A 55,730-nucleotide genomic window follows, 5' to 3' on the forward strand; every position below is an offset into this window, starting at 1 on the left:
CGTCCACGTCGCCGACGCTCAGGTCGTTGGCCGAGTAGGTGTAGGCCTCGCCGGCCGGGGTCACTCCGTCGGCCGGCTTCTTCAGCTGAAGATCATAAAACGATTTAACCCACGGCGTGGCGGCGGCGCTGCGGCGGCCCTCCCGGCCCTTGACGACGGGGGCGACGCGGTACTCGGCGGAGCCGGGGCCGGCGGCGTCGAGGTAGTTGGTGCTGTCGGTCACCGTCGCGATGGGCCGGCCGTCGCGGTACACGCGGAAGTCGGCGCCCGTCATGCCGGTGGCGCCGGCGCCGGTCACCTCGTCGCCGAGGAGCCGCCAGCTGAGGAACACGCCCTCGCTGGTGGAGGCCGCTACCAGGCCGCGGTCGAGGTGTTCGAGCCGCACGCCCGCGCCGTGGCCGCGGTCGGGGCCGGCGGCGGCCGGGGCCGCGGTCGCCGATGCGGTGAGCAGGGCGGCCAAGGCGGTGGCGAGTAAGCGGCGGACGCCGCTGGGGGATCTCATGGCACAGGGCTCCTGGCGCATTAAATCGATAAAATCTCCCGGAGGCTATTGGCCGTCTGTGAGGTTTGTCAAGGACGCATTTCGGCTGCATTTTTCGCGAAATGAATGCACGAGTTGCAGTGAATTGAATTCCCGATCGCGCACCGGCCGCCGTGCCCCGGCTCCGGCGCGCCCCGGCCGAGATCGTCGACGAGCACGTGCGCCCGTGGGATGCTCGCTGGGCGGGGCAGGCGGGCGATCCCTGGATCTCCGGCGACACGGAATGACATGGATTGCGCGTCGCTCTGATCACGGCGTCTTGTGTGGTTTCGTCGCTAAAACGTACGAACGAGACCGCACTTCTGATTCGTGGAGGACTTTGTGCGCTTATATCCAGCCATTCTGGGCATCGCCGTCTCGGCCGCGCTCCTCGTCCCGCCAGGGTCGGCGACAGCCGAGCCGGCCGAGCCGCCCCACCCCGCCGTACGCGACTTCGGCAACGGCCCCGAGCGGAACGAGGTGGCCGCGGGCGTCGCGGAGGGACAGCAGGCCCAGAAGCTCCGCCTCGCCCCGGAGGCCGAGCCGTACGGGCTGTCCCGGGACCGCGGATACCCCAGGAGGACCCAGCTCCCGATCCCCGCGGAGAACCCCGCCGACGCCTCCATCAAACTGGGCCTGGTGCCGTACCACGGCATCGCCCCCAAGCTGAACGACCTGCAGCGGCGCAGCGACCGTGTCAGCGCGGAGATCATCGGCCGCACCCACCAGGGCCGCGACCTCTACCTCGTCACCCTCACCGCCCCGGAGAGCCGCGGCCAGGCCGCCGAGCAGAGCGTCATCCGCGACCGCATCGAGAACGACCCGGCCGGCGCCGCCCGTGACCGCAGGCTGGCCGCCAGGTACAAGGCGCCGATCTTCGTCAACGCCAACATCCACGGCAACGAGTGGGAGGGCACCGACGCCGCGCTGCGTACCATCGAGGAGCTCGCGACCAGCACCGATCCCCAGGTCGCCGACCTCATGAAACGCACGAGACTCTACTTCAACATCACCGCCAACCCCGACGGCCGCGTCAACGGCGTTCGCCAGAACGGCGCCGGCTTCGACATGAACCGCGACTTCGTCACCGCCTCCCAGCCCGAGGTCCGGGCCATGCGCCAGGTGATGATCGACACCCAGCCGGTCGCCATGATCGACCTCCACGGCTACGTCAACGGCACGCTCATCGAGCCCACCACGCCACCGCACGGCGCCAACTACGAGTACGACGTGTTCATCAGGAACACCTACGCCAACGGGCTCGGCATGGAGGCCGCCGTCAACGGGCTCGGCTACACCCCGGCGAAGGACGGCGTGGAGCCGGTGCAGATCCCGTTCCGCGACTCCGCCGAGGGCTGGGACGACTGGCCGCCGATCTTCACCCCGCAGTACGCGCCGTTCCACGGCACCGTCGCCGCGCACACCGTGGAGATTCCGCTCCGGGTCAACAACGCCGACTACAACAACCTGCCCGTCGAGGAGTTGCGCCGGCGCTCCGCGATCAACACCGACGTGGCCGCCGCCGCGATCCGGGCCACCTACGGGTTCGTGCAGTCCAAGCACGACGCCCTGATCGCCGACCAGATCGAGGTCTTCCGGCGGGGCGCGGCCGGCGAGCCGTCCAAGGTCGTGCCGCTCGGCATCGTGCCCGGCTTCGGCCCCGAGGACGTCTACAACACCACCTTCCCCCGCGCGTACGTCATCACCGGGCAGCGCTCGGCCACCGCGGCCGCCCGCCTGGTCGACCACCTGATCGCGAACGATGTGCGGGTCGAGCGGGCCACACGCCCGTTCCGCCTGAACGGCAGGACGTACCCGGCCGGGTCCTACGTCGTGGACATGCGCCAGCCCAAGCGCGGGCTGGCCAACGTGATGCTGGAGCCGGGCGAGGACATCTCCCCACGAGTCGATGCCATGTACGACATCTCCGGCTGGAGCCATGGTCTGCTCTGGGGCGCCACCGTGGACAGCGTCCCCTCGGGACCGCTGCACGTCTCATCCGAACCGGTCAAGGCCGCCGCTCCTGCCGGATCCGTCCCGCGTACCCCCGGGCCGCTGGCGCTGAAGGTGACCGACGCCAAGGAGGTCCAGGCGCTCAACGACCTGCTCAGCCAGGGCGTGGCCGTGACCTGGACGAACGACGGCCGTGCGATCGTGCCGGCCGCCGCCCGCCAGGCCGCAGCGACCGTGTCCGACCGCTACGGCGTGGCCTTCACCCCGGCGGGCCCGGCCACGGGCACGCCGCTGGCGCCGGTGCGCATCGCCGCGGCGGCCTCCGCGGACGAGCTGTTCACTTTGCGCGAGATGGGCTTCACCGTCACCCCGGTCTCCACCTCCGTGCTCAACGCGGGCTTCGACTGGAGCGGCGCCGACGTCCTGTACGTCTCCAGCGGGCTCAGCTACGCGGCGCTCAACCCCGCGGCCCGGACGGCGCTCGACGCCTTCCTCGCCACCGGCGGCGTGATCACCCGTGGCGGCACGGGGGCGGCGTTCAACGCCGCTGCGGGGCTGCTCACGGCGACCGCGGTCGCCGGCCGCGGCGACGCCAACGGCGTGGTCCGCGTGACCTCGTCGGCCGGCCCCGTCGGCGGCGGGTCGCCGGAGCACTCGTTCGTGTACTCGCCGCGCTGGTTCACCGCCCTCGGCGCCGAGGTCACGGTCGAGCAGTCGTACGCCACCGACGGCCCGCTCGTGTCCGGCCACTGGCGGCCGAACGCGGCGGACGGCACCGGCGGCCCGGACGCGGCCAGGGGCCAGGCGGCCGTGGTCAGCGGCCGGGACGAGCGGGGCGCGGCCGTGGTGCTGTTCGGCACTGAGCCGATGTTCCGCAACCACCCGAAGGGGGTGTTCCCGCAGGTGGCGAGGGCGCTGTACTGGTCGGCCGCGGTCACCGGCGCAACCGTCACCACCCCCTGATACCACTCGCGCGGGCCGGCGACCCGGAACAACCGGATCGCCGGCCCCCGGAACGGGCGGCGCCGCATACAGGTTCGGATGGCGCCGCCTACAGGTTCGGGCGGCGCGGGGTGAGGAGGTCACACCACTTTGGTGTTGACCTCCGCGAAGTGGCAGGCGGTGGGGTGGCCGATGCCGCGGTCGGTCAGGGCGGGCTCCTCGACGGCGCAGATGTCCTGGGCCTTCCAGCACCGCGAGCGGAACCTGCATCCGCTGGGCGGATCCAGCGGGCTCGGCACCTCACCGCTGAGGATGATCCGCTGCCTGCGGCGCTCCTCGCGCGGATTGGCCATCGGCGCGGCCGACAGCAAGGCCTGGGTGTAAGGGTGGGCGGGACGGTCGTAGACGTCGTCACGCGAGCCGGTCTCGACGATCTTGCCGAGGTACATCACCGCGACCCGGTCGGAGATGTGCCTGACCACCGACAGGTCGTGCGCGATGAAGATGTACGCCAGCCCGAACGCGTCCTGGAGATCCTCCAGCAGGTTGACCACTCCGGCCTGCACCGACACGTCGAGAGCCGACACCGGTTCGTCGAGCACGAGGAGCTTGGGCTCCAGCGCCAGCGCGCGGGCGATGCCGACGCGCTGGCGCTGCCCGCCGGAGAACTCGTGCGGATACCTGTTGCCGTGCTCGGGGTTGAGGCCGACCCGTTCGAGCAGTTCGGCCACCCGGGCGGGGCCGCCGTCCTGCCAGCGGCCGTGGACCTTCAGCGGCTCGGCGATGATGTCGTTGACCGGCAGCTTCGGGTGGAGCGAGGCGTAGGGATCCTGGAAGACGATCTGGATGTCCCGCCGCACCGCTCGCAGCCGTTTGGGCGGCATCGTCGTCAGCTCTTCGCCCTTGAAGAGCACCGAGCCGGACGTGGGCTTGTGGAGCTGGAGGATGGCCCGGCCCGTCGTCGACTTGCCGCATCCCGACTCGCCGACGACGCCGAGGGTCTCGCCCTGGTCGACGTGCAGGCAGACGCCGCTGACCGCCTGGATGCGGCCGGCCACTTTGCGCAGGAGGCCGCCGCCGCGTACGGGGAAGCTCATCACCAGGTCGTTGACCTCGAGCAGGTGGGTCATCGGACGGCCTCGCTCCCGTTGCGGAACAGCGCCGTGGGGTCCGCCGCCGCGGCCACGTCGCGCCAGTGGTGGCAGGCGGCGTAGTGCCCGCCTTCGCCGGCTTCCATCAGGGTGGGCTCCTCGCTGCGGCAGGTGTCGTCGGCCAGCGGGCAGCGTGGCGAGAACGGGCAGCCCGCCGGCAGGTTGATCAAGGACGGCGGGGCCCCGCCGATCGGGCGCAGCCGCCCGCCCGAGGTCTCCAGCGACGGCATCGAGCCGAGCAGCCCCGCCGTGTACGGCATGCGCGGCTTGTAGAAGATCGTGTCGGTGTCGCCGATCTCGACCGGCTTGCCGGCGTACATGACCAGCACCCGATGCGCGATGCCCGCGACCACGCCGAGGTCGTGTGTGATCAGCACGATCGCGGCGTTGACGGCGTCCTTGACGGCCAGGAGCTTCTCCAGGATCTGCGCCTGGACGGTGACGTCGAGGGCCGTGGTCGGCTCGTCGGCGATGATGACGTCCGGGTTGTTGATGACCGCCATGGCGATCATCGCGCGCTGGCGCATGCCGCCGGAGAACTCGTGGGGGTAGGCGCGCAGGCGTGCCTCGGCCTGCGGGATGCCGACCAGGTCGAGCATCTCCTTGGCCCGCGCGAGCGCCTGTTTCCTCGGCACCAGGCCGTGCGCGAGCACCGCCTCGGCGAGCTGGTCGCCGATCGTGTGCACGGGGTTCAGCGCCGTCATGGGGTCCTGGAAGATCATGGCGATCTTCCCGCCGCGCAGCGCCCGCCGCCTGCGGCCGGGCAGCTTCAGCACGTCCTCGCCGCGGTACAGGATCCGGCCCCGCACGCGGGCGCCGCGCGGGAGCAGCCCCATCACGGCCAGGGAGGAGACCGACTTGCCCGAGCCGGACTCGCCGACGATGCCGAGCACCTCCCGCTCGTGCAGCGCGTAGGAGACGCCCCGGACGGCGTGGACGACGCCGTCGTCGGTCGGGAACTCGACGGTCAGGTCCTCCACGCGAAGAATCTCACTGGCGGGACTGGTCATCAGGCACGCACCCGGGTCTGTCGAGGGTCGAAGGCGTCACGCAGCCCGTCGCCGATGAAGTTGATGGACAGGGCGATCGCGATGATGAAGACGCCCGGCCACCAGAACAGCCACGGGCGGGTGGTCATCGCGCTGCGGTAGGTGTCGATGAGCTGGCCGAGGGAGACGTCGGGCGGCTGCACGCCGACGCCGAGGAACGACAGCGCCGATTCCAGGAGCACCGCGTTGGCCACGGCCAGGGTGGCGCTGACGATGATGACGCCGACGGTGTTCGGCAGGATGTGCCGGAAGATGATCCGGCCGGCGGAGGTCCCCACCGCCCTCGCCGCCTCCACGAACTCCTTCTCGCGCAGCGACAGGAACTCGCCCCGGATCAGCCGGCCCAGCGTGGGCCAGGTCACCAGGCCGATGCAGATGGCCAGGATGACGATGCCCGAGTCGCCGAACGCCCGTCCGACGATGGCCGCGATGATCAGGATGGGAATGGTGATCATCACATCGGTCAGCCGCATGATGATCGATTCCGTAATTTTCCTGAAGTATCCGGCGAAGGCGCCTGCGATCGTCCCGACCGTGGTGGCGACGAAGCCGACGATGAACGCGACGATGATCGACTGCTGGGCGCCGCGCATGGTCAGCGCGAAGTAGTCGATGCCGATGTTGTCCTGGCCGAACGGATGCTCGCCGAGGTGGATCCCCTGACCGCCGAGGAACGCGGGGACCACACTGAGGGTCGGCCTGCCCTGGTTGACCAGTGATCCGGTGGCGAGATACGTCTTGTCCCACCAGCCGGGCACGGGCCCGAACCCGATGGAGGTGAACGCCAGCAGGACGACACCGCCGAAGACGACCATGCCGGCGAGCGCGGCGCGGTGCCGGAAGAACCGGCGGCGGACCATCTGGCTCTGGGTGCGGGCGACGACGGTCATGCCCTGCGCGGCCCCTGGAGCCTGGACGCTGATCGTCATAGGTGGTTCTCCCTCATGACAGCCTGATCCGCGGGTCGAGATAGGCGTAGACGATGTCGGCCAGCATGTTGAACACGACGATGGCGGTCCCCGAGACGATGAAGAACGCCATGACCGGGGCCGGGTCCACTTGCTGGAGCCCCTTGAGGAACAGGCTCCCCATGCCCTGCCAGCCGAAGACGTTCTCGGTCACGATGGCGCCGCCGATCACGCCCGCGAAGTCGACGGCCATCAGCGTGGTGATCGGGATCATCCCGTTGCGGAAGGCGTGCTTGGTGACCACCGTGCGCTCGGGCAGGCCCTTGGCTCGCGCGGTGCGCACGTAGTCGAGGTTCATCACCTCGAGCATGCTGGAACGGCTGTAGCGCGTGTACGTGGCCAGGGAGATCAGGATCAGCGCCATGGTCGGCAGCAGGAGGTGCCCGGCCGCGTCCAGGTTCGTCTGCCAGAAGTCGCCGGTGAAGTTCGGGGTGCGTGAGCCGATCGTGGAGATCGGGCGGCCGCGGACCCGCTCGCTGTAGGCGGCGAAGCCGCGCAGCATCCGGTCGAGGAAGATCAGCCCACCGGTGATCAGCCCGGTCAGCACGGCGGCGGTGATCGCCTGGCGGCGGAGCAGGCCGCCGAGGCCGTGCCCGAGTCCCGCGCAGACGGCCACGGTGACGAGCACGAGCCCGAAGATCCCCGCCCAGCCGGGGTCGGCCAGCACGGGATCCAGGACCTCGGACAGGAGCACGCCGATTCCCGCGGCGGCCAGGGCCGCGTAGAGCGGGCCGCGGTACTGCAGCCCGGAGACCAGCACGGTCAGTCCGATCGCTGTGCCTCCCGCGAGAACGGCCAGCGCGAACAGCCCGATGCCCGGATCGGCGAACCAGCGGGTCGCCGAGAGCAGCGCCAGCATCACGGCCGTGACGGCGGCGCCCGCACCGAACGCGGCCAGCCTGAGCCGCCGCTCGCCCACGGCCAGCGCCGCCCAGGCGAGGCCGCCGACCAGGGCCGCCGAGCCGATGACGGCAGGCGGGATGACGGGATCGCGGAGCCAGTCGTTGAACTCGATGGCGATGTACTGCTTGAGCATGACCGCGACCCAGAAGAGCGGGAGCGAGAAGCAGACGAAGGCGGCGAAGGTGACCGAGTAGTCGAAGGCGCTGTACTGCCGCAGCGCCGAGACGATGCCCACGATCACGCCGATGACGACCGCGAGCACGGTGGCCGCCACGACGAGCTGGAGCGTCGCCGACAGGGCCGCGCCGAGCAGCACGCCCACGTCCTGGCCGTCGCGGTTGACGCCGAGGTCACCGCGGAACAGGTTGCCGAGCCAGGCCAGATACCTCAGGGGAAGGGCGACGTCGAGGTTCATCCGATCGATGCGGTCGGCCATCCTCCTTTCCCGGTCCGGGCCCGGAAGCTCTCTCAGGTCCTCCAGCGGGTCGCCGGCGATCGCCGTCAGCCCGTAGATGACCATGGTGGCGGCCAGGAGGACGAAGAAGGAGGTGATCAATCTTCGGGAGATGAAGGCGATCACTCGCTACCCCCTTGGTTCATGGCGACGATGTGCCGGCGCATGGGCCGGGGACCTGCGGGTGCCCGGCCCACGCTCGGCTGGTTTAGGATGATCGGACGGCTAGGGCGCCAGTGCCCACTTGTCCATGTTCCAGGTCACCGACGACTGCGCCGGGTTCGGCACGACGCCCTGGAGCTTCTCGTCCCACGCGAGCAGGCCCGGGTGGGCGAACAGCGGGATCGTGGCGAGGTCCGCCCAGAGCAGCTTCTCGATCTCGGCGACCATGGCGGGGTGCTTGGTCTTGTCGACCTCGCCGTTGAGCTTCTTGATGAGCTCGTCGACTTCCTTGTTGGAGTAGCAGCCGTTGTTGTTCTCCTTGCCGGCCTCGCTGCACTCCTTGGCCGTGGTGTACGTCGAGCTCCACTGGCTGACCTCGGCCGAGCCGCTCCACGCGAACAGGGCGACGTCGTAGGTGTTGGTGGCCAGCGGTCCGCCGGCCTCGAAGAACTTCTCGTCACCGGCGTCGACGATCTTGAAGCCGGCCTTGCCGCAGGAGTCCGCGATCAGCTGCACTTCCTGGGTGCGGCGGGGGTTGGGCAGGTTGTGGCCGATCTTCACTTCCATCCCGGCCTTGCCGGCCTTCTCCAGCAGCGCCTTGGCGCCCTCGACGTCGGGCTGGGCGTAGGTCTCCGAGCCACTGCCCTGCGCGACGGTGGCGTACTCGGCCTCGAACGGGAACTTGGTGCGCACCTGCAGCACCTGTGCCTGCGGCGCCAGCGGCTTGATCAGGTTGTCCACGATGAGCTGCCTGGGCACGCACTTGGCGAACGCCTCGCGCAGCGTCTTGTCCTTGAACGCACCCTCGAAGTTGAAGTCCAGGTGCTCGTAGGTGTACTGGTCGCCGGGTTTCACGGTGACGCCCTGCATGCCTTCGAGCTGGGCGAGGAGGTCGGGGTTGGGCTGCGGCTCGATGAGGTTGACCTCGCGGTTCTGCAGAGCCTGGGCCTGCTCCTCCTGCGAGATGACCCGCATGACGATGGTCGGCGTCGCCGGCTTGGGGCCCCACCACTTGTCGTTGGCGGTGAGGGTCAGCGACTGGCCGGGCTCCATGGCGGAGATCTTGTACGGGCCGGCGGCGGGGAAGAGCGACATGTCCTTGATGCCGCCCTCGATGACCCAGTCCTCGTTGTAGAACTTGATCACCGCCTCCAGCTTCTTGGTGTCCTGAGCCTGCACCGCGGCGATGAAGTCAGCCTCGCTCATGCCCGCGGCCTTGTAGGCCACATGGGCGGGCAGCAGGTCCGCGGCGCCGGGGCCGTTGCTGTCCCAGTCGGCGAACGGCGCGGAATACTCGAAGGTGAACTTCTTGTCGCCTGCCTTGCACGCCGGAACCTTGGTGAGCTCGACGCCGCTGGTGCCGTCGACCTGGAAGCCCTTGACCTTGCCCGACTTGGCCGCCCAGAACAGCAGAGCGTCGTCACAGTCGATGGGGGTGCCGTCGGACCACACGGCACTGGAGTTGAACTCGTAGTCGACGGTCAGCGGGTCGTCGGAGCTCTTGGTGTAGGTGCCGAAGTCCTTGTCCGGGGTCACGACGCCGTTCTCGCCGTAGTACCAGAAGCCGGCCAGGACCCGCTGCATGGCCGTGCTGTTGACGAGGTTGTTCACCGCGGTGCTGTTGTAGGAGTTGAACTCCTGCTCACCGGCATAGGTGATGGTCTGCGCCGCGGGGGCCGAGGCCGAGGCCGAGGGCTTGCTCGCCCCGTCGCCGGTCTGCCCGCAAGCCGACAGCAGAAGCGCGCCTCCTGCCACCGCCGTGAGGAATCTCCCAAGTCTCCGCCTGTGGGACACGACAGCTCTCCTTTGTCCGAACCAGGGTCAACGCCGCTAGTTAGTGCGAAATAGAATCATTGACTAATGTTTCGGACAAATTGCCTGACAGTAATGTTGCAGAGTTGAGATCTATGTCAACCCGATCCGTAATGTCCCTCCTGGGAGTCTGCAGGTCGAAGGGCACCTATAGACAGGAAGGGATGATCTATGCAAAAGTGTGCGGCTACAGCCATCGGCGTCCGAAACATTCGCCTGGGCGTATTGCGGTGCGCCCTCGGTAAGGCGGCTTTTCCGTTGCCATCCTGGGCTGCCATTTACAGATATGGCCGTTTAAAGATTTAGCGGAACCTTCACTTCTCGCCCCTTCGCGAGCGCCGGCATCGCACCGCGCACACCCGGCGCGCGGCATGATCGCGGCGCGGCCCCGTACGGGTGGCCCCGCAGGTCTTCGCCACGAGGTTCACCGCGCGGACGCCTGCCTGCCCCCGGGGGGCGACGCCGTTGTCATTTCCGCATGTCGACATAGGCGCGAGACCCCTTCAGGGAAGGACGCCCGCCCATGACGATCTCTCTTGACACCGGTCGGTACACGGTCGACATGGCCACCAGCGCCGCCGACCTGCGGGCCGCGCAACGACTGCGGTACGAGGTCTTCGCCGAGGAGATGGGGGCGCGCCTGGACAGCCCCGTCTCGGGCCTCGACGCGGACCGGTTCGACGCCTACTGCGACCACATCCTCGTCAGGGACGGGGCCGAGGTCGTCGGGACGTACCGGCTGCTGCCTCCGGGCCGGACCGACCGGCTCTACTCCGACGGCGAGTTCGACCTGCGCAACCTCGCCCCGATCAGGAAGGGGTTGGTCGAGGCCGGCCGCACCTGCGTGCATCCCGACCACCGGGACGGCGCGGTGATGGCCCTCATGTGGGCCGGGATCGCCCGGTACATGACGGACGGCGGCCACCAGTGGCTGGCCGGCTGCTGCTCGGTCCCGCTCGACGACCAGGGCGCGGTCGCGGCGGCCGTCGTCGATCAGGTGCCGCTCGGGCCGGAGGAGTACCGGGTCACGCCGCGCGAGCCCTGGCGCGGCCGCCGGGGCGCGGCCCGCGGCGACCGGTTCGTGCCGCCGGCGCTGCTGCGCGGCTACCTACGGCTGGGGTCCTGGGTGTGCGGGGCGCCCGCGCACGACCGGGACTTCGGCACCGCCGACTTCTTCGTGCTGCTGTCCATGGCCCGCGTCAACCACCGCTACCTGCGCTACTTCCTCGGAGAGACCGCGCAGGGAGCGTCACGGTGAGCGGCACGAGCAGCGGCACGGTGAATGGCCCTGTGAGTGGCCCGGTGAGCAGCATCGCCCAGGCCAACCCTTGGCGGCCGGTCGGCCCGTGCACGACCGCCACCTGCGTGACGGGCCCGGCCGCCGCCGCGGGGATGCTGCGCCGGGTGGCGCGGCTGTCGGCGGCCCTGGTCGTGATCCTCGCCGGCCTGCCGGTGTCTCTGGCGGCCTTCCGGGCGCCCGCCCGCGTGCGGGCGGCCATCACGAGGGCGTGGGCCAGGCTGCTGCTCCGGGCGCTCGGCATCCGGGTCGAGGTCCCGCCGGGAATGCCCGGCGCGGAGGGGCTCGTCGTGGCCAACCACATCTCCTGGCTGGACCCGCTCGTGCTCGCCGCGACGGTACCGTCGCGGCCGCTCGCCAAGCAGGAGATCGCCGGATGGCCGGTCGTCGGACGGCTCGTGGCCGGATCGGGGGCGCTGTTCATCGATCGGGAGCGCCTGTACGCGCTGCCGGCGACCGTCGCGGCGGTCGCGGGCGCGCTGCGGGCCGGCGACACCGTTGTCGCCTTCCCCGAGGGCACGACCTGGTGCGGGCGCGGGATGGGCCGGTTCCGGCCGGCGGTGTTCCAGGCCGCCATCGACGCGGAGGCGGCGGTGGTCCCGGCGGCGCTGTGGTATCACGAGGGCGGCGCCACCTCGACCCGCGCCTGCTTCGTCGGCGACGACTCGCTGCTGGCCTCCATGCTGCGGGTGGCCGCCACCAGGGACCTCGCCGTCGAGGTGACGCTCCTCGACCCCGTACGGCCCGCGCCCGCCGACCGGGCGGCGCTGGCCGCGCTGGCCGAGGGCCGGATCCGCGCACACGTGCTCGACGACGCGCACGCCGGCTGGGCGGCGAAGACACCCTTCAATACGCTCGTGCCCGCCGCAGCAGGCGGAATCGACCTCGCTCAGCCGGTGCGTTCCCCGTGACGGCCGTGACGGCTGCTCACGCGGGCACGACGTGGCCGACGCGGAAGAAGCCGTCCGGGTCGTAGGCCCGCTTGACCTCCCGCAGCCGCCGGTAGTCCGCCGTGCTGTAGGCGGCCGCCGTACGCCGCGGGTCGGACAGGAAGTTGAGGAACGTGCCCCCGTTGGCGTACGGCCGCAGCTCCTCGGCCAGGCCCGGCACCGGCGTGTCCACGATGACCGACAGCTTGGTGCTCCGGTGGCTGACCGGGCCCGCGTCGGGTCCCGGCCGGCCCAGCGCGCCGCCCCAGTGCCGGATCTCCACGGTCTGCGCCTGCTCGGCGGCCCGCACCACGATGTCGGCGACCTCGCCGGGGACCGTGTCGAACATGTCCATGTGCCGGTTCGGGGTGCCGCCCATGGCCGCGTCGGCGTACGCGATCGTGCGGGTCTCGTCCAGCAGCGCCGGGCCGGCCGCCCGCCACAGCGGGGCCAGCAGCCGCCTGCCCTCGGCGGCCTCCCCGGCGTGCACGACCTTCAGCATCGCCACGTGCCGGCCCGGCAGCGGCCCGCCGGCGGGCATGCGCTTGAGGACGACGGCGGTGCTGATCTCGTCGGGCGCGTCGTCGATCCAGGTCCGGTACGCGTGCAGGAGGCTGGCCGCCGCCTCGATCGGGAAGTACACGAACCCCGCGTACACCTGCGCGACCGGGTAGAGCCGGAACTCCAGCGAGGTCACCACGCCGAACCCGCCGCCGCCCCCGCGCAGCGCCCAGAACAGCTCGGGATGGCTGCCGGCGCTCGCCGTGACGTGCCGGCCGTCGGCCAGCAGCACGTCGGCCCGCACCACGCTGTCTGCGGCGAACCCGTGCTTGCGGGCCAGCCAGCCGAGGCCGCCGCCCAGCGTGTACCCAGTGACGCCGACCGACGGCGCCGACCCCGACAGCGGCGCCAGGCCGAACGGCGCGGCGGCGGCCAGCACCGCGCTCCAGCGTGCGCCCGGCCCCACCCGGGCGGTCCGGCGGACGGGATCCACCAGCACCGACACCATCGGCGACGTCCTGACCAGCACGCCGCCGTCACCCGCGGCGTGCGTGCCGTGGCCGGTCGACTGCACGGCGAACGGCACCCCGTGCGCCCGCGCGGCGAGCAGCGCCGCCCGCACGTCCGCCGCCCCGTACGCCTCGGCCACCAGGGCCGGGCGGGCGTCCACGGCGGGGTTGAGCGAGCGACGCAGCTCGTCGTAGGCGTTCTGGCCCGGCAGGTGCACGGGGCCGGTGAAGCCCGGGAGGGCGATCTCGTCCTGGAGGGTGACGGTGGACGGCTGGCTCATCTTTCTGCCCTTCTCTGCGGTGATCTGTGATCACTGTGCTGGAGGGCGCTTACGGTCCCGTTCTCGTGGCCTTACCGCGCCCCTTAAGCCGTGAAGGACTCCAGGATCTTGCCGCCGCCGGGGAAAGGAATCCGCCGGCGGTCGCCGCCCGGGCTACGCCTGCGGTCGTACGAGCCTGCTGCCTGCTCCAGCGGGAGGGCTATGAGGCCCCAGGCGGGATCTTTCTGGTTAGGTAAGCCTAAGCTAATATGCCGTCCATAAGGGCAAACGAGGAGAATTCATGGCCATCCCCCCGCCACGCACCCTTGCCGCCGCACTCGCCGTCGCCGCCGTGCTGGGCGTCGGCGCCTGTGGCGGCACGGCCTCCCCGCCCGCCGCCCTCGCCTCATCGGCCCCAGCCTCCGCGGGGCAGGGCCCCTGGACCTGGACCGACGACCGGGGCAAGAACATCTCCCTGCCGCAACGGCCGCAGCGCATCGTGGCCCAGTTCGACTCGGCGGCCGCGCTGTGGGACTTCGGTGTGCGGCCCATCGCGGTGTACGGCCCGCACCGGCTCAAGGACGGCAGCCGTGACAGGGCGGTGGGCGAGGTCGACATCACGAAGGTGGAGTCGATCGGCAACGCCTTCGGCGAGTTCAACGTCGAGAAGTACGCCTCGCTCCAGCCCGACGTGCTGGTGGCGGGCATGTACGAGAAGGACAAGCTCTGGTACGTCCCGGCGGAGTCCGTCCAGGCGGTCGACCAGATCGCGCCGTCCGTGGGCGTGATGCACAGCGGCAAGCCCCTGCTGGAGATCATCGAGAGGTACGGCCGACTCGCCGCCGCGCTCGGCGCGGACCAGAAGGCGGCCCCCGTGGTCGAGGCCAGGAACCGCTTCGACGCCGCGAGCGCCGCGCTCAAGACCCTCGCCGCGGCCAAGCCGGACCTCAAGGTGATGATCGTCGCCGGGGCGCCCGACGCCCTGTACGTCGCCTACCAGCCCGACCATCCCGACATCACATACTGGGGCAAGCTGGGCCTGAACGTCGTCTCGCCGCCCAAGCCCTCCGAAGGCGGCTTCTGGGAGGTCGTGAGCTGGGAGAGCGCCGACAAGTACCAGGCCGACGTGATCCTCGTGGACGCCCGCGCCCAGGCGATGACGATCGAGGAGATGGCGAAGAAGCCGACCTGGGCCAAGCTGCCCGCGGTCAAGGCGGGGCAGCTCTATCCGTGGCGCGCGGCCGAGCGCTACAGCTACCTGGGCTACGCCAACGTCATGGAGGAGCTCAAGGCCAACCTGGACAAGGCCCGCGACGACGTCGTCAGGTGACGGGCACGATCTCGGCCCGGGTCAGCACACCGTCCTCGATCGTGAGCAGCCCGATCGTGCCGTGCGGCTGGCGGCGGCGGTCGGTGGGCGAGCCCGGGTTGAAGATCCGCAGGCCCTCGCCCGACTCGTCAAGCGGGATGTGCGAGTGCCCGAAGACCACCAGGTCCGCCTGCGGGAACCGGCGCCGCAGGCGGGCCGCCCGGCCCGTGGCCGGGCCGCTGTCGTGGATCATCCCGATCCGCAGCCCGTCCAGGGTCAGCTCCAGCGTCTCGGGCGCGTCCACGTCGGGGCCGTCGTTGTTGCCCTTCACCACGTGCACCGGCGCGTACGCGGCCAGCTCGGCCAGCACCGACGCGACGCAGACGTCGCCCGCGTGCAGGATGACGTCCGCCTCGCGCAGGTGCTCGGCGACCCTGGGCGGGCACGAGCGCCAGCGCCTGGGCGCGTGGGTGTCCGACAGCGCGACGACCTTCATACGCTCCTCATGCCCCGTCCGCGCGACCCAACCTCAGCTCGCCGGCTCCTCGGCGAACGCCGCCCGGTCGGCCGCCGATGCGAAGCGCACCTCCCCGTCGATCGCGAACGTCGCCACGCGCTGGTGCCCCGGCGCGGCCCTCGTGATGAGGGCGCCGACATCCCGGACGAGCTGCGCGGCCAGCGCCGGCAGCCACCGCGCCGACAGCCGGTCGGGCGAGCGGGCGAGCGGGCACCGAAAAGAATCATTGTCAGGACAGGCGATCTGCTCGGTCTTCAAGATAGTGCCGCTCCGGCAGGCTGGTCGTCAGCCGGGCCGCCTCCCGGTATCCCTCCATGGCCGCCGCCCGGTCGCCCGCCATCTCCAGCAGGTGGGCGCGTACCGCGGCCAGCCGGTGGTGCCGCGTCATCCGCTCGTCGGCCGCCAGGCGGTCGAGCAGCTCGAGCCCGGCCCGCGGGCCGCGCACCATGGCCACGGCGACCGCGTGGTTGAGCTTGACGACCGGGTTGTCGTCCAGGCCCGACAGCACCCCGTACAGCGCGAGGATCTGCGGCCAGTCGGTCTCCTCGGCGGTGGGCGCCTCGTCGTGCACGGCCGCGATGGCCGCCTGCAGCTGGTAGGGCCCGAGCACGGTCGTCGACAGCGCCTTCGTCACCAGCTCGACGCCCTCGTCGACGAGCCGCCGGTCCCACAGGCTCCGGTCCTGCTCGGCGAGCGGGATCAGCCTCCCGTCCGGCCCGGTCCGCGCCGGCCGCCGCGCCTCGGTCAGCAGCATGAGCGCCAGCAGCCCGGCCACCTCCCCGTCGCCGGGCAGCAGCCGGTGCACGGCTCTGGCGAGCCTGATCGCCTCGCTGGTCAGCTCGGTCCGGTGCAGCTCTGGTCCGGAGGTGGCGGTGTAACCCTCATTGAAGATCAAGTACAGCACGTGCAGCACCACGCGCAGCCGGTCGGCCCGCTCGGCCTCCGGCGGCATCGCGAAGCTCGCGCCGGTGGTCTTGATGCGCTGCTTGGCCCGGCTGATGCGCTGCGCCATCGTGGCCTCCGGCACCAGGAACGCGCTGGCGATCTGCGCCGTCGTCAGCCCGCCCACCGCCCGCAGTGTGAGCGCCAGCTGCGAGGGCTGCGAGAGTGCGGGATGGCAGCACAGGAACAGCAGCGTCAGCGTATCGTCCTGGTCGCCGGTCCGCTCCTCGCCCGGCGCCGGCGCCACGAACGCGTCGGCGGGCACGCTGACCGCCACGCTCTCCTCCCGCCGCCGGCGCGCCTGCTCGCTGCGCATGTGGTCGACGACGCGGCGCGCGGCCACGGTGATCAGCCACGCCCGCGGGTTGTCCGGCAGACCCTGCTCCGGCCACTGCACGGCCGCGTCGAGCAGCGCTTCCTGCACGGCGTCCTCGCAGGTGTCGAACTGCTCGTAACGGCGTACGAGCACGCCCAGGACCTGCGGCGCCAGCTCCCGCACCAGGCTCTCGACGGCAGCCACGTCCACTACACCTCGTCGATGACGTGCTGCGACTCGGGGCCGGCGGAGATCATCAGCATGTATGTCACGGGCACATGGTAGTGGCGCGGCCGCTTGAGGACCCGGCACGTGGGCGATGGTCCGCCGGGCGGCGCGGCAGGAGGAGGGCAGGGTTTGCGTCCGCCCTGTCATGGCATGGCCCGCCAGGGGTAGCGGGGGTGCTATGGGGGCGACAACGCGATCGTGCGCCGGGAATCTGCCACTCGAGCTCACCAGCTTCGTCGGTCGCAGGCGCGAACTGGCGGAGGGCAAGCGTGCGCTCTCGGCGGGCCGGATGCTCACCCTCATCGGCGTGGGAGGGGTGGGCAAGACCCGGCTGGCGCGGAAGATCGCCGCGGAGATGTCACGGGAGTTCGAGGACGGGGTCTGGCTGATCGACCTGGCGCCTCTGGGGGCCAGGGACCTCCTCGCCGAAACGGTCGCCGCCGCCGTCGGATGCCCGTACCCGGATATAGATTCTCTGGCCGCGTACCTGCAGGACAAGGAGACGCTGCTGGTGCTGGACAACTGTGAGCACTTGATCGCGCAGTGCGGCGCACTGGCGGGCGACCTGCTGTCGACGGCCCCCGGGCTGCGCATCCTGGCGACCAGCAGGCAGGCGCTGCGCATCGAGGGTGAACAGGTGCTGGAGATCTCGCCGTTCACGGTGCCCGAGCCGGCCGAGGCGTCCATGGAGGACGTCCTGCACAACGAGGCGGTGCGGTTGTTCGAGGACCGCGCGATGGCCGTGGTGCCCGAGTTCAAGGTCAGCGACGCCAACATCCTGGCGGTGGCGCGGTTGTGCCGGCGGCTGGACGGCATCCCCCTGGCCATCGAGCTCGCGGCGGCACGCATGCTGATTCTCTCCGCGGAGCAGATCCTCCAGCGGCTTGACGACCGTTTCCGGCTGCTGACGACCGGGCCCACCACCGCGCCGCCGCGGCAGAAGACGCTGCGAGCGCTGGTGGACTGGAGTTACGACCTGTGCTCCGAGGAGGAGCAGGCGCTGTGGGGGCGGATGTCGGTCTTCTCCGGCGGCTGTGACCTGGAAGCCATCGAGCAGGTGTGCTCGGAGGACGGCATCGCCCGGGAAGGTGTGCCGGACCTGGTGACTCAGCTGGTGAGCAAGTCGATCGTGCTGCGCCGCGGGCAGGACTCCACCGTACGTTTCGACATGCTGGAGACGCTGCGCCAGTACGGATGGGAGCGGCTGGTCGCCTCCGGCCATGACACGACCCTGCGGCTGCGGCACCGCGACTGGTGCCGCGACCTGGCGGCGCGAGCCGAGGCGGAATGGTTCGGCGACCATCAGATGGAATGGCTCGGCCGCCTGAGCCGGGAGCAGGGCAACGTCCGGGCCGCGCTGGAGTTCTGCCTGAGCGAGCCCGGTGAGGCCTGGGCCGCGCTCGAGATCGCCGCCGCGATGTGGAGTCACCGGCTGTCCTGGAGCTCACCGAGCGAAGGGCACCATTGGCTGGAGCGGGCGCTCGCCAAGGAGCCCGGCGCCGGGGCGGTCCGGGCCAAGGCCCTGTGGGTCGACGCGTGGCTCGTGCTGCTCCGGGGCGATCCCGAAACGGCGAAGCCGTTGCTGGAAGAGTGCCGCACGCTGGCGGAGCGGCTCGGCGACGAGGCCCAGCTCGCCGGCGCCCTCCACATCACGGGGTTCTCCGCGCTGCTGGCCGGAGACTTCGCCCGGGCCTTCACGCTGCTGGAGGAGGCCCTGGCCCGGCGCCGCCTCATCGGCCACCGGGGTCATGAGTGGGTCGCGCTCTTCCAGCTCGCCCTGACGGCCGTCCTCATGGACGATCCGCGTTCCACGAAACTCTGCGAGGAGGTGCTGGAGACGGCCAGGCGCGCGAACGCCGAGTGGTCGGTGTCCTACGCGCTGTGGGTCACGGCTCTCGAGCGGTGGCGGCGGGGCGCGTTCTGTGACGCCGTGACCATGATGCGTGACTCCGTGCGGCTGAAGTTGCGTTGCAACGACCATCTGGGCCTGGCCCAGTGTGTCGAGGGGCTGGCCTGGGTCCTGGCCGACGACAAGCAGTACGAGCAGGCCGCGCAGATGCTCGGCGCCGCCCAGGTGGTCTGGCGGTCGATCGGAACGTCACTGTCCGGCCTCGGGCACCTGGCCGGTGCTCATGACCGGTGCGAGTCCACCCTCCGGCGGCACCTGAAAGACGATCGGTTCCAGGCCGCCTTCGACCGCGGCGCGGAGCTCACCCTCGACCAGGTCGCCGCTTATGCGCTGGACGAGCGGCCCGCACGACCACCCGCACCCGACGTGACCTCCGTCCTCACCCGCAGGGAGCGGGAGATCGCCGAATGCGTGGCGAAGGGCATGAGCAACAAGCAGATCGCGGACGCCCTGTTCATCGCGCAACGCACCGCGGAGTGCCATGTCGAGAACATCCTCCGCAAGCTGAACTTCACGTCCAGGTCCCAAATCGTCAAAACCTGGGACTCACGCCCGCCCGATCAAGAGTGACCCCGGGCCTTTGACCATGGGTTCTGTACGATGAAACGGATATTCGGCGACCTCGAGGTCCTGTCCGCCGGGTGGTGAGGTCCCGCGGAGACAGCTGTGCACAACGACATCTCGCATCACCGTCTGGCCAGACCGGGATCATGGACCGGCCCCGATCCGCTCGTCCGGATCCGGGGACTCCGCAAACACTTCGGCGGCATCCACGCGCTCCGCGGAGTGGACCTCGACCTCCACGGCGGCGACATCCTCGCCCTGCTCGGCGCCAACGGAGCCGGCAAATCGACGCTGATCAAGATCCTGGCCGGGATCCATCACGCCGACGGGGGACAGGTCGTCGTGGCCGGCCATCCCCTGGGAAGCCAGGCCGCTTCCGGCAGCATGGCCTTCATCCACCAGGATCTCGGCCTCGTGGAGTGGATGAGCGTCGCGGAGAACATCGCCCTCGGCGCCGGATACGCCCGGCGCGGCGGCCTCATCTCGTGGCGCGCGGTGCGGCAGCGCGGCGTGGACGCCCTGCGAGCCATCGCCTCTCACCTCGACCCCGACCTGCCGATCGCGCAGCTGACGCGCGCGGAGCGTTCGCTCGTGGCCATCGCCCGCGCGCTGGCCACGGATGCGACGGTCCTCGTGTTCGACGAGCCGACCGCGTCCCTGCCCGCCGCCGACTGCGTCGCCCTGTTCGACGTGCTGCGCACGCTCCGTGACCGCGGCCACGGAATCCTGTACGTCACCCACCGGATCGACGAGGTATACCGGATCGCCGGCAGCGTCGCCGTCCTTCGCGACGGACGCGTCGTCAGCCGCGGACCGCTCGCCGGCCGCCGGCCGGCCGATCTCGTGCGCGACATCGTCGGCCGGGAGAGCAGGGTTTACCGGCACCGGCATCGCCGGCCAGGAGAGGTCCTGCTGCGCGTCGCCGGCGTGCGTGCCGGGCAGGCGGGACCGGTCGGGTTCGAGCTGCGCGCAGGCGAGGCGCTCGGCCTGGTCGGACTCGCGGGCGCCGGGCACGTGGACATCGGACGCGCGCTGGCGGGCGCCTGCCCCCTCCTGTCGGGCAGCGTGCACCTGGCAGGGCGCCCGTACCGGCCGGGCTCGGTGTCGGCCGCCGTCGGCGCGGGTGCCGGTCTCGTGGGCGGCGACCGGCAGGAAGAGGCCGCCGCGGAGCTGAGTGTACGGGAGAACCTCCTGGCCAACCCCGCGACCCGCGGCCGATCGCCGCTGAGCCCGGTGGGAGCCCGGCGGGAGCGCGCCGAGACGATGGCGGTCATCACGCGACTGCGGGTCAGCCCCGCCGACACCGAGGCGACTTTCGCCACCCTGTCCGGCGGGAACCAGCAGAAGATCCTGCTCGGGCGCTGGCTCGGAGCCCGCAGCCGCCTGCTGATCCTTCAGGAGCCCACGGCCGGCGTCGACGTCGGCGCGAAGTCCGAGATCTACCGGCTGCTGGGTGAGGCCCTGGCGAGCGGGCTGGCCGCCCTGCTCGTCTCCACGGACTTCGAGGAAGTCGTGAACATGTGCGACCGCGCACTCGTGTTCACCCGCGGAGCGGTCACCGCCGAGCTCGGCGGTGACGCCCTCACCGTCGCAGCCCTTACCCACGCGGCCACGGCCGCGCCCGCCGGCCGCCGGGCGGAGCGTTGCTGACCAGAGAGCTCGTCCGGCGGCGGCTCGCCGCGGGACGTCTCATCGGTGGTTACGGGCTGCCGGCGCTGGCCTTCCTCCTGTTCGTCGTGTTCGCACTCGTCCTGCCGGACACCTTCCCCACGATGGCCAACCTGACCGCGATCATCTCCGCCTATTCGATCATCGCGATCCTGGCGCAGGGCGCGATGATCCCCATCGTCACGGGCAACTTCGACCTGTCCATCGGCTACGGCCTCGGGCTGGGCCATGTCATGACACTGCTTCTCGTCGTCAACGCCGGCTGGCCGTGGCCCCAGGCCTGCCTGGCCGTACTCGCCGGCGGCGTCGCGGTCGGCGTGATCAACGGTCTCCTCGTGGAGTTCGCGCGCATCGACTCCTTCATCGCGACGCTCGGCACCGGCAGCGTCCTGTACGCCGTCACGGGCTGGGTGACACACGGCGCCCGCATCTTCGCCGGCCCGCAAGGCTTGCCCGCCGGTCTCACCGACCTGTACGACTCGACCTTCCTCAACCTGCCGATAGCCGCGTTCTACGTCCTCGCCCTGACCGCTGTGCTCTGGATCGTGCTCGAGCGGCTCGCGCTGGGCCGCTACCTCTATGTCATCGGCTCCAACCCGCGGGCGGCGGAACTCGTCGGGATCCCCGTCCGCCGCTACGTCATCCTCGCCTTCGCGGGCTCGGGCCTGGTGACCGGCTTCGCGGGGATCCTGCTCGCCGCCCAGCAGCAGATCGGCAACCCGAGCGTCGGGCTGGACCACCTGCTGCCGGCGTTCGTCGCCGCGCTGCTCGGCTCCACCACGATCAAGCCCGGGCGGGCCAACCCCTGGGGCACCGTCGTCGCCGTCGCCGTCCTGGCCATCGGGCTGTCGGGCATCAGCCAGCTGGGGGCGGACTTCTGGGTGACCCCCCTGTTCAACGGGATCACGCTGCTCATCGCGGTCGGACTGGCCGGCTATGCGGCGCGGCGCCGGACACGCGCCGGCCCCGCTGCCGCCGCCGCGGACTGATGAGCCCTGAGTGATGAGATGAGCCCTGAGTGATGAGATGAACCCTGAGTGATGAGATGAGCCCTGAGTGACGAGCCCTGAGTGGACAGCCCTGAGTGAGGAGCTCTGAGCGAGGAGCAGGCATGGATCTCACCTGCCGCGGATTCCGGCGTGGTGCGACGGCGCTGGCCTTGGCCGCCGTGGTGACCGGCGTCGTTGCCGGCGGCTGCTCGCGGGGCGCGCCCCGCCCCACGCCGGACGGCGCGCCCACCCGGGACCGGGCGGCCAGTCCGTGCCCTGACGTGACGGAAACGGCCGCTCGGGCGGTCGCGCGGGCTGAAGCGGTGAACACCGCGTGGGACGGCCCCACGACCGGGCCGCGCGCGGTCGCCGGCAAGAGCGTGGTCTTCGTCGCCTCGACCATGACGAACCCCGGCGTGGCCGGCACCGCCAACGGGGTGCGGGAGGCCGCCCGGACCATAGGATGGCGCGTCCGCGTGATCGACGGCCAAGGCACTCCGGCCGGGATCCGGTCTGCTCTGGGGCAGGCGATCGCCCTCCGGCCATCCGGCATCGTCATCGGGGGGTTCGACCCGAACTCCGTGGCTCAGCAGGTCAAGCAGGCCGACGCCGCCGGCATTCCGCTCGTCGGCTGGCACGCCACCCCGTCACCCGGCCCCAGCACGAATCCCAAGCTCTTCACCAACGTGACGAGCCGGGTGGAGGACGTCGCGAGGATCAGCGCGTACTGGATCATCGCCACCTCCAACGGCGACGCGGACGTCGTGATCTTCACCGACTCCTCGATCCCCTTCGCGGAGAACAAGTCCCAGCTGATCAGGAAGACCCTGCAGAGCTGTTCCGGCGTGAAGCTGCTCGCGTACGAGAACGTCCCGCTACCCGACACCGGCAACCGGATGCCGGTGGTGACCTCATCGCTGCTGTCACGCTTCGGCGAGCGGTGGACGCACTCGGTCGCCATCAACGACGTCTACTTCGCCGACGCCGCCCCTGCGCTGCGTGCCGCGGGACGGAAAGGCGGCGGGCCTCCCTACGCCATCGGCGCCGGGGACGGGGATCCTTCGGCGTTCCAGCGCATCCGCGCCCGGCAGTTCCAGCAGGCGACGGTCCCTGAGCCGCTGGAGGCTCAGGGCAGCCAGATCATCGACGAGCTCAACCGCGCGTTCGCCGGCCGGCCGGCCAGCGGGTACGTGACGCCGGTGCATCTGACCACGACCGGGAACGTGGACAACTCCACCTCATGGGAGCCACGCGGCTACCGGGAGGCCTACCGGCGCATCTGGCTCGGCTAAGGGCGGCCGGGTGCAACAGCGCTTATATAAGCACTCTTATCATCTGCTCATGGCGGACTCCCACGCACCCGATCCCACCCAGGAGAGCATCTGGCGGCCTCTGCGGCTTCTGCAGGCCTCGATGGACGCGGACATCGCCCGGCTCTACTCCGACAAGCGCATCAACGGGCTCAAGCCGAGCTTCGTGATGGAGCTGCTCCGGCTCCACGCCCGCGGGCCGATGACCATCACCGAACTGGCCGAGTCGGTCGGACGGACGCACTCGGCGCTCAGCCAGAAGGTGGCGGCGATGCGCGCGGCCGGCTGGGTCCGGACCGTCGCGGGCGAGGACGCACGTAGCAAGAAGGTGACGCTCACCGACAACGCCCGCGGCATCGTCGGCCGCCTGGCGGCGGAGTGGCGGGCCACGGAGGCCGCCATCGCCGAGATCGAGGCCGAGATCCCCTATCCGCTCACCCGCGTCGTCGCCGATATCGAGCAGGTCCTCGCCCGCAAGAGTTTCCACGATCGGATCGCCGAGAAGCTGGCGGAGGACCCGGCGTGGGAGTGAGGCACGCGCTGCGGGCCTCGCCGCTGTCCCGAACCGGTGGGTGGGGGAGCGGCCTCTAGTCTCGACCCATGCAAGAGAAGGATCTTCACGCCATCGCCGCCCGGCTTGCCGAGGTGCCCGGTGTGGTGGCCGTGGTGCTGGGCGGCAGCAGGGCGCGCGGCACACACCGGCCGGACTCGGACATCGACCTGGGCCTCTACTACCGAGGGCGGCTCGACGTGGACCGGCTGCGGGCGCTCGCGCGGGAGGTGACGGGCGAGCCGGTCGACGTGACCGAGCCGGGCGGGTGGGGCCCGTGGGTGGACGGCGGCGGATGGCTGACCGTGAACCGGGGAGGTGGCGCTGTGCCGGGTGCTGGCCGACCCGGGCGGGGAGCTGGCCGCCCTGCGGGAAGAGGCCGCGCAGTATCCGCCGGCGCTGCGCGCGGCGCTGATCAGGGAGCTGAGGGAGGCGGACTTCGCCCTCACGATCGCCCGGTACGGTGCCGCAGGGCGGGACCCGGTGTACGCGGCGGGGGCGTTGTTCCGCGCGATCGGGGCCGCCTGTCACGCGCTGCACGCCAACGACGGGGCCTGGCTGATCAACGAGAAGGGCATGGTGGCCTCGGCGGACCGGCTGCCGTCGGCGCCCAGCGGGTTCGGCGAACGGGCGCAGGCGCTGCTCGCGGCGGTCGGGCACACACCGGAGGAGATCGGCCGCACCGTCGACGACGCGGTACGGCTCATCGCGGAGGTGCGGGCCGCCTGCGGCTCATAAGCGCCCCTGAGTCGTGCCTGGATAATCGGGTACCGCGCACCCAGCCGCTACCCCTCCTTGACTCGGGCCGAGGGCGCGGCAGGGGCCTTCGGGCGGCCGACGCGGGCCACGTGGAGCAGCGACGCGGGATCGTCCACCCCCAGCCGCCGGGCCAGCGCCTCCCGCGTCGGCCCGCAGTCGATGATCTGGCTCAGCGGATGCGTGGTGTAGCCCAGGCCGGACAACGTCAGCCAGTGCCGCATGAGCAGGCGGCCCTGCTCCACCTCGTCGCCGGCCGCCCCGGCCAGCACCAGCACGTCCCCGTCGTAGTCCAGCAGCCCTCGCGACGCGCCGGCCAGCACCCTGGGCAGGCCGAGGGGGCGCAGCGCCGGGTAGAGGGCGAGCGAGGCGCGCAGGGCGAGCGCCTCGAACCCGCTGAGCGCCAGCGCCCGATCGCTGAGGCCGTCCAGCAGGTAGCGGCGGTGCCGGCGGGTCAGGCGCAACCAGGCACGCAGCTCCCGCGTCACCTCCCGGTCGCCGAACTGGTGCAGGTCCGCCGCGTGCAGCAGGTCCGCCAGGTCCCGGCAGGCGACCCGTCGCATCCCGGCCAGCCCGGCGGCCACGTCGTCCGGCAGCCGTCCCGGGTGGTAGTCGCCCCGGTTGGCGCCGCGCGCCCGCACGTCCGCCGTCGCGAACGGCGTACGGTACGGCTCCTCGGCCCTGTGCAGGAAGCCCACGCGCAGCGGCCCGGGGTCGGGGCGGAAGGCGATGGACAGGCCCGCGTCCGCGCACACGATCAGGCAGCACTCCACGAACGCCCCCAGGCTGAGACGCAGGTCGCGCCCCATGGGGTCGCTGACGGGCAGCGCCCTGGCCGGATCCCAGCCGACCGCGACCTCGTCCGCCCCGTAGGCGAGCGTCCACGGCTGAGTGTTGTGCGCGCTCGGCGCACGCCAGAAGTCGGGCTCCAGCGCCCGCAACTCGTTCACGAGAGGAGGTCCTTGGCGTAGAAGGTGTAGCCGTGCAGCGGGCGCCCGCCCATCGCGACGTACTGGGCGGCGGAGCCGGGGTTGGTGCGCTCGACGTACGTGCTGCGCAGCGTGTGGTAGCCGCCGCGGCGCAGCCCTTCGTGCAACTCGCGCGAGAGCAGCCGCATGTAGCCGTGACCCTGCTCGCCGGGGACCGTTCCCTTGATGATGAGCACCGCCTCGCGGCGGTAGCGGGAGCGGGTGGCGAGCAGCCGGAGCTGCCGCAGGAGATGGAGATTACCCCGGCATTTAGCGACAAATTCAGAAATGTCGGGCAGGCACAACACGAACGCCACCGGCCGGTCCGCCTTCGTCAGGTACAGCAGCAGGGCCTCGTCCAGCAGGTACGCCAGCCCGTCCGTCTGCGCCGCCAGCTGCTCGGCGGAGATCTCGGTGTAGTAGCCGAGCTGCGCGAAGCTTGCGTTGAGCATCTCCCGCAGGATCGGCAGCTGCTCCGCCACCCGTCGGCGGTCCCCCCGGTGCACCCGCAGCCGCTCGGCCTCGATCCTCCGGTCGTCGAACGCGAACACCTCCTTGTCCGGCACCGGGCAGATCCAGGTGTCGGACTCGAAGCGCCGGCTGAATCCTTGAGCCTCGTAGGCAGCCGGGTAGTAGGGATGGTTCCACGCGCTGTCGATGAAACCGCGCTCGCCGAAGCCCGAGGTGATGACCCCGCCCGCCTGGTTGGGCAGGAGCGACACCGGTCCGAAGGCCGATTCCCTGCCCGCGGCCCGCCCGGCGGCGCAGATGCCGTCGAAGAGCTCCTCTGCCGCCTCCTCGGCGAACTCCGTCAGGCCGAACAGCTGGGTGGGCCCGCCCAGCTTGACGTCCAGTGCGTCGTCGGAGTGCAGGGTGGTTCTGGCCACGACCTGCCCGCGTCGGCGCAGCACGTACATCCGCACGCCTTGACGGAACCACGTGCGGACCTGCGCGTGCAGCGGCGGGATGAACCGCGGCTCCCCGGCGTAGACGCGGTCGGTGAGGGAGAGGAAGTCGCGCAGGTCACGGCGGGTCTCGACGGGCTGCAGCCCCGCGAGCTCCGTCATCCGCGCTTCACCGGCGGGCCGTCGCCGTCCTCTGCCGACAGCGGCGTGAACGTCTCGATGTGCGCCATCGGGCCGCCCTCCGCCCGCCAGACGCCGTTGCTGTAGCCCTTGGGCTCGGCGTTGTAGAGCCGGATGTAGCCGCCAGTGGCGTTCTTGGTGCCGTCGGTTACCCACTGCATGAGCTTGCGGTGGTGCCGGCTGCGGGCGAAACGCAGCAACGCGTCGCGGTCCTCGAAGAACGCCAGCGTGCCCAGCGTGAACGGGAACTCCCAGTAGACCTTGTGCCAGCGGTAGCCGCGCATCCGCTTCATGTCGCGCACCATGCGGAACCACGTGAAGGTCAGGGTGAGGATCGACAGCGGCCCCCGGTAGCGGGTGGCCCCGACGAACATGGCCGTCGCCTGCCCCTGCGGCGGCGCCTTGCTGAAATCCGTGGTCCTCATGCGTCCTTCACAAGGTAGACATTCTTCATCTTCGTGAACCCCGCGAACGGGCCCTCGCCCAGGTCGTGGACCTTGACCCTCAGGTCGGCGGCTGTCGGGTCCTCCTTGAGCGACTCGGCGAAGTCGCGTGAGACCGTGCTCAGATGCGCCACGACGCCCTTGCGGCAGATGGCCGCCAGCTCCTCACGGTCCACGTCGCCGCGTACCTCGAGGTTGATCACCGGGCGGTACTCCAGGCCCGGCAGCTCCTCCAGCGACAGGCAGAACCGGTTGATCGCGGCGGCGTGCGGATTGCCCTGGTAGAGGCCATATTCGACGTCCTGCGGATAGAGGTTCGCGCCCATGTAGGAGATCGTCGAGTCCTTGCGCCCGAACAGGAACAGCAGCGGCAGGTTCAGCCGCTCGTCGGTCCACGCCCGCTCGTACTCTTCCGCGCCTAACGCCTCCCGCACCTCGGCGAGGGTGTACAGGCGGGCCTCGTCGCCGACGTTGTAGCGGAGCTTGGGCTGCAGGCAGCTCTTGGTGTTGATGGTGCACAGCAGCTCGCCGTCCGCGTTGACCTCCAGGAACGTCTCCAGCGGGTTGTAGTGGAAGATCATCGGTAGCCGCTGCTCGCCCGGGCCGAGCAGCCGGTCGCGCAGGGGCTGGTCGGTGGCCAGGCGCTTGCGCAGCCACACGCTGAAACCGCTCTCCGCGCCCATGCCGATGGTCAGGTCGCTGGCGCCGTAGCCGGAGCGCACCTCCTCGAAGCGTTCCTGCAGGTAGTCGCGGAGCGCCTCGGTCATGCCCTCGCCGCCGACCATGCCGCGGATGCGATAGTCCCGCCACGCGAACCCGGCCTCGTCCAGGCGGTCGCGCAGGTGCTTGAGGAACGGCGGGTACGCGGCCACCACGTAGTCGTAGCCGGGCCCGAAGTGCTCCAGCGTGTCGGCGATCTTCTCCAGGTCCGGACCGGTGTTCTTGACCATCGCGATACGCGCCATGGCGGCGCCCGTGGTCGTACCGGTGGCCCAGGCGCCCATCGAGTACGCGTTGATCACGAACAGCCGCTCGCCCGGGAAGACCAGCTCGATGTACCCGGCCGCGTTGCGGTAGATGCCCTTGAGCTCGCGCGGCCCGCGCACCCAGTTGTACGGTTTGCCGCTCGACCCCGACGACTCGTCCACGATCACGCCGGGGCGGTGCAGCCGGCCCTCCTGGCAGCGGCTCTGCTCGTCGTAGACGCCGGCGTAGTTCTGTTTGGTGGTCTCGGGGAAATCCGCCAGCCGGCTGGCCTGCTCGGCCCCGTTCGCCCGCAGGAAGTGGCGATACGCCGGCACGTCCACGGCCGCGAACTGGCAGGCCACTCTGGCGTGCCTGGCGGCGACCCGGTCCAGCGCGGGATGGTAGCCACGGGCCACCAGCCGCCAGATGGCCGGATGCATCGCGCCGAGCCGGTAGGCGCCGGTCAGGGCCCAGGAATAGGCCTGGAGCCGGACCCGCCGCCAGCGCTGGCGGGGGGTGAGCGGTCCGAGGACGGGACTGAGGCGGGTCATGAGGCGTGACATTACTGATTCCGAATTGAAGATGGCTTTACGAACACTTACTTCGGCGTAGCGGCCTTTGGCAGCGTGCCGTCCAAAGGGGCATGGCCACCGTCGATTGCGGCAGGTAATCTTCCGCGTTCGCCTCTACCGTGAGGATGCGGACGGAGGAGGACTGATGATCGAAGTGTCGTGGCCGCAGGTGAGCGCGAGGCGGCTGCAACGGGCCGGGCTGGGTGCGGCACCTTGGGGCCAGGCGGACCCTGCGGAGGTCGTGGCGGCCATGTGCGGGGCGCACGCGCAGGTGATGTCGGCCGGCGAGGCGTCCGTCGCCCTGCGGCTGGACGGCGCCACGCGGACGCACCTGCGCGAAGCGCTATGGGATCGGCGCAGCCTGGTCAAGACGTTCGGGCCGCGCGGCACCGTGCACCTGCTGCCCGCCCGTGACCTGCCCCTGTGGGTGAGCGCGCTGTCGTCGGTGCCTCCCGGGCACGCCACCTTCCCCGACGGCGTGCGGATGACGCCCGAGCAGACCGACCAGGTGGTGGAGGCCATCCGCGAGGTGCTCGCCGCCGGGCCGGAGATGACGATCGACGAGCTGAGCGACGCCGTCGTGGCGGCCACCGGGCCGTGGGCCGGGGACCTGGTCATGCCCGCTTTCCAGGGCATGTGGCCGCGCTGGCGGCAGGCCATGGCGCTGGCGGGGCACCGGGGCGCGGTCGTCTTCGGCCCGAACAGGGGCCGCAAGGTCACCTACACCGCCCCGCCTCCCGCCGAGCCGGTCGAGGACGGGCTCGGCGGCCTGGTCAGGAGGTATCTGACGGCGTACGGGCCGGCCACCCCCGACCAGTTCGCGCAATGGGCCGGCGGGCCGGTGCGGTGGGCGGCCCGGGGGTTCGAGGGGGCGGGGCTGGAGGAGGTGCTGTTCGAGGGGCGACGGGCCTGGGTGGTCGCCGGTGACACGGCCTTCCCCTCGGACCCGCCGCGCGGGGTGCGGCTGCTGCCGTACTTCGACGCGTACGTGGTGGCCGGGCGGCCGCGCGAACTGCTGTATCCGGGCGCGGCGGCACAGCGGGCGCTGGCCGGCGGCCAGGCGGGGAACTTTCCCGTGCTGCTGGTGGACGGAGAGGTGCGCGGAGTGTGGCACCAGCGGCGCTCCGGTAGCAAGATCGACGTCACTGTGGAGACGCTCCGCGATCTCACACCGGCCCAGCTGCGCGAGCTCGACGAGCAGGTGGAGCGGGTGGGGGAGGTGCTGGAGGGACGGCCGCGCCTGACCATCGGCCCCGTGGCAGTGGGACCGCATGCCTGACTCCCTATTCTTCCCTGACATTCCCTATTATAGGGAGTGTTATGGAGCAATACACCGTGGAGCAGGCGGCCAGGCGACTGGGGTTGCACGTCAAGACCGTGCGTAACTACGTGCGGGACGGGCGGCTGCCCGCCGTGCGCGTCGGCAGGCAATACCGGATCGCCAGGCAGGACCTCGCGGCGTTCGCCGGGCTGCCCGACGAGCGCCCGGAGGTGCCGCGGCACGCCGAGGTGTCCAGCATCGTGCAGATCGACGGCGTCGAGCGGCGTGAGATGGACCGGATCAGCACGATGGTCATGGGATCGCTCGCGGGAGCGCCGCACGGGCTCCGCGTGGAGTTCGTGTACGACGAGGAGCGCGCTCACCTGAAGATCATCGTGCTGGGCGGGCTCGAGGAGAGCGCCCAGGTGCTGCGGATCGTCGACGCGCTGGTGCGGCAATGAGCGGCATCTACTCCTCGCCGGAGGGCGCGCGGGCGGTCGAGCGGCGCTACCGGGAACTGCTCGGCCGCTGGCCGGTGCCAGGTGAGCACGTGCACGTGCCCACAGGGCAGGGCGAGACGTTCGTGCTGGCGTCCGGGCCGGACGGCGCGCCCGCGGTGGTGCTCCTGCACGGGTCGGGGGCCACCAGCGCCATGTGGATGGGTGACGTCGCCGCTTGGGCGCGGCGGTTCCGGGTGTACGCGGTCGATGTGATCGGCGAGCCGGGGCTGAGCGCGCCGTCGCGGCCGCCGCTCGGCTCCGGCGCGTACGCCGCGTGGCTCGACGACGTGCTGGACGCCCTGGGCGTGGAGCGGGCCTCGATGGTGGGCGTTTCGCTCGGCGGATGGCTGGCGGTCGACTACGCCACACGCAGGGCCGGGCGGGTCGAACGGCTCGCCCTGCTCTGCCCCAGCGGCATCGGCCGCCGGCGGTGGCTGCCGCTGCTGGGCGCGCTGCCCCTGATGCTGCTGGGCGACCGGGGCCTGCGCCGCGCCATGCGCCGCCTCCTCGGCCCCGCCGCGGACGGATGGGCCGCGAACGGTTCCGCCGCGGAGGGATTGGCCGCGAACGGTTCCGCCGCGGCAGGCGGTGATCTCGGCGCGTTCTCGTTGCTGATCCAGAAGAGTTTCCGGCCGCGCCGCGGCAAGGTGCCGGTCTTCGGCGACGAGGCGTTGCGCGGGCTGGCCGTGCCGGTGCTGGCGATCGTCGGAGGCCGCGACGCCCTGCTCGACTCCCACGACACGCGCCGCCGCCTCCAGCGCAACGTCCCGCACGCCGAGGTACGCCTCCTGCCCGACGCCGGGCACCTGCTCCCCGCCCACACCCGAGAGATCATGGACTTCCTGGAGACCGCCCATGCCTGACGACAGCGTTCACCTCTGCCCGCCCGACGGCCCGCCGCTGCGGGACGAGCGCGACGCGCTCGACCTCATCGGCGAGGCATGGGGGCACGGCGCCACCTGGGTCGCCGTGCCCGCCGAGCGGCTGCACGAGGACTTCTTCTCCCTGCGCACCGGCGTGGCGGGGGAGATCGCGCAGAAGTTCGTCAACTACCGGATGGGGCTGGCGATCGTGGGGGACGTCTCACGCTTCACCGCCGCGAGCGAGGCCCTGCGCGCCTGGGTGCTGGAGTCGAACCGGGGCACCCACCTCTGGTTCGTCCGCGACCTGGACGAACTCACGGCCCGGCGCTCCTGACGTCAGCCCTCACCGCCTGGCCACGCGTCACCCCAGTCCACGTCCCTGGCGCGCCGGTAGAGCTCGCCCTGCCGCTTGGAGACGATCACGTCGCGTAGCCCGTCGTCGGCCGTGCACAGCCGCAGGGACACCACGCCCTTGCGTTTCTGCGGGTGACGCAGCACCCGGGCCTCGGCGCGCGGCGACGGGCCGGCCGTGGCGGCGACGTAGGAGAACTTCTCGTCCTCGAAGCTCAGCGTCCCCGCCTTGACCTGGCGGTGCAGGGAGCTCCTGGGCAGCCTGACGGAGAAGTGGCACCAGTCGCGGCCCGGCTGGATCGGGCAGCGGCCGTCGTGCGGGCAGGGGGCGACGAGGGTCATGCCCTGCCCGGACAGCACCTCCCGGGCGGCGGCGATGGTGGCGTAGCCGGCGGGTGTGCCGGGCTCGATGATGACCACCATGGCGGCGCCGTCGGCGAGCCAGCGCACGACGTCCGGTCGGTCCTGTTCGGGGAGCTCACCCAGCGCGTACGACATCGTCGCCAGGTCGGCCGGCGGCCGGTCCAGGCCGGGCCGGATGGTGGCGTGCCGCCACGTGGTGTCCCGCACGGCGGCCGCCTCCGACCCGCGGGCCAGGCGCCGGCCGAGGTCGATGACGTGTGGGTCGTGCTCGATGACCGTGACCTGGGACAGGGACGGCCAGATCGCGCCCGCCGCCCAGATGGCCGCCCCGGTCCCGCCGCCGGCGTCGAGAAGCGTCGCCGGCTGGAAGCCCGGCGTCAGCGCCGCCGCCTGACGCATCGCGGCGCCGGCGGCGGCGTAGGTGGCGGGCATGCGGTACGCGGCGTAGGCGGCGACATCGGCCTGGGTGCGCAGGTGCGTGCCCCCGGCTGACGGGGTGCGGTAGCTCTCGGTGAGGTGGGCGACCGACCGGGACAACTCCTGCGGCGAGTAGCGGGTCAGGGCCTGGTCCAGAGCGGCTCTGAGAGCGTCGGGCAGCATGGGTGCATTCGCTTTCATCGGAGGCGTTCAGAGGGTCCTGGCCTGGGCGAGGCCATGCTGACCGTAAGGGGGCACCGCTGCGGCGGTATCGGCCGGCGACCCACCGCGGACGCGGTCCACAGCTTGGAGAAGTTCGCGCCGAGACGCGCGGACGTGGAGGCACGCAAAACAGGTCCTACAACAGAGAAAGGGAAACGGTCGTTGACGCGAGCGACCGCTTCAGACGAGGAGCATCGCCGACATTATCAACCAAGCGCTGCGCCGCTGGCGAACAGGCCCGAAGGGCCGCGCCGCCGCGCAGTAGCGTCGTGGCCATGGTGATCGTCGACGGCGCCGAGATCGCGTACGAGGAGGTCGGCCCGGACACGCCGGCGGGCACGATCGTGCTGCTGCACGCAGGCGTGGCCGACCTGCGCATGTGGGACCACCAGTTCGTGTCGCTGGCACAGCGCTACCGTGTGATCCGCTATGACCGGAGGGGGTCCGGCCGGTCCGGCGACGCCGAGGGCGAGGTGTGCCACCACGAGGATCTGCTCGCCGTCATGGACGCGCTGGGGGTCGAGCGGGCGGTGCTGGCCGGCTCGTCCATGGGTGGTGCGTACGCCGTGGAGGCCGCCCTCGCCGCGCCCTCCCGCGTCGCGGGGCTCGCGCTGATCTGCTCGGGCCTGACCGGTCACCAGTGGCCCGCCGACATGCTGGAGCAGGCCCGCGAGCGGGTCCACAGCTCGGTGCCCAACGACGTCCTGGCCCGCTACCGCGCGGGCGCCGCCGAGTGGGTCGATCCCGCCCACGTACGCGCCATGGCGGAAGCGCACACGTTGTGGCAGGTCGCGGGCCCAGAGCGAGGCCGCGACGCGCTGGCCGACGAGGTATGGGAGGCCGCGGTGGAGATGTGCCGGCTGGTGTTCGAACGCTCCTGGACCGGCCCCCGGTCCGCAGAACGGCATCTCGACCCGCCCGTCGCGGGCCGCCTGCACGAGATCGCCGTGCCCAGCCTGGTGATCAACGGCCTGTCGGACGTGCGCGGCATCCAGGAGGTGTCCGGGCTGCTGGCGGCGGGCATCCCGGCCGCGCGCCGCCTCGACCTGCCAGAAACCGGGCACCTGCCGCCGCTGGAACGCCCGGCCGAAGTGACGGCGGCGCTGACGACGTTTCTTTCAGAGGTCGTCGACCAGCCCGCCCGCGCCTGACGTCTTGCGTACGGGCAGCCGTTCCGGCCGGATGATGATGGCGCCCTCCGTCCACGGCACGTCGTCGGCGGGCACGGCGAGCGCGAGCTCGGGGAGCCGCTCGACGAGCATGCCGAGGATCTCCTGCAGCTCCATCCTGGCCAGGTTCGCTCCCAGACAATAGTGGGCGCCACGGCCGAACGCCAGGTGACCCGTGTCGCGCCGCGGATCCATGACCCGCGGGTCGGGGAAGACCGACGGGTCGAGGTTGGCGCCGGCGAAGGAGGCGATCACCCCCTCGCCCTTGCGCACGGTGCCCGACGGAAGCTCGACGTCCTCGGTGGCCACCCGGAGGAGCGGGCTGTCGCCCGGCTGCTCGAGCCTCAGCAACTCCTCGACCGTGCTCGGGACCAGCTCCGGCGCGGCGACCAGGCGTGCGTATCCGTCGCGCGGGTCGAGCAGCCTGAGCATCGACCTGGCCAGGACGGATCCGGTCGTCTCGTGCCCGGCGAGGAACAGCCCGAGCGTGTTGCGCACCAGCTCATCCTCGGTCAGCCGGACCTCACCGTCACGGGCGTGGATCATCGTGGCGAGCAGGCCGTTGCCGGGGTTGTCGCGATGGGCGGCGATGAGCTCGGCGATGTAGGCGTAGAACTCCATCGCCGCGGTGACCTTCTCCTCCTCCGTCAGGCGGGAGGTGGACAACATCGCATCCGACCAGGCGCGCACCGGCACGGCGTCGATCTCCGGCACACCCATCACGTCGCACATGATCTGCACGGGCAGCGGAAAGGCGAAGTCGTGCAGGAGGTCGAACTCGTCGGGCAGCGCGTCGAGGAGCTCGGCGGCCAGCGCACGCAGCCTCGGCCGCCAGCCGTTGACCTGGCGCGGCGTGAACACCCCGGACAGCAGCCTGCGCAGCCGCGTGTGATCGGGCGGATCCATGCTGGTGAGGGATCCTGGTGCCTCGGCGAGGGAGAACCCGGCGAACATCCGGGGTGAGCCGGGACGGCTGAGGTCCCGGCTGAAGCGCGGGTCGCTCATGACGGCGGCCGCGTCCCGGTAAGTCGTGGTCAGGTACGCGGTGTCGCCGCTGGGCAGCCGGACCTTGCCCAGCGGGGCCTCCTCCCGCCGTTTCGCGTACGTCTCCGCCGGGACGCCTCGTGGACCGGGCATGAACGGGTATTGCTCAAGTTCGGCCATGATTCGGACGGTATACACCGATGAGAGAGACCGATAGACCTACGAAGCCGGCCCGTCAGCTCTCGGGGGCGGTCCAGGCGCGGCCGGTCTGGGCGGTGTGCTCGGCGAGGATCCCGCCGATGGCCGACGTCAGCAGGTGCCGGTGCTCCTGCGGCAGTTTCCCCGCCAGCGCCTCCAGCCGCTCGCTCATCGCCTCGTGCGCCAGCGCCCCAAGCCGTTCCCCTTCCGGGGTCAGCACGATCCGGCAGGCCCGGCGATCCTTCGAGTCGCGGGCGCGGGCCACCAGGCCGCGTTTCCCCGCCCGGTCCACCAATCCCGTCAGGCTGGACTTCTCCAGGTGCAGGGACCGGGACAGGTCTGTCATCCCGACGGGCCCGTCGATGAGCAGGCAGAGCAGCTGGGCCTGCTGCGGGGTCAGGTCGTGCTCCCTGGCGACCTCGTCGAACACCTGCTGCACCAGGTGCGACAGGCGGACGAGCGCCTCGGTGAACCGCAGGAGCGGCTCCTTCGTGGTGACCACGCCACCGAGTCTAGTTGACACTAGTTGGTAGTACGAACTATTTTTCTCGCGTAACAACTATTCGTATTACCAACTAATGCGCGGCCCGCCGCAAGGAGCCCCTTATGCCCGACTACGGCCACGACCTGCTCTTCAGCGCCAACATCGTGCCGTACGCGCAGGACCCCGGCACCGTCGTAGCCCTCGCCCAGCTCGCCGAACGCGCCGGGCTGGACCTCGTCACCTTCCAGGACCACCCGTACCAGCCGGCGCTCCTGGACACTTGGACGCTGCTCGGCTACGTGGCCGCCGCCACCGAGACGATCAGGCTGGCGGGCAACGTGCACCCGCTGCCCTTGCGGCCGCCCGCCATGCTCGCCCAGGCCGCCGCGAGCCTGGACCTTCTCAGCGGCGGCCGGTTCGAGCTCGGTCTCGGGACGGGCGGCTACTGGGACGCCATCGCCGCCATGGGCGCCCCGCGCCTGACCCCCGGCGACGCCGTGGCCGCGCTCGAGGAAGGCATCCAGATCATTCGCGCCGCATGGGATACCGACGCGCCCGGCGGAATCCACTTCCACGGCGTTCACCACCGGGTGGAGGGCACGCCGCGCGGGCCGCGTCCGGCCCACGACATCGGCATCTGGCTCGGCGCGTACAAGCCCCGGATGCTCCGCCTCACCGGACGGCTCGCCGACGGCTGGCTTCCCTCTCTCCCGCACCTCCGGACCACCGCCAAGATCGCCGAGGGGAACGCCGTCATCGACGAGGCGGCCGCTGAGGCCGGCCGCGCGCCGGGCGACATCCGCCGCCTGCTCAACCTCGGTGAGGAGCTGCCACCCGCCCAGCTCGCCGAGCTCGCGCTGGAGCACGGAATCAGCGTCTTCACCCTCATGGCCGGCGATCCGCCTCAGATCCAGCGTTTCGCGGCGGAGACGGCGCCGGCCGTACGCGAGCTCGTCGCCGCCGCACGCCGCACCGCCCGAACCGCAACCATGGAGGGGAGCCCCGGGGGACGCGCGCCACGAGCGGCCCAGCCCAGTGCCTCACCGCAGACGCCGCCGGAGGCCGAGCCGTCGCTGGGGTTCACCCCGACCCCGGACGATGGCGTGCGCCTGAGCGACGTCCGCGTCTGGGACGAGAGCACCCGGCCCACCGCGCCGCGCCCCGACTCCGCCAGGCGCTACACCCCCCGGGAGCAGGCCAACGGCCGGCACCTCATCGACGTGCACGACCACCTGCGCGCCGAGCTCGCCCAGTTGCGCGACCTGATCGGCCAGGTCGCCGCGGGAACGCTCGACGCGGACGCCGCCCGCTCGCACATCAACACCATGACCATGCGCCAGAACAACTGGACGCTCGGCGCCTACTGCGAGTCCTACTGCCGGCTCCTCACCATGCACCATTCCGCCGAGGACGCGGCCGTGTTCCCCCACCTGCGCCGCGTCGAGCCCGCACTCGCGCCGGTGCTCGACCGGCTCAAGGAGGAGCACCAGGCCATCCACAAGATCCTCGAACGGATCGACCGGGCGCTGGTGGCGTTCGTCGGGGACCCGGCCGGCCGCCTGGGCGAGCTGCGTGCGGTCGTGGACCTGCTCACGGACAGCCTGCTGTCGCATCTGTCCTACGAAGAGCGCGAGCTCGTCGAGCCCCTGGCCAGGCACGGCATCTGATGTTCACCCCCGCGGCCGCCCGCGAGGGCCGGAGCGCACGCCACTGATACGCTTTATGCCGTAAGGAGTTCTGTCCGCAAGGAGAGTCCCGCGTTGGTCGTGTACGCCGGTCAGGGTGACGCGCACCGTTCGATGGCGCTGCTGTGGCGCACGGAGGAGCGGGACGAGGCCCGGCCGGGGCCCAAGCCGGGGCTCAGCGTGGACCTGATCGTCGAGGCCGCCATCGCGGTGGCCGACGGCGAGGGCATGACGGCGCTGTCCATGCGCAAGGTCGGCGAGCGGCTCGGCCGCACCGGGATGGCGCTCTACACGTACGTGCCGAGCAAGCGCGAGCTGGTCGATCTCATGTACGACCGGGCCATGGCCGAGCTGCCGGTCGAGTACGACCTCGGCGGGGGCTGGCGCCCGGCGGTCACCGCGTGGGCCGAGCACATGTGGGCCTTCTTCCTGCGTCACCCGTGGATGGCGCAGGTGTCGCAGGCGCGGCCCGTGCTGGGGCCGAACGAGTTCGCGGCGCTGGAGACCCTGGTCGGCATCCTGCGCCTGACCGGCCTGCCGCCCGCCAGGCTGCGTGGCGTGGTGGCGCTGCTGTTCGACTTCGTGCGCGGGGCGGCCAGGACGGTCGCCGAGTCACGCCAGGCCCCGTCGGAGACCGGGGTGTCGGACGAGGAATGGTGGAAGGCGCGCTCGGCCCTGCTGGAGGAGGTGGCCCCCGGGTTCGCTGCGCGCTACCCGCTGGTGAGCTGGGTGGAGTCCGAGGACGACACGCCCGGCGAGGGCGAGCCGTGGCTGCGGCACCGGGCCCGGCAGACGTTCACGGTGGGCTTGGCCGTGCTGCTCGACGGCGTCGAAACGGCCGCTGCCGGCCCTTGAGGAAACGGTTTCGCCGCCCGCTGGGCGCGCCATCCTAATAGGGTGCACATCACTGATCTTCCCCACGCCCTGTACGCCCGCCGCCTGCGCCGCCAGGTCATGTCGGGCCCGCTGCCGCAGCACGTCGGCCTGATCATCGACGGCAACCGGCGCTGGGCCAGGCAGAGGGGACTGGCCAACCCGAGCATCGGCCACAAGTACGGCGCCGACCACATCGAGCACGTGATGACCTGGTGCGAAGGACTCGGCATCCGGCACCTGACGATATTCCTGTGCTCGACGGAGAACCTGCAGCGGCGCGGCGACGAGGAGGTCGCGTTCCTGCTGCGGGTGATCGAGCAGATGGTCGCCGACCGGCTCGACCGGCCGGACGCCCGCTGGCGCGTGCACGTCGCCGGCCTGCTCGACATGCTGCCCGACACCACCGCCCGCGCGCTCAAGAGCGCCGTCGAGGCGACCCGCACCTGCGCCACCGGCTTCCACCTCACGCTGGCCATCGGGTACGGCGGCCGCCAGGAGGTCATCGACGCCCTGCGCGAGCTGCTGTACGAGCGGGCCGAGGCCGGGCAGTCCATGCTGGACCTGGCCGCCACGCTGACCGCGGACGACATCGCCAAGCACCTCTACACGGCCGGGCAGCCCGACCCGGACCTGGTGATCCGCACCAGCGGTGAGCAACGCATGTCCAACTTCCTGCTCTGGCAGTCGGCCTACTCGGAGCTGTACTTCTGCGAGGCCTACTGGCCGGCCTTCCGTGAGATCGACTTCCTGCGGGCGCTACGCAGCTTCGCGGCCCGGCAGCGCCGCTTCGGCGGGTGACGGCGTACCCTTGATGTGCCGCCACCTGCTGAGGAGTCAACACGTTGCCCGGAACGAACCCGCGTGAGCTCGGCCTGCTGGCCGACTGCGCCAACTGCTTCGGGCTGTGCTGCGTGGCGCTGCCGTTCTCGGCCTCGGCCGACTTCGCCGCCGACAAGGCCGCCGGCGACCCCTGCCATAACCTGCGCGAGGACTTCACCTGCGCCATCCACGCGCAGCTGCGGCAGCGCGGCTATCCAGGCTGCACCGTCTACGACTGCTTCGGAGCCGGGCAGAAGGTCTCGCAGGTCACGTTCGCGGGCACGAGCTGGCGGCAGGCGCCGGAGACCGCTGGGCAGATGTTCGCGGTGTTCCCGGTCGTGCGGCAGCTGCACGAGCTGTTGTGGTATGTGGCGGAGGCGTTGACGCTGGAGGCCGCCGGGCCGATCCACGCCGAGCTGCGCAAGGCACTCGACGAGACCGAGTCGCTCACCCGCGAGAGCGTCGACGCGCTCAAGAAGCTCGATCTGGTGGCGCACCGGGCCGGGGTCAACACGTTGCTGCTGCGGGTGAGCGAGCTCGTCAGGGCGGGCTCCCGGGGGAAGGACCGCAGGGGCGCCGACCTGATCGGAGCCCGGCTCAGGGGCGCCGACCTGCGCGGGGCCGACCTGCGCGGCGCCTACCTGATCGCGGCCGATCTGCGCGGCGCGGACCTGCGGCAGGCCGACCTGATCGGGGCGGATCTGCGGGGCGCGGACCTGGCGGGCGCCGACCTCACCGGCAGCATCTTCCTCACCCAGGCCCAGCTCAACGCGGCCAAGGGCGACGCCGCCACCCGCCTTCCCCCGGCGCTCACCCGCCCCTCGCACTGGCCCGACACACGCGGCGAGCCGAGACCGCAACCCCGCCCCGGACGCGGGCGGGGCGCGCGGCGCGGGACCGGAGGCCGCGCCCGCCGCCGCTGATCAGAGGTGTCTGCGGAGGAAGCCGAGCTGGTGCAGGAGCAGGCCCTCGAAGACGCCGGGGTCGGACGTGGGCGAATGCGCGACACCGGTCAGCGGCAGCAGCTCGTGCGGCCGGCCGGCCGCGAGCAGCGCGGCGGACAGCCGCAGGGAGCCGGCCGCGAACACGTTGTCGTCGGCCAGGCCGTGGATCAGCAGCAGCGGCCGGGTCAGCCGGTGGGCCGGCGCAGCACCGCCATGACGGCCAGCGTGCCCGAGTAGGACCAGCCGCGGATGGCGACCCTGCTCAGGTCCAGGCCGGGGTGGCGGGCGGCGGCCGCGTGCAGGGCGGCCACCTGGTCGTCCAGGGGCGGGCCGAAGATGTCGCCGTGGACCTCGCGTTCCCAGGACGGGCCGCGTCCCGGGGTGCCGCTGCCGTCGGTGATCAGCACGGCGAAGCCCTGCTCGGCGAACCACTGGGAGACGAACGTCATGGGCGCCTGGTCGGCGGTGACCCGCTGCAGGGCCGGGCCGGCGTACGGGTCCACCAGCACGGGCAGCTTGGGGTCGCCAGGCCGGTGCCAGGAGGGGAGCAGCAGGTGGCTGCGGAGCTCGCGTTCGGTGGTGGTGAGGGCGGTGACGCGCAGGGTCAGCACCGGCCGCTCGGCGAGCGAGGCGATCGTGACGGCGGGCCGGCCGGTGCGCAGGGCTCTGGTCGTGGCGCCGGGGCGGGTGGGGGTGCGGGCGACGTGCACCAGCGTGCCGGCCCGCCACACACCGGCGTGCACGCCCGGCTCCACGCTCAGCCGCCGCAGCCCGGCCACACCCGCATCGTCCGGCCCCGCATCGTCCGGCCCGGTGTGGGGCCGGATCGCGCCTGATCCCACGCCCTCTGGCTCACCTTCGAAGGGCCGCTCGCCTGCGGTGCCCGGCTGGTAGAGCCACAGGTGGATCTCCGCCGGGTCGGTGGAGGCGGTGAACAGGATGGCGTCGCCGCTCACGCTGAGGACTTCGCGCAGCTGCAGTCCGGGCGGGGTGATCGGGACACCGTCGAGGGTGAGCCGCCGGGTGTCGTCCACGTCGGCGTGCGCCACGAGCGCGCCCGCCGCCGTACGCGCCGGCGTGCCGCCGACCAGCTGCACCCAGTGCGCGTCGCGCTGCTCGGCCAGCAGCACGGTACGCCCGGTGTCCGGGTCGGCGGCGAGCGTGCGCACGGTCCGCTGATCGCGGCTCTGCACCGCCAGGTAAGGGCCGTGCGCGTCCCAGCCAGCGGCCGTCACGTACTCGAAGGCCGTCCGGTCCCACCGGACCTCGGCACGCGTGCCGTCCAACCCGGCGATCCACAAGGTGACCTCGGCGTTGGCGGTGCCGGCCGCCGGGTATCGGACGGCACGCGGCGGCCGGGCCGGGTGCGACGGGTCGGCCACGTGCCACAGCGCCACGGCGCTCTCGTCCACCCTGGCCGCCAGCAGCCGGGCACCGTCCGGCGACCACCAGTGTCCGCGCGTGCGTCCCATGGACGCGGCCGCCGCATACTCCGCGACGCCGTACCGGACCGCGGGCCCGTCCGGTTCGGCGATCGCGCGGTCCTCGGGCCTGGCCGGTTCGGCGATCGCGCGGTCCTCGGCGCGGTCGAGCTCGATCACGCGCAGTGTGCCGCCAGCGCGAACGCCGCCACCCCTGCCGCCTCGTCGGTGGTGTACGTGGCGATCCCGCCCGCCGCCTTCCCGCCCAGCAGCTCCACCGGGTCGGCGAGCAGGCGCTCGGCCCCCGAGTCCAGGTCCAGCGCCCACAGACAGGCGGCGGGGTCGTCGCCGCCCCGGCTGCGGAGGAACACCACCGACGCTCCGTCCGCCGAGACGGTGAACGCGGACGGAGCGCCCAGACTGAACCGCCGCGTCCGGGCGAACTGCCGGGGCAGGTCGTCCGCTCCCACCGACCGCGGGGCCGGGCCGTTTCCTGGCATGCCGATCATGCGTGTGTCCTCTCTTCAGGATCGATCAGAAGCCAAAGAAGGCGTACGCCAGAGGCGCACGCCTTCACGTGGTGATGGGTTAGCGGCCGCGATGAAAGGGAAATCCGCTGAACGTCCGGCGCGACAGGAGCCGCCCGCCGGGGAATCGTGCGCCTGGCCGCATGGCGGAGATCAAGCGCTGCGGCATCTTAGGCACATCTCCGGCGGATGAGCAAAGCGATCAACGGACGAAGGTTTTCCCTGGAGCAGGGGAACCGCCGGGCGTGCCCGGCTGTCCAAGCTATGGGCGACGTTCACACCGGTGACCATGTTGGAGCCGGATGACGCCGCGGGTGGCCCTTCCCGCTCGCCGGCGCGGGATGGACGTCGCCCCCACCAACCGGCCGGCCGGCCGTCAGAGCGTCGTCGGCAGCACCGGCAGGCCGCGCACCCCCGGGTCGGCGGCGAAGACGGCGCCCGCGCCGGGTTGCTCGGCCCTGTCCACGTCCAGCGCCGACGTGGTGATGAAGAGCCGGTCGAGATCCTCGCCGCCGAAGGTCACCGCGGTGACCTTGCGGACGGGCAGGCGGATGACCGCGTCGAGCCGGCCGTCCACGTCGTACCTGTGCACGGCCCCGCCCTGCCACAGCGCCACCCACACCCCGCCCTCGGCGTCGACCGTCAGCCCGTCGGGAGCCCCCTGCGCGGGATCGACGACGGCGAAAGGACGGCGCCCGCTGAGCCCGCTCTCGGGGTCGTAGTCGAGCACGTCCACCCGCCCGGTCTCGGTGTCGGCGTAGTAGGCCAGGGCGCCGTCCGGGCTGAAGCCGAACCCGTTGGAGATCGTCACCTCCGGTAGCACCACCCGCAGCGCGCCGCCGGGCTCGGCCACGTAGAACGAGCCGCGCCCGCGGGCCGCGTCATAGGCCATGCTGCCGATGTAGAAGCGGCCGTCGGGGTCGCAGCCGCCCTCGTTCATCCTGATCGAGGGATCGCTCCACGCCTCCCCCAGGGAGCGCAGCGGGGCGTCCAGGTCGTCGGAGCCGGACAGCAGCAGCTCCCGCTCGGCCGCGACCATATAGCCGCCGGACACGCGCGGCCGCACGACGGCGGCCACCGCGCCCACGTGGCGGCGGCGGACCGCGCCTTGGGCGTCGAGCGCGAGCACGTCGCCGGCCAGCATGTCGACCCACCTGAGCCCGCCCCAGCGGCCGGACCATACGGGTCCCTCCCCGTGTTCGGCGACGGGGTCGGTCACGGGGTAAGGGGCGATGGTCATGCCGGTCTCCTCGGTCGCTGGCGGGGCCACGTACCGATCATGCTGCCAGAGTCGGTCAATAGGCGACCGTGAACCTGGTGCCGCGGTGCCGGGGCAGCTCGGCCTCGTCCAGCAGCGCGATCGCGAAGTCCTCCATGGAGATCGCCGACCTGCCGTGCGCGTCGACGAGCAGCTCGTCGCCACCGACCCGGTAGACGCCGGTACGCTCCCCCGGCTCCAGCAATGCCGGCGGGCTCAGGTACGTCCAGTCGGCGTCCGTGGCCGAGCGGCAGACCTCGAGCTGCTCGTTGCAGGCCAGCGCGATCGGGCGCAACGCGGGCGGGAAATCGGGAGTCTCGACGAGGGGGAGCCCACCGGCTTCGGGCACGGTCAGCCCCGCCGCGCCACCGACGAGCAGCAGCCGCACGCCGGTCCGCGCCACGCCGACCAGCAGCGCCTTGGCGGTGATCGGGAGCTCGCCCTCGTAACCGGGCGCGGGCCGGGTCGCGCTGATCACCACGTCCTGACCGGTGCTCAACGCGGCCACCTGCTCGACGTCCGAGGCGTCGCCCGCCCGCACCCGGGCGGGCGTGTGGGCCAGTCGAGCGGGATCGCGGACGACGGCGGTCACGTTGTGGCCGCGCGACAGCGCCTCGGCCACCACCCGGCTGCCTACGGCTCCGGACGCTCCGAAGATGGTGATGCGCATGGTGTTCAGGATTCCTTTCCGATGAGTACGCGGGGTGCCGCCGCCTCCGGCAGCGGTCGCGTGCGGGTGGGTTGGAGCTGGGCGGCGACGAGCGCGCCCAGCACGATGAGCGCGCCGAGCGCCTGGGCCGCGGTGAGCCGCTGGCCGAGCACGGCCCAGCCGAGCGCGGTCGCGACCACCGGGCTGAGCAGCCCGAGGAAGGTGACCTTGGTTGCCGAGAGGATCCGCAGCCCTCGGAACCACAGGGCGTAGGCGAGGGCGGCTCCGATGATCGTGAGGTAGGCGTACCCCGCGAGGTTGGCGGTGGTCAGCGTGGCCGGCGGCGGTCCTTCGACGACGAGCGCCACGGGAAGCAGCAGCAGGCCGCCTGCCACGAGCTGCCAGCCTGTGGTGGCCAGCAGCGGCGCGGGGGACGGCCACCGCTTGCTCAGCACGACGCCGACGGCCATGACGACGGCCCCGCCGAGCGCGGCGGCGACGCCGACAGCGTCCAGCCGGGCGTCGGCCCGCAACACGAGCAGCCCGACCCCCGCCACGCCCGCCACGGCGGCGACCACGGTGCGCGTGGTCAGCCGCTCGTGCAGCAGCCCGGCCGACAGCAGGGCGACCAGCAGCGGCTGGATGGCGCCGACGGTCGCGGCCACCCCGCCGGGCAGCCGGTACGCGCCGACGAACAACAACGCCAGGAACACCCCGATGTTGAGCGCCCCCAGCACCAGGGCCCGCCACCACCAGATCCCCTGGGGCAGGCGGCGCGTGATGGCGAGGAGCAGGATCCCGGCGGGCAGCGCCCGGATCAGCGCCGCCAGCAGGGGGCGGTCGGGCGGCAGCATTTCGGTGGTGACGAGGTAGGTGGTCCCCCAGATGGCAGGGGTCAGCGCGGTCAGCAGGACGACGGTCCATCGATTACTTAGCACTAAGACAAAGTATCTCAGCACTAAGCTACTTGGCCAGTGATTTACCTCACCACTAAGACATCGGTAGGGTGGAGCCGTGGCAGACCACGTCGACTTCATCCTCAAACAGTGGGGCGCCCAGCGGCCTGACCTGGACGTTTCCCCGATGGCCGTGATCGGCCGGCTGTCGCGGCTGTCCCGGCTGATCGACGCGGAGCTGCGGCGCACGTTCGCCGCGCACGGGCTCGACAGGGCCTCGTTCGACGTGCTGGCCACGCTGCGCCGCAGCGACCCGCCGCACCGGCTGACACCCGCCGAGCTGATGCGCGCGTCCATGGTCACCTCGGGCGCGATCACGCAGCGGCTGGACCGGCTGGAGGAGCGCGGGCTGGTGACGCGCACGCCGAGCGAGTCGGACGGGCGGGGCGTCTACGTGACGCTCACCGAGGAGGGACTCGCGCTGATCGACCGGGCGCTGCCGGACCACGTCGCCACCGAGCACCGCGTGCTGACCGCGCTGAGCGGGAAGCGGCGCGAGGAGCTCGCGGGCACGCTCCGCGACCTGCTGGAGTCGCTCGGCGACGCCACGGACCTCCCGCCCCGCCCGTAGCGGGGCCGGACCTGGTAGGAATGACGCCCATGTCGGTCTCTTCATCATCCGCCGCCCTGTCTGACATCGTGGCCAGGCTCCGCGCCGCCGGCTGCGTGTTCGCCGAGGACGAGGCGGAGCTGATTGTCGCCACCGCGCGCACCCCAGGCGAGCTGGCCGCCATGGTGGAGCGCCGGGTCGGCGGCCGGCCGCTCGAGCACGTGCTCGGCTGGGCCGAGTTCTGCGGGCTGCGGCTGGTGGTGGAGCCCGGGGTGTTCGTGCCGCGGCCCCGCACGCAGTTCCTCATCGACCAGGCCGTCGCACTCGCCCGCGAGGTGCGCGGGACTCCGGTCGTGCTGGACCTGTGCTGCGGCACGGGGGCCATGGGCGCGGCGCTGGCCGCCGGGCTGGCGCGCCCGGCCGAGCTGCACGCCGCCGACCTCGACCCCGCCGCCGTGCGCTGCGCCCGGCGCAACCTTCCCGGCGGGCACGTCTACGAGGGCGACCTGTACGAGCCTCTCCCCGCCACCCTGCGCGGCCGGGTCGACCTGCTGATCGCCAGCCCGCCCTACGTGCCGTCCGGGTCCGTCGGGCTGCTGCCGCCCGAGGCCCGCCTGTACGAGCCGCGCGTGGCGCTCGACGGCGGCGACGATGGGCTGGACGTCGTACGCCGGGTGATCGAGCGGGCACCCCAATGGCTCGCTCCCGGCGGTCACCTCCTGATCGAGACCAGCGCACGCCAGGCGGCGGCGACCGTGCGCGCCGTCGAGCTCGCCGGCCTGGCGGCCCGCGCGGCCGGCTCCGACGAGCTGGACGCCACCGCCGTCATCGCCCGCCTTCCTTAAGAAAAAGCGCCGGAATTTGCCCTGGTTTATGGGTGGCCTACGTTTATTGTGGCGTCCTGCCTGCATGGACTTCCTTCTTCATTCGCGCTTTCATTTTCTCCGTCAGATCAGTCGGCGGCCCTTCCAGGTGGGGGAGAAAATGGCTCTTAGGCGGAGAACAATGGTCATTGCCGTCGCATTCGCGGTGGTGGCGGCGAATACCACCCCGCCGCCGCCGGCGTCGGCGGCGGGACGGCGGGATCCGGTGAGGATCACCCGTTTCCTGGGGGAGCAGCAGGTGCCGCACCTGACGCGCGTCGAGGGCACCACCGTGGGCGGGCTGTCCGGGATCGACCGGGATCCCAGCACCGGAATCTGGTACTTCATCTCCGACGACCGATGGCGCTACAACCCGGCCCGTTTCTACACCGGCCACCTGGACATCGACCGGGTGACCGGGGCGTTCAACGGGGTCCGGCTGACCGGGGTCACGACGCTCACCAGGGCCGACGGCACGCCGTACCCGGCGTACGGCAAGCCGGAGTCGGCCGACCCCGAAACGATCAGGTTCGACCGGCGCAGCGGCCGGCTGCTGTGGGGCGACGAAGGCGACCGGCCGGACGCCAGAAACCCGGCCATCCCGATCTCCATGTCCGCCGTACGGGCGATGGACCTGCAGGGACGGCACCTGGGCGAGCTGCGGCTGCCGCGCAACCTGCGGCTGACCGGCGCCGACAGCGGTCCGCGCCGCAACTTCGGCTTCGAGGGGCTGGCCGTCACGGCCCGTACGATCACCGCCGTGACCGAGGGCCCGCGCTATGAGGACGGGCCGCCGCCGACGGCCGATCGGGGCGCTCCCGCGCGGCTCACCGTGTGGAACCGGGCAGGCCGGTTGCGCGGGCAGTACGTCTATCCGCTCGACCCGCTGCCCGTCGCCCCCGTCCCGCCCGGCGGGGAGGCCGACAGTGGGGTGTCGGAGATCCTGCCCATCGACGAATACCGCTATCTGGCGCTCGAACGTGCCTGGATCGAGGGCGTCGACTACCGGGTGCGGCTGTACGAGATCGACCTGCGTGGCGCCACCGACGTCCTTCACCGGAGCTCTCTGGAGGACGCCGTGAACGTGCTGGACACGCGCTCTCCGGAAGCCGGCAGGCCGTACCGGCCGGTGGTCAAACGCCTGGTCCACGACCTGAGCGCGGTCAGCACGCCGGTACAGAACCTGGAGAGCATGGCCTGGGGGCCGCGCCTGGCGAGCGGCGAGTGCACCCTGGTGATCGGGTCGGACGACAACTTCAGCCAGCAGGAGGTGACGCAGTTCCTGGCGTTCGGCGCCACCGGCTGCCGCTGACGCCGGCCCGCTACAGCCCGTGGATGCGGCGGCCGGTGATCTGCTGGCAGGCGATGCGGATGTAGAGATGCCGTTCGCCGCCCGCCCACGGTGTGACGCCCGCGCGGGTCACCTCGGGCACCTCCTCCTCCGGCACGTGATGGGCCGGCCCCTGCACCAGGACGCTCCAACCCTCCCGGTTGGTCTCGTCGAAGAGGTCCACCTCGAAGGCGATCTTGATGTCGACCCCTTCGAGCCCCGTACGCAGGTCCCTGTCCATGGGGCCGCCGGCGGCGGTGCGGAAGACGATGGCGCCCTCGTGCATCTTGTAGTTGACCGGCAGCACGGTCGGCCCGTGCGAGCCGTTGAACGCCACCCGCCCGATCCCGCCGGGACCGATCAGCCGCAGGCACTCCTCCTCGGCCAGCACCTCCATGGTCGGATTGGCCATGGCGGGACCGTGTCCGGGCGGTCGTTCCCTGCCCCCGCCGAGAAGCTCCTCCGCGGTCGTCCGCAGGGCGTCGGCCAGGCGGTAGAGCGCGCCGGTGTCCGGCATGTCGGGGTGCTCCTCCAGGTAGGTCAGGTAGCCCGGCGACATGTCGGCGCGTTCGGCGACCTCCTCGCGGGTCAGGCCGAGGCGCTCGCGGTGATGGATGATGCGACGCCCGAGATCCCCCGTCCCAGTCATGATCGCTTCCCCTCCTCTGTACGAGCGGCACGCGACGCCGTTGACGCGCGCCTCCCGATGGTCGGCGTCGATGAACAGCTGCCGCCCGCGGAAGCGGATCGGCATGGACAACAAGCCGAGCCGCCCGGGCAGCAGCGGGTCCAGCCGCAGCCCGTCCCGCCGCAGCTCCAACCCCAGGTAGCAGCGCTGCAGGAGGTCCAGCGTGCCGCCCATGGCGCCCAGGTGGATGCCCTCCGCGGTGGTGCCGCCCTGGACGTCCTTGATGTCGCTGTGGAGTGCTTCGGTGAAGAACCGCCAGGACTGTGCACGGTTGGCGCGGGACAGCACCCAGGCGTGCACGACCGCGCTGAGGGTCGAACCGTGGCTGGTGCGCTCCAGGTAGTACGAGACCGTGCGGGGGAGCAGGCCGGGCTCGACGGGGTAGCCGAGCCCGCGCAGGATGCCGGTCAGCTCATCGCCGGTCAGCAGGTAGCAGAGCATGAGCGTGTCGGCCTGTTTGGACGCCTTGTAGCGGTTGACGTCGTCGCCGTCGGCCTCCAGGGCCCGATCCAGGCGGCGCACGCCGCGGTAGCGGTGCCAGTCGAGCTCCTCCAGGTCGGCGTACCCGCTGAACTGGCTGATGACGCCGTCGTGGAAGTCGACCCGCAGGCAGCTGCCGATCTCGTCCCAGCGGTCCAGCTCGACCCGGTCCGGCACCAGGTCGGGCGCCAGGCGGGCGGTCTCGCGGGCGCGCAGCAGCAGCCAGGCCGTCATGACGTTGGTGTAGGCGTTGTTGTCCACGCCGGGTACGGCGGCGCCGGGGTAGCGGTCGTGGTACTCGTCGGGGCCCATGACGCCGCGGATCTCGTACCGGTCGCCGTGCCGCACCGCCATCGAGGCGAAGAACCTGGCGATGTCGAGCAGCAGCTCGGCACACCACGGCGGCATGGATCCGGTGGCCAGGTAGTGCTGCCAGACGTTGTAGGCGATGGCCAGGCCGACGTGCCGCTGCAGGTGCGAGTGGTCGGGCAGCCAGCGGCCCGACTGGGGGTTGAGGTGCAGGATCTGGGTCTCCTCGCGGCCGTCGCTGCCGCTCTGCCAGGGGAACATCGCGCCGCCGTACCCGGCATCCCGGGCGGCGTCCCGCGCCTCGGGCAGCCGCCGCCAGCGGTAACGCAGCAGGCCGAGCGAGATCTCCGGGAAGCGCAGGCTCAGCCAGGGCTGGACGAACAGCTCGTCCCAGAACACGTGGCCGCGGTACGCCTCGCCGTGCAGGCCGCGGGCCGGCACGCCGGCGTCGAGGTCCGCGGTGTGCGGGGAGAGCGTCTGCAGCAGGTGGAAGATGTGCAGGTGCACGATCCGCGACAACTCGGCGCCGCCCACGTCGAGCCGGGCGCACCGCCACAGCCGCTCCCAGGCGGCCGCGTGCCGGGCCAGCAGGTCGTCGAACGGCGGCGCACGGCGCACGTGGCGCAACGCCGCCGAGCGGGCGTCGTGGCTGGCGTGGTCACGTGACGTGGCCAGTGCCACGGTCTTGGTGAGGACGGCCGGCCTGCCCCGGCTGACATCCAGCACGTGCTCGCAGGTGATGTTGTCAGCCTCCCGATGGAGCACGCACGGTCGCCCGGGGGCGTCGATCCGGCCGGCCAGGGCGATGGTGATGCGGGAGCAGCGCGTGATGGCGGTCAGCCAGGTGATGTCGTCCTGCGTTCCGGTGTCGTGGCAGGTCAGATGGTCGCCACGCAGATCGCGGTAGCGCGCCACGCCGTCGTTGGCCACCCGCCCGTCCAGCATGGACCGCACGCGGAGCGGCCCCGACCAGTTCTCGGCCGTGAAGGTGGTCTGCATCGCCGCCAGGTAGGGGTCGGCCATCGACACCAGCCGGCGCTGGCGCACGGCCGTGACCCGGCCCGCGTCGTCGCGCCAGCGCAGCTTGCGCGTCAGCACTCCGTGCCGCAGGTCAAGCACGTGGCGGTAGGCCAGGAGGTCGGCCCGCTCGGGCGCGAACCAGTCGCCGTCCGGCGTGGCGAACGTCAGCGGCAGCCAGTCGGGCAGGTTGACGATGTCCTCGTTCGTTACGGTACGGCCGGCCACGAAGGAGTCGATCCGGTCGTAGCAGCCGGCCACGTACGTGCCGGGGGTGCGCACTTCGCCGTCCGGCGTGGCGCCGCGCGTGGCGAACCTGCCGTTGCCCAGCGTGCACAACGCCTCGCGCAGCCCCTCGCCCTTGGGGTCGAAGCCGTCGTAGACCAGGATCCAGGTGTTCATGGCCGCCCCACGGGCACCCGTCCCGCCACGCGCACGTCGGCCAGGTCATCGACGACGGCGTCCGCCCCGGCGGCCCGCATCGCGGCTGCCCGCGACCCGCTCCTGTCGACGGCGACGATCAGGCCGAAGCCGCCCCTGCGGCCCGCCTCCACGCCGGGCAGCGCGTCCTCCACGACCGCCACCCCGGCCGGCGGCAGCTCCAGACGGCGGGCGGCCTCCAGGAACAGCGCGGGGTAAGGTTTGCCCGGCAGGCCGAGCCTGGCGGCGTCGGCGCCGTCCACCAGCACGTCGAACAGGTGCAGCAGGCCCGCCGACGACACCACCGCGCGGCAGTGCCGGCTGGCCGAGACCACCGCCGTACGGCAGCCGCGGTGGCGCAGCTCGTGCAGCAGCGCCACGGTGGACGGGTACGCCGCCACGCCGTGCTTGTCGATCTCCGCCACGAACAACGCGTCCTTGGCCCGCCCCAGCCCGTGCACGGTCGGCGTGCCGGGCTCGTCGCCCGGCCCGCCCTCGGGCAGCGAGATGCCCCGGGAGGCCAGGAACGTCCGCACCCCGTCCAGCCGCGGCCGCCCGTCCACATACGCCAGGTAGTCGGCGCGCACGTCGAACGGTGCCGAGCCGTGGCTGCGCAGGAACCCGTCGAACACGTGCTTCCACGCGGCGGCGTGCACCCGAGCCGTGTCGGTGACCACGCCGTCGGTGTCGAAGACGACCGCGCGGATGCTGGTGAGGTCGAAGGTGGCCATGCCTGGACGCTACCCGCGCAAACGCCCTCCAGCCCTGGCCGCGCCGGTCAGGAGGCCGGGTCGCGGCGGTCGTTCGTGCCGAACCCGTCCAGGGCCTCCCGTTCCTCCAGGGGGCGCAGCTCCTCGAAGACCGTGATGTGCAGTCCGGCCGGTGCGTCGAGGCGCGCGTTGAGCGACTCCCATGGGGTGACCGTCGGCGGCGCCACCTCGGCCGCGCCCGCCGACACCAGCCGCTCGGTGGTGGCGCGTGCGTCGTCCACCTCGAACGCGACCCGGATCTTCGGCGCCACCTGCCGCCCCACCTCCACCTCGTCGATCATCTTCTTCTGCGCCGGGTTGGCGATCTCCAGCGTGGCCCGCCCGGCGTCCAGGATCGCCACCCGGGCCCCGTCCCCGCTGGAGAACGCGGCCTGCTCGGGGAGCCCCAGGACGTCGCGGTAGAAGGCCAGCGCGGCCTCGTAGTCGTCTGCCTCCACCACCAGGCGGAGCTGGCGGACCGGGCGGCGGCCGCCCTCGGGCTCGGCGTGCGTGTTCATGGTTCTCCTCCGGGTGCGAGCCACGACGTTCGTTCCCCTACGGCAACCCGCTCGCCGTGCGCGTTCATCCCCCGCCTGCCATTTCTCCGGTCATGTCGCAGGTCGGGCCGTCGGCGGGCACCTTTTGCTCATTTTGAAAACTTTCCCGGGAACCGCGACCCCGGCAGGAAACGTCTTTTGACCAAACGGGGTTTTCCAGCACCTTTCCTGTCAGGGGACGCCCATGAACGTGGTTTTCTTCGGGGTCGCCATCGCACTGTTCGCGTTCATCACGATGACCGCGATCAGGACCTGGATGGTGGTATTCCGCGCCCGCGCCACCGCGGCTTCGACCATGCGCCAGCCGCTCGACCTGTACGAGACGGCGTATCTGGCGGGTGGGCCGCGCCGGGTCGTCAACACGGCACTGGTCTCGCTCGTCTCGCAAGGCGGCGTACGGGTGTCGAGCGAGGGAGTCGTCACGCCGGTGCAGGGGTTCCGGCCGGACAGGCAGATGCCGGTCGAGCGGGCGGTGTACAAGCACGTCAAGTCGGCGCCGGGCGGGCGCACGACGGCGCAGGTACGGCACAGCGCACTCGAGGATCACACGATGCTGCGGCTGACCACGCCGCTGTGGCGGAACGGGCTCATCGTGCCGCCGGCCGACCGGGGGCGCTCGCGGAGGCGTGCGAGCAGGCTGGTCCTCCTCACCGTGCTGGCGGCGGCGGTGGCCGTGGCGGGGCTCTTCCTGCGGGCGCCGGTGGCCGCCATCGTGATCGCCGCCGCGGCGGCCGTCGTGGGTGTGGCCTTCTGCTTCTGGCTGCGCCGCGCCCTGGCCAACCCCCTGACGAAGGCGGGCAAGGCCGCGCTGGAGCAGGCGGACGTCCCTGAGCCGGCGCACGTGGGCCATGGGGCCGGCGGGTCGCAGCCGAGCTCCGGCGACATCCGGCTGGTGGCGCTGCACGGGCTGACCAAGCTGCCCGACCGGCAGCTGGCCGACACGCTGGCGCGCGACACCCGGGTCAGGGCCGGCCGGACCGCCGCCTGCTGCGCCCCCGGCCACTGCGGGTCGTACAGCAGCTCGCACGGCGGGTCCAGCGGCGGCGGATGCGGCGGCGGGTGGTCCGACGGCGGATTCTTCGACTTCGGCGGCGGCTCCCACGGCTACGGCGGAGCCACCTTCGGAGGCGGCGACGGGGGCGGCTCCTACGGGGGCGGCTCCTTCGGGGGCGGCGACGGAGGCGGAGGTGGCGGCGGCGGATGCGGCGGGGGCGGCGGATGCGGGGGCGGCGGCTCGTGACAGCCGCCGTCACCGCCGGCCCGTGACGCTCGCCGGGACGGCGGCCGGTCACCGACCGGTCGCCGTCACCCCCGCCGGTCAACGACCGGTCGCCGTCACCCCCGGCCGTACCTGTCCTCGGCGCGCCAGAAGTACCAGAAACCGGCGATGAGCGCGACCACCGCCCAGCACAGGCACGACACCCACACCATCCGCGGGGGCGTGTGGCTGCCGATGAGCAGGTCGCGCATCCATTCGATGTAGGAGGCGGCCGGGTTGAGGTACATGGCGGTGGCCACCCATTCGGGCAATCCCGCGCTGTTGACGACCTTGTCGTGGATGGCGAAGAAGACGCCCGAGGCGTACAACCACGTACGCATGATGAACGGCAGCAACTGGTTGAGGTCGCGCATCGACGCCCCCAGCCTGGCCATGATGAGCCCCGCCCCGACGTTGAACAGCGTCTGCAGCACCAGCACCACCGGGATCATGAGCCACAGCCAGGAGGGCGGCTCGCCCGTGATCACCACGATGACGAGGAGCACGCCCATGGAGATGACCAGCTGCTGCAGCTCCTGGATCGTGTACGCCAGCGGCAGCGAGGCCCTCGGGAAGTGCAGGGCCCGGATCAGCGACAGGTTGCCGGAGATCGACTTGGCGCCGGCGGTGACCGTCCGCTGCGTGTACGTGAAGACGAACATGCCCGTCAGCAGGAAAGCGGGGTAATTGGGGATGTTCTTGCTGCCGCCCAGGATGAGGCCGAACATCACGTAGTAGATGGCCGCGTTCAGCAGCGGGGTGATGACCTGCCACAGCTGCCCCAGGGCCGAGCCTGAGTATTTCGAGACATTGCGCGAAGTCGCGTACGTCTGGATGAAATGCCGCCGCGTCCACAGCTGGCGCACATAGGCGGGGAAGCGCGGGCGCGCTATGGCGGGGCGGAGCCCGTGCTTCTTGGCGAGTTCGGCCAGCGACCCGCTGTCCTGTGAAGTGTTTTCCAGTTGGCTCATGGGCACCTCGATGCTTGGTGGGTCGTCAGCAGTCCGATCATCCCCCGCCGCCAGGGGCGTTGGCCGAGATTTCCCGGGGAGCGTCGCGGCCTACCGTGCCATGGTCACGCCCGTCACCGCGAAGCGCTCCACCTCGGCGATATGACCGCCGGTCGAGGCCACGATGGTCAGCGTCCGGCCCGGCGCCGGGGTGAAGGAGACCCCGGCCGACCAGCGCGCGTTCTCGCCGCCCGCGGGCAGGCAGCACTGCTCGCCCAGGAGAGACCCGCCGCGTACCTGGATCCTGATGCTCTCGTCCACCCCCGTGATGCGGCCGCCCACGGTCAGCGGAGGGGTGACCGCGGCGCCGTACTTGGGCGTGGTCAGCGTGAGCGAGGTGTCGTCGGTGCCGACCACCTCCCACGGAGCGTCCGGGCCGGAGCCGTACCTGACCAGGTGGACGATGGCGGCGACCAGCGGCCGCGGGCCCTCCTCGGCGCGGAAGCCGACGTGCACGCGCGCGTGCCGCCCCTCGCTCACGGTCTTCACGGCCCGGTCGATCTCCTTGAAGCCGAGGTAGTCGCGGGTGAAGGCCAGTGCGGTACGGCGCGCGTCCAGATGCCAGGCGCCGCGGCGGTCCGCCCGGTGGCCACGCTGCCACTCCTGCGCCTCGGCCAGCGTGGCGAACGGCCACAGCGGCTGGTAGTAGCCGGCCACCAGCCGGTCCTCCTCACCGGGCGGCGCCGTCGCGCTGGGAGACGATGCCGGTGACCGCGTCGCCTCGGGGGTCGGCGGCGTCTCCGGTCGCGTGGGTGTCGGGCTGGCCGGCGGCGGGGAGGCCGTCGCACCAGGAGTCTCGCGTGGTGACCCACCGCCGCAACCCGCGAGGGCCAGGCCGAGTGCGATCAGCAACGGCAGCGCGCTCTCGATACGTGGTCTCATGCGGACCTCCTGGGGGGCTGCGGAACGCGTCCTGCTGACATTAGGACGTACCCGAGACCGGCGGCGGCCCATCGCCCAAGCCGGTGGGCGAACGCGTGGGGCGATGCGTGGACCGTCATGTGGCGGTGGGGCGGGCCCTGACGTGCATGCGCTCTCCCTGCGGCCCGAACAACCCCAGCACCTCGGCCGGCTCGGCGTCGGGATTGGCGAAGGCATGCGGGACGCGGGTGTCGAACTCCGCCGCCTCGCCAGGCGTCAGGATCACGTCGTGCGGGCCGAGCAGCAGCCGTAGCCGCCCCGACAGGACGTACAGCCACTCGTAGCCCTCGTGGACCTTCTGCTCCAGATCGCACCCCGGCCAGTGCGGCGGATAGATCTGCTTGTACGCCTGCACCCCACCGGGGCGGCGGCTCAGCGGGATGAAGGTCGTGCCGTGGCGCTTGAACGGCCGCAGGTGCACGCGGGGGTCGCCGGTCACCGGCACGTCGATCAGCTCGTCCAGCTGGACCTGATGGGCGCGAGCGAGCTGGAGCAGCAGCTCCAGGGTCGGCTTGCGCTGCCCGGACTCCAGGCGCGACAGGGTGCTGACCGAGATGCCGGTGCTCTTGGACAGCTGCGCCAGCGTCGCGCCGCGCTCTTGGCGCAGCGCCCGCAGGCGCGGCCCGACCGCCTGGAGCGTCTCTTCGAGTTCCATGCGGCTACTTTGCCAATACGGCAACGATATTTGTCAAATGGGCAGCGGGTGGCGGACAGTGGCGTAGCGGATCGATGGAGAGGAGCCGAGCTGTGAACACGAAGTACGACGTGGTGGTCGTGGGCGGCGGGGCCGCCGGGCTGAGCGGCGCGCTCACCCTGGGACGGGCGCGCCGCAAGGTGCTGGTGATCGACGCGGGCCAGCCGCGCAACGCCCCGGCGGCGGGCGTGCACACGTACCTGACACGGGAGGGCATGCCGCCGCGCGAGCTGCTGGCCGCCGGCCGCGAGGAGGTCATCGGGTACGGCGGCGAGATCGTGACCGGAACGGTCGTGGCCGCCGAGCGTGTCGAGGACGGCTTCCGGATGGTGCTGGACGACGGGTCGGCGGTCGCGGCGGACCGGCTGCTGCTGGCCACCGGCCTGGTCGACGAGCTGCCCGACGTGCCGGGGCTGGCCGAGCGGTGGGGACGGG

Annotated in this window: 53 protein-coding genes and 1 pseudogene (2 of these 54 cut by a window edge); 25 read left to right on the forward strand and 29 right to left on the reverse strand. The window is 71.7% G+C overall.

The window, feature by feature from the left end; all coding sequences use genetic code 11:
• On the reverse strand, positions 1-502 hold the beginning of the coding sequence (locus OHA25_RS34855; protein ID WP_327581154.1) for a rhamnogalacturonan lyase. Its footprint begins 1,823 nt before the window's first position; the window shows 502 of its 2,325 coding nt (coding positions 1-502); its start codon is at positions 500-502; its stop codon lies beyond the left edge, outside the window.
• A gap of 360 nt (positions 503-862) precedes the next feature.
• Here OHA25_RS34855 and OHA25_RS34860 point away from each other — a divergent pair, with 360 nt between their 5' ends.
• Positions 863-3,436 (forward strand): M14 family zinc carboxypeptidase, encoded by a 2,574-nt coding sequence (locus OHA25_RS34860; protein ID WP_327581155.1) that lies wholly within the window; start codon positions 863-865, stop codon positions 3,434-3,436.
• 119 nt (positions 3,437-3,555) lie between these two features.
• On the opposite strand, the gene OHA25_RS34865 is transcribed toward OHA25_RS34860, so the two are convergent.
• The 5 genes from OHA25_RS34865 to OHA25_RS34885 all read right to left on the reverse strand — a co-directional run bounded on the left by OHA25_RS34865 (position 3,556) and on the right by OHA25_RS34885 (position 9,896).
• Entirely contained in the window at positions 3,556-4,545 is a 990-nt protein-coding gene (locus tag OHA25_RS34865; protein WP_327581156.1) for an ABC transporter ATP-binding protein, read from the reverse strand.
• Entirely contained in the window at positions 4,542-5,576 is a 1,035-nt protein-coding gene (locus tag OHA25_RS34870) for an ABC transporter ATP-binding protein (protein ID WP_327581157.1), read from the reverse strand. The genes OHA25_RS34865 and OHA25_RS34870 overlap by 4 nt, the downstream gene beginning before the upstream one ends.
• A complete protein-coding gene (locus tag OHA25_RS34875; protein ID WP_327581158.1) occupies positions 5,576-6,544 on the reverse strand; it encodes an ABC transporter permease in 969 nt (322 codons plus the stop codon). The genes OHA25_RS34870 and OHA25_RS34875 overlap by 1 nt, the downstream gene beginning before the upstream one ends.
• Before the next feature lie 13 nt (positions 6,545-6,557).
• Positions 6,558-8,066: an ABC transporter permease gene (locus OHA25_RS34880; protein ID WP_327581159.1), complete on the reverse strand. Its 1,509-nt coding sequence runs from the start codon at positions 8,064-8,066 to the stop codon at positions 6,558-6,560.
• A gap of 99 nt (positions 8,067-8,165) precedes the next feature.
• The gene (locus tag OHA25_RS34885; protein WP_327581160.1) at positions 8,166-9,896 is read right to left on the reverse strand and encodes an ABC transporter family substrate-binding protein; all 1,731 of its coding nucleotides are present in this window, start codon (positions 9,894-9,896) and stop codon (positions 8,166-8,168) included.
• A gap of 541 nt (positions 9,897-10,437) precedes the next feature.
• On the opposite strand from OHA25_RS34885, the gene OHA25_RS34890 reads away from it, so the two are divergent.
• Both OHA25_RS34890 and OHA25_RS34895 read left to right on the forward strand, forming a co-directional pair.
• On the forward strand, positions 10,438-11,172 hold the full coding sequence (locus OHA25_RS34890) for a GNAT family N-acetyltransferase (RefSeq protein ID WP_327581161.1): 735 nt from the start codon (positions 10,438-10,440) through the stop codon (positions 11,170-11,172).
• On the forward strand, positions 11,169-12,122 hold the full coding sequence (locus tag OHA25_RS34895) for a lysophospholipid acyltransferase family protein (RefSeq protein ID WP_327581162.1): 954 nt from the start codon (positions 11,169-11,171) through the stop codon (positions 12,120-12,122). Before OHA25_RS34890 ends, OHA25_RS34895 begins: the two co-directional genes overlap by 4 nt.
• A gap of 16 nt (positions 12,123-12,138) precedes the next feature.
• Here OHA25_RS34895 and OHA25_RS34900 read toward each other — a convergent pair whose 3' ends face one another.
• Positions 12,139-13,431 (reverse strand): FAD-binding oxidoreductase, encoded by a 1,293-nt coding sequence (locus tag OHA25_RS34900; protein WP_327581163.1) that lies wholly within the window; start codon positions 13,429-13,431, stop codon positions 12,139-12,141.
• Between the two features lie 280 nt (positions 13,432-13,711).
• Between OHA25_RS34900 and OHA25_RS34905 the strand changes: the two genes are divergently transcribed.
• Complete coding sequence (locus OHA25_RS34905; protein WP_327581164.1) at positions 13,712-14,740, forward strand: ABC transporter substrate-binding protein; 1,029 nt, start codon at positions 13,712-13,714, stop codon at positions 14,738-14,740.
• Here the strand turns inward: OHA25_RS34905 and OHA25_RS34910 are convergent.
• From OHA25_RS34910 to OHA25_RS34920, 3 genes are read right to left on the reverse strand one after another with little or no spacing between them, the layout of a single operon-like run.
• Positions 14,733-15,215 (reverse strand): metallophosphoesterase family protein, encoded by a 483-nt coding sequence (locus OHA25_RS34910; RefSeq protein WP_327581165.1) that lies wholly within the window; start codon positions 15,213-15,215, stop codon positions 14,733-14,735. The genes OHA25_RS34905 and OHA25_RS34910 overlap by 8 nt on opposite strands.
• Positions 15,216-15,248: 33 nt before the next feature.
• Entirely contained in the window at positions 15,249-15,494 is a 246-nt protein-coding gene (locus OHA25_RS34915; protein WP_327581166.1) for a hypothetical protein, read from the reverse strand.
• The gene (locus OHA25_RS34920) at positions 15,466-16,698 is read right to left on the reverse strand and encodes an RNA polymerase sigma factor (RefSeq protein WP_327581167.1); all 1,233 of its coding nucleotides are present in this window, start codon (positions 16,696-16,698) and stop codon (positions 15,466-15,468) included. The genes OHA25_RS34915 and OHA25_RS34920 overlap by 29 nt, the downstream gene beginning before the upstream one ends.
• 202 nt (positions 16,699-16,900) lie before the next feature.
• Between OHA25_RS34920 and OHA25_RS34925 the strand changes: the two genes are divergently transcribed.
• The 7 genes and pseudogenes from OHA25_RS34925 (at position 16,901) to OHA25_RS34955 (ending at position 24,450) form a co-directional block, all read left to right on the forward strand.
• Positions 16,901-19,201: an ATP-binding protein gene (locus OHA25_RS34925; protein ID WP_327581168.1), complete on the forward strand. Its 2,301-nt coding sequence runs from the start codon at positions 16,901-16,903 to the stop codon at positions 19,199-19,201.
• Between the two features lie 96 nt (positions 19,202-19,297).
• Positions 19,298-20,845, forward strand: a complete 1,548-nt coding sequence (locus OHA25_RS34930) for a sugar ABC transporter ATP-binding protein (RefSeq protein WP_327581169.1) — start codon at positions 19,298-19,300, stop codon at positions 20,843-20,845.
• Complete coding sequence (locus OHA25_RS34935; RefSeq protein WP_327581170.1) at positions 20,839-21,852, forward strand: ABC transporter permease; 1,014 nt, start codon at positions 20,839-20,841, stop codon at positions 21,850-21,852. The genes OHA25_RS34930 and OHA25_RS34935 overlap by 7 nt, the downstream gene beginning before the upstream one ends.
• A 122-nt stretch (positions 21,853-21,974) precedes the next feature.
• Positions 21,975-23,144 carry a substrate-binding domain-containing protein gene (locus tag OHA25_RS34940; RefSeq protein ID WP_327581171.1) on the forward strand — a complete coding sequence of 390 codons (1,170 nt, stop codon included), beginning with the start codon at positions 21,975-21,977 and terminating at the stop codon, positions 23,142-23,144.
• 49 nt (positions 23,145-23,193) lie between these two features.
• Positions 23,194-23,694, forward strand: a complete 501-nt coding sequence (locus OHA25_RS34945) for a MarR family winged helix-turn-helix transcriptional regulator (protein ID WP_327581172.1) — start codon at positions 23,194-23,196, stop codon at positions 23,692-23,694.
• Positions 23,695-23,762: 68 nt separating this feature from the next.
• Positions 23,763-23,894: pseudogene (locus OHA25_RS34950) on the forward strand (nucleotidyltransferase domain-containing protein); the annotation flags it as partial.
• Between the two features lie 136 nt (positions 23,895-24,030).
• Positions 24,031-24,450: a hypothetical protein gene (locus OHA25_RS34955; RefSeq protein WP_327581173.1), complete on the forward strand. Its 420-nt coding sequence runs from the start codon at positions 24,031-24,033 to the stop codon at positions 24,448-24,450.
• Between the two features lie 47 nt (positions 24,451-24,497).
• Here OHA25_RS34955 and OHA25_RS34960 read toward each other — a convergent pair whose 3' ends face one another.
• The 4 genes from OHA25_RS34960 to OHA25_RS34975 are packed head-to-tail and all read right to left on the reverse strand — an operon-like array spanning position 24,498 to position 28,481.
• Entirely contained in the window at positions 24,498-25,418 is a 921-nt protein-coding gene (locus tag OHA25_RS34960) for a hypothetical protein (RefSeq protein WP_327581174.1), read from the reverse strand.
• Positions 25,415-26,503: a hypothetical protein gene (locus OHA25_RS34965; RefSeq protein ID WP_327581175.1), complete on the reverse strand. Its 1,089-nt coding sequence runs from the start codon at positions 26,501-26,503 to the stop codon at positions 25,415-25,417. Before OHA25_RS34965 ends, OHA25_RS34960 begins: the two co-directional genes overlap by 4 nt.
• Entirely contained in the window at positions 26,500-26,946 is a 447-nt protein-coding gene (locus tag OHA25_RS34970) for a DUF4188 domain-containing protein (RefSeq protein ID WP_327581176.1), read from the reverse strand. Before OHA25_RS34970 ends, OHA25_RS34965 begins: the two co-directional genes overlap by 4 nt.
• Positions 26,943-28,481, reverse strand: a complete 1,539-nt coding sequence (locus tag OHA25_RS34975) for a phenylacetate--CoA ligase family protein (protein ID WP_327581177.1) — start codon at positions 28,479-28,481, stop codon at positions 26,943-26,945. The genes OHA25_RS34970 and OHA25_RS34975 overlap by 4 nt, the downstream gene beginning before the upstream one ends.
• Positions 28,482-28,647: 166 nt before the next feature.
• Between OHA25_RS34975 and OHA25_RS34980 the strand changes: the two genes are divergently transcribed.
• The 4 genes from OHA25_RS34980 to OHA25_RS34995 are packed head-to-tail and all read left to right on the forward strand — an operon-like array spanning position 28,648 to position 31,460.
• On the forward strand, positions 28,648-29,781 hold the full coding sequence (locus OHA25_RS34980; RefSeq protein ID WP_327581178.1) for a winged helix DNA-binding domain-containing protein: 1,134 nt from the start codon (positions 28,648-28,650) through the stop codon (positions 29,779-29,781).
• 41 nt (positions 29,782-29,822) lie between these two features.
• Positions 29,823-30,224, forward strand: coding sequence for a helix-turn-helix domain-containing protein (locus tag OHA25_RS34985; RefSeq protein ID WP_327581179.1), 402 nt, complete (start codon positions 29,823-29,825; stop codon positions 30,222-30,224).
• Complete coding sequence (locus OHA25_RS34990; RefSeq protein WP_327581180.1) at positions 30,221-31,126, forward strand: alpha/beta fold hydrolase; 906 nt, start codon at positions 30,221-30,223, stop codon at positions 31,124-31,126. The genes OHA25_RS34985 and OHA25_RS34990 overlap by 4 nt, the downstream gene beginning before the upstream one ends.
• The gene (locus tag OHA25_RS34995) at positions 31,119-31,460 is read left to right on the forward strand and encodes a DUF4180 domain-containing protein (RefSeq protein WP_327581181.1); all 342 of its coding nucleotides are present in this window, start codon (positions 31,119-31,121) and stop codon (positions 31,458-31,460) included. Before OHA25_RS34990 ends, OHA25_RS34995 begins: the two co-directional genes overlap by 8 nt.
• 2 nt (positions 31,461-31,462) lie before the next feature.
• Here the strand turns inward: OHA25_RS34995 and OHA25_RS35000 are convergent, their stop codons facing one another.
• Positions 31,463-32,458, reverse strand: a complete 996-nt coding sequence (locus OHA25_RS35000; RefSeq protein ID WP_327581182.1) for a small ribosomal subunit Rsm22 family protein — start codon at positions 32,456-32,458, stop codon at positions 31,463-31,465.
• A gap of 296 nt (positions 32,459-32,754) precedes the next feature.
• On the opposite strand from OHA25_RS35000, the gene OHA25_RS35005 reads away from it, so the two are divergent.
• Complete coding sequence (locus OHA25_RS35005; RefSeq protein WP_327581183.1) at positions 32,755-33,630, forward strand: alpha/beta fold hydrolase; 876 nt, start codon at positions 32,755-32,757, stop codon at positions 33,628-33,630.
• Here OHA25_RS35005 and OHA25_RS35010 read toward each other — a convergent pair.
• Positions 33,598-34,812: a cytochrome P450 gene (locus OHA25_RS35010; protein ID WP_327581184.1), complete on the reverse strand. Its 1,215-nt coding sequence runs from the start codon at positions 34,810-34,812 to the stop codon at positions 33,598-33,600. The genes OHA25_RS35005 and OHA25_RS35010 overlap by 33 nt on opposite strands.
• 55 nt (positions 34,813-34,867) lie before the next feature.
• Positions 34,868-35,332 carry a MarR family winged helix-turn-helix transcriptional regulator gene (locus OHA25_RS35015; RefSeq protein WP_327581185.1) on the reverse strand — a complete coding sequence of 155 codons (465 nt, stop codon included), beginning with the start codon at positions 35,330-35,332 and terminating at the stop codon, positions 34,868-34,870.
• A 104-nt stretch (positions 35,333-35,436) separates the two neighbouring features.
• Here OHA25_RS35015 and OHA25_RS35020 point away from each other — a divergent pair, with 104 nt between their 5' ends.
• The 4 genes from OHA25_RS35020 to OHA25_RS35035 all read left to right on the forward strand — a co-directional run bounded on the left by OHA25_RS35020 (position 35,437) and on the right by OHA25_RS35035 (position 39,617).
• On the forward strand, positions 35,437-36,981 hold the full coding sequence (locus OHA25_RS35020) for an LLM class flavin-dependent oxidoreductase (RefSeq protein ID WP_327581186.1): 1,545 nt from the start codon (positions 35,437-35,439) through the stop codon (positions 36,979-36,981).
• Between the two features lie 93 nt (positions 36,982-37,074).
• Positions 37,075-37,854: a TetR/AcrR family transcriptional regulator gene (locus OHA25_RS35025; protein WP_327581187.1), complete on the forward strand. Its 780-nt coding sequence runs from the start codon at positions 37,075-37,077 to the stop codon at positions 37,852-37,854.
• Between the two features lie 99 nt (positions 37,855-37,953).
• The gene (gene uppS, locus OHA25_RS35030) at positions 37,954-38,673 is read left to right on the forward strand and encodes a polyprenyl diphosphate synthase (RefSeq protein ID WP_442942220.1); all 720 of its coding nucleotides are present in this window, start codon (positions 37,954-37,956) and stop codon (positions 38,671-38,673) included.
• A gap of 44 nt (positions 38,674-38,717) precedes the next feature.
• The gene (locus tag OHA25_RS35035; RefSeq protein WP_327581189.1) at positions 38,718-39,617 is read left to right on the forward strand and encodes a pentapeptide repeat-containing protein; all 900 of its coding nucleotides are present in this window, start codon (positions 38,718-38,720) and stop codon (positions 39,615-39,617) included.
• On the opposite strand, the gene OHA25_RS35040 is transcribed toward OHA25_RS35035, so the two are convergent.
• The 6 genes from OHA25_RS35040 to OHA25_RS35065 form a co-directional block, all read right to left on the reverse strand.
• A complete protein-coding gene (locus tag OHA25_RS35040; RefSeq protein ID WP_327581190.1) occupies positions 39,618-39,782 on the reverse strand; it encodes a hypothetical protein in 165 nt (54 codons plus the stop codon).
• Between the two features lie 41 nt (positions 39,783-39,823).
• The gene (locus OHA25_RS35045) at positions 39,824-41,239 is read right to left on the reverse strand and encodes a DPP IV N-terminal domain-containing protein (RefSeq protein WP_327581191.1); all 1,416 of its coding nucleotides are present in this window, start codon (positions 41,237-41,239) and stop codon (positions 39,824-39,826) included.
• Positions 41,236-41,568: a hypothetical protein gene (locus tag OHA25_RS35050; RefSeq protein WP_327581192.1), complete on the reverse strand. Its 333-nt coding sequence runs from the start codon at positions 41,566-41,568 to the stop codon at positions 41,236-41,238. The genes OHA25_RS35045 and OHA25_RS35050 overlap by 4 nt, the downstream gene beginning before the upstream one ends.
• Before the next feature lie 394 nt (positions 41,569-41,962).
• Positions 41,963-42,826 (reverse strand): SMP-30/gluconolactonase/LRE family protein, encoded by an 864-nt coding sequence (locus OHA25_RS35055; protein ID WP_327581193.1) that lies wholly within the window; start codon positions 42,824-42,826, stop codon positions 41,963-41,965.
• 55 nt (positions 42,827-42,881) lie between these two features.
• Complete coding sequence (locus OHA25_RS35060) at positions 42,882-43,514, reverse strand: NAD(P)-dependent oxidoreductase (protein ID WP_327581194.1); 633 nt, start codon at positions 43,512-43,514, stop codon at positions 42,882-42,884.
• Positions 43,515-43,519: 5 nt separating this feature from the next.
• On the reverse strand, positions 43,520-44,431 hold the full coding sequence (locus OHA25_RS35065; protein WP_305917118.1) for an EamA family transporter: 912 nt from the start codon (positions 44,429-44,431) through the stop codon (positions 43,520-43,522).
• A 76-nt stretch (positions 44,432-44,507) separates the two neighbouring features.
• Here OHA25_RS35065 and OHA25_RS35070 point away from each other — a divergent pair, with 76 nt between their 5' ends.
• The 3 genes from OHA25_RS35070 to OHA25_RS35080 all read left to right on the forward strand — a co-directional run bounded on the left by OHA25_RS35070 (position 44,508) and on the right by OHA25_RS35080 (position 47,174).
• On the forward strand, positions 44,508-45,020 hold the full coding sequence (locus OHA25_RS35070) for a MarR family winged helix-turn-helix transcriptional regulator (RefSeq protein ID WP_327581195.1): 513 nt from the start codon (positions 44,508-44,510) through the stop codon (positions 45,018-45,020).
• Between the two features lie 29 nt (positions 45,021-45,049).
• Positions 45,050-45,844: a putative protein N(5)-glutamine methyltransferase gene (locus OHA25_RS35075; RefSeq protein ID WP_327581196.1), complete on the forward strand. Its 795-nt coding sequence runs from the start codon at positions 45,050-45,052 to the stop codon at positions 45,842-45,844.
• A 160-nt stretch (positions 45,845-46,004) separates the two neighbouring features.
• Positions 46,005-47,174, forward strand: a complete 1,170-nt coding sequence (locus OHA25_RS35080) for an esterase-like activity of phytase family protein (protein ID WP_327581197.1) — start codon at positions 46,005-46,007, stop codon at positions 47,172-47,174.
• Between the two features lie 10 nt (positions 47,175-47,184).
• Here OHA25_RS35080 and OHA25_RS35085 read toward each other — a convergent pair whose 3' ends face one another.
• From OHA25_RS35085 to OHA25_RS35095, 3 genes are read right to left on the reverse strand one after another with little or no spacing between them, the layout of a single operon-like run.
• Positions 47,185-50,088 (reverse strand): pyridoxamine 5'-phosphate oxidase family protein, encoded by a 2,904-nt coding sequence (locus OHA25_RS35085; protein ID WP_327581198.1) that lies wholly within the window; start codon positions 50,086-50,088, stop codon positions 47,185-47,187.
• Positions 50,085-50,837: an HAD family hydrolase gene (locus tag OHA25_RS35090; RefSeq protein WP_327581199.1), complete on the reverse strand. Its 753-nt coding sequence runs from the start codon at positions 50,835-50,837 to the stop codon at positions 50,085-50,087. Before OHA25_RS35090 ends, OHA25_RS35085 begins: the two co-directional genes overlap by 4 nt.
• Before the next feature lie 47 nt (positions 50,838-50,884).
• Positions 50,885-51,373, reverse strand: coding sequence for a VOC family protein (locus OHA25_RS35095; protein ID WP_327581200.1), 489 nt, complete (start codon positions 51,371-51,373; stop codon positions 50,885-50,887).
• Positions 51,374-51,596: 223 nt separating this feature from the next.
• Here OHA25_RS35095 and OHA25_RS35100 point away from each other — a divergent pair, with 223 nt between their 5' ends.
• On the forward strand, positions 51,597-52,652 hold the full coding sequence (locus OHA25_RS35100; protein WP_327581201.1) for a TIGR04222 domain-containing membrane protein: 1,056 nt from the start codon (positions 51,597-51,599) through the stop codon (positions 52,650-52,652).
• A 95-nt stretch (positions 52,653-52,747) separates the two neighbouring features.
• On the opposite strand, the gene OHA25_RS35105 is transcribed toward OHA25_RS35100, so the two are convergent.
• The 3 genes from OHA25_RS35105 to OHA25_RS35115 all read right to left on the reverse strand — a co-directional run bounded on the left by OHA25_RS35105 (position 52,748) and on the right by OHA25_RS35115 (position 55,256).
• Positions 52,748-53,641 carry an ABC transporter permease gene (locus OHA25_RS35105; RefSeq protein ID WP_305917110.1) on the reverse strand — a complete coding sequence of 298 codons (894 nt, stop codon included), beginning with the start codon at positions 53,639-53,641 and terminating at the stop codon, positions 52,748-52,750.
• A gap of 90 nt (positions 53,642-53,731) precedes the next feature.
• A complete protein-coding gene (locus tag OHA25_RS35110) occupies positions 53,732-54,562 on the reverse strand; it encodes a hypothetical protein (protein ID WP_327581202.1) in 831 nt (276 codons plus the stop codon).
• 115 nt (positions 54,563-54,677) lie between these two features.
• Complete coding sequence (locus OHA25_RS35115; RefSeq protein ID WP_327581203.1) at positions 54,678-55,256, reverse strand: helix-turn-helix domain-containing protein; 579 nt, start codon at positions 55,254-55,256, stop codon at positions 54,678-54,680.
• Positions 55,257-55,348: 92 nt separating this feature from the next.
• Here OHA25_RS35115 and OHA25_RS35120 point away from each other — a divergent pair, with 92 nt between their 5' ends.
• Positions 55,349-55,730: the beginning of a bifunctional NAD(P)/FAD-dependent oxidoreductase/class I SAM-dependent methyltransferase gene (locus tag OHA25_RS35120; RefSeq protein ID WP_327581204.1), read on the forward strand. The gene runs 1,283 nt beyond the window's last position; only the first 382 of its 1,665 coding nucleotides appear in the window; its start codon is at positions 55,349-55,351; its stop codon lies beyond the right edge, outside the window.

Origin of the sequence: Nonomuraea sp. NBC_00507, from assembly GCF_036013525.1 — a bacterium.
Classification (GTDB): domain Bacteria; phylum Actinomycetota; class Actinomycetes; order Streptosporangiales; family Streptosporangiaceae; genus Nonomuraea.

Excerpts from the sequence above, each read along its gene's own strand:
- OHA25_RS34865 (WP_327581156.1), bottom strand. The coding sequence starts at position 4,545 with ATGACCCACCTGCTCGAGGTCAACGACCTGGTGATGAGCTTCCCCGTA.
- OHA25_RS35000 (WP_327581182.1), bottom strand. The coding sequence starts at position 32,458 with ATGAAAGCGAATGCACCCATGCTGCCCGACGCTCTCAGAGCCGCTCTG.
- OHA25_RS34995 (WP_327581181.1), top strand. The coding sequence starts at position 31,119 with ATGCCTGACGACAGCGTTCACCTCTGCCCGCCCGACGGCCCGCCGCTG.
- OHA25_RS34990 (WP_327581180.1), top strand. The coding sequence starts at position 30,221 with ATGAGCGGCATCTACTCCTCGCCGGAGGGCGCGCGGGCGGTCGAGCGG.
- OHA25_RS34980 (WP_327581178.1), top strand. The coding sequence starts at position 28,648 with ATGATCGAAGTGTCGTGGCCGCAGGTGAGCGCGAGGCGGCTGCAACGG.
- OHA25_RS35005 (WP_327581183.1), top strand. The coding sequence starts at position 32,755 with ATGGTGATCGTCGACGGCGCCGAGATCGCGTACGAGGAGGTCGGCCCG.
- OHA25_RS34900 (WP_327581163.1), bottom strand. The coding sequence starts at position 13,431 with ATGAGCCAGCCGTCCACCGTCACCCTCCAGGACGAGATCGCCCTCCCG.
- uppS (WP_442942220.1), top strand. The coding sequence starts at position 37,954 with ATGTCGGGCCCGCTGCCGCAGCACGTCGGCCTGATCATCGACGGCAAC.
- OHA25_RS35060 (WP_327581194.1), bottom strand. The coding sequence starts at position 43,514 with ATGCGCATCACCATCTTCGGAGCGTCCGGAGCCGTAGGCAGCCGGGTG.
- OHA25_RS34870 (WP_327581157.1), bottom strand. The coding sequence starts at position 5,576 with ATGACCAGTCCCGCCAGTGAGATTCTTCGCGTGGAGGACCTGACCGTC.
- OHA25_RS34910 (WP_327581165.1), bottom strand. The coding sequence starts at position 15,215 with ATGAAGGTCGTCGCGCTGTCGGACACCCACGCGCCCAGGCGCTGGCGC.
- OHA25_RS35050 (WP_327581192.1), bottom strand. The coding sequence starts at position 41,568 with ATGATCGGCATGCCAGGAAACGGCCCGGCCCCGCGGTCGGTGGGAGCG.
- OHA25_RS35100 (WP_327581201.1), top strand. The coding sequence starts at position 51,597 with ATGAACGTGGTTTTCTTCGGGGTCGCCATCGCACTGTTCGCGTTCATC.
- OHA25_RS34945 (WP_327581172.1), top strand. The coding sequence starts at position 23,194 with ATGGCGGACTCCCACGCACCCGATCCCACCCAGGAGAGCATCTGGCGG.
- OHA25_RS34890 (WP_327581161.1), top strand. The coding sequence starts at position 10,438 with ATGACGATCTCTCTTGACACCGGTCGGTACACGGTCGACATGGCCACC.
- OHA25_RS34905 (WP_327581164.1), top strand. The coding sequence starts at position 13,712 with ATGGCCATCCCCCCGCCACGCACCCTTGCCGCCGCACTCGCCGTCGCC.
- OHA25_RS34875 (WP_327581158.1), bottom strand. The coding sequence starts at position 6,544 with ATGACGATCAGCGTCCAGGCTCCAGGGGCCGCGCAGGGCATGACCGTC.
- OHA25_RS35010 (WP_327581184.1), bottom strand. The coding sequence starts at position 34,812 with ATGGCCGAACTTGAGCAATACCCGTTCATGCCCGGTCCACGAGGCGTC.
- OHA25_RS35095 (WP_327581200.1), bottom strand. The coding sequence starts at position 51,373 with ATGAACACGCACGCCGAGCCCGAGGGCGGCCGCCGCCCGGTCCGCCAG.
- OHA25_RS34970 (WP_327581176.1), bottom strand. The coding sequence starts at position 26,946 with ATGAGGACCACGGATTTCAGCAAGGCGCCGCCGCAGGGGCAGGCGACG.
- OHA25_RS35090 (WP_327581199.1), bottom strand. The coding sequence starts at position 50,837 with ATGGCCACCTTCGACCTCACCAGCATCCGCGCGGTCGTCTTCGACACC.
- OHA25_RS34975 (WP_327581177.1), bottom strand. The coding sequence starts at position 28,481 with ATGACCCGCCTCAGTCCCGTCCTCGGACCGCTCACCCCCCGCCAGCGC.
- OHA25_RS35085 (WP_327581198.1), bottom strand. The coding sequence starts at position 50,088 with ATGAACACCTGGATCCTGGTCTACGACGGCTTCGACCCCAAGGGCGAG.
- OHA25_RS35115 (WP_327581203.1), bottom strand. The coding sequence starts at position 55,256 with ATGGAACTCGAAGAGACGCTCCAGGCGGTCGGGCCGCGCCTGCGGGCG.
- OHA25_RS34940 (WP_327581171.1), top strand. The coding sequence starts at position 21,975 with ATGGATCTCACCTGCCGCGGATTCCGGCGTGGTGCGACGGCGCTGGCC.
- OHA25_RS35055 (WP_327581193.1), bottom strand. The coding sequence starts at position 42,826 with ATGACCATCGCCCCTTACCCCGTGACCGACCCCGTCGCCGAACACGGG.
- OHA25_RS35110 (WP_327581202.1), bottom strand. The coding sequence starts at position 54,562 with ATGAGACCACGTATCGAGAGCGCGCTGCCGTTGCTGATCGCACTCGGC.
- OHA25_RS35020 (WP_327581186.1), top strand. The coding sequence starts at position 35,437 with ATGCCCGACTACGGCCACGACCTGCTCTTCAGCGCCAACATCGTGCCG.
- OHA25_RS34985 (WP_327581179.1), top strand. The coding sequence starts at position 29,823 with ATGGAGCAATACACCGTGGAGCAGGCGGCCAGGCGACTGGGGTTGCAC.
- OHA25_RS35080 (WP_327581197.1), top strand. The coding sequence starts at position 46,005 with ATGGTCATTGCCGTCGCATTCGCGGTGGTGGCGGCGAATACCACCCCG.
- OHA25_RS34925 (WP_327581168.1), top strand. The coding sequence starts at position 16,901 with ATGGGGGCGACAACGCGATCGTGCGCCGGGAATCTGCCACTCGAGCTC.
- OHA25_RS34965 (WP_327581175.1), bottom strand. The coding sequence starts at position 26,503 with ATGACGGAGCTCGCGGGGCTGCAGCCCGTCGAGACCCGCCGTGACCTG.
- OHA25_RS35105 (WP_305917110.1), bottom strand. The coding sequence starts at position 53,641 with ATGAGCCAACTGGAAAACACTTCACAGGACAGCGGGTCGCTGGCCGAA.
- OHA25_RS35075 (WP_327581196.1), top strand. The coding sequence starts at position 45,050 with ATGTCGGTCTCTTCATCATCCGCCGCCCTGTCTGACATCGTGGCCAGG.